This window comes from Cellulomonas sp. NS3 (assembly GCF_024757985.1).
GTDB lineage: Bacteria > Actinomycetota > Actinomycetes > Actinomycetales > Cellulomonadaceae > Cellulomonas_A.
In genome coordinates, this window is sequence record NZ_CP103289.1 from 4,056,813 (window position 1) to 4,112,810 (window position 55,998).

The 55,998-nt window shown below is 74.7% G+C and carries 53 protein-coding genes (2 of these 53 running past the window's edge); 33 read left to right on the top strand and 20 right to left on the bottom strand.

All coding sequences use genetic code 11. The annotated features are described in order from the left end of the window. The 4 genes from NXY84_RS18320 to NXY84_RS18335 all read left to right on the top strand — a co-directional run. A protein-coding gene (locus tag NXY84_RS18320) for a Gfo/Idh/MocA family protein (protein WP_258724461.1) crosses the window boundary here: on the top strand, window positions 1-769 show its 3' portion. 545 nt of this gene lie to the left of the window's left edge; the window shows 769 of its 1,314 coding nt (coding positions 546-1,314); its start codon lies off the left edge, out of view; the stop codon is at window positions 767-769. Then, window positions 766-2,091: a PmoA family protein gene (locus tag NXY84_RS18325; RefSeq protein WP_258724462.1), complete on the top strand. Its 1,326-nt coding sequence runs from the start codon at window positions 766-768 to the stop codon at window positions 2,089-2,091. The genes NXY84_RS18320 and NXY84_RS18325 overlap by 4 nt, the downstream gene beginning before the upstream one ends. Further along, window positions 2,088-3,632 (top strand): UxaA family hydrolase, encoded by a 1,545-nt coding sequence (locus NXY84_RS18330; protein WP_258724463.1) that lies wholly within the window; start codon window positions 2,088-2,090, stop codon window positions 3,630-3,632. The genes NXY84_RS18325 and NXY84_RS18330 overlap by 4 nt, the downstream gene beginning before the upstream one ends. 233 nt (window positions 3,633-3,865) lie before the next feature. Beyond that, the gene (locus NXY84_RS18335) at window positions 3,866-4,831 is read left to right on the top strand and encodes a sensor histidine kinase (protein WP_258724464.1); all 966 of its coding nucleotides are present in this window, start codon (window positions 3,866-3,868) and stop codon (window positions 4,829-4,831) included. A 39-nt stretch (window positions 4,832-4,870) separates the two neighbouring features. On the opposite strand, the gene NXY84_RS18340 is transcribed toward NXY84_RS18335, so the two are convergent. After that, complete coding sequence (locus NXY84_RS18340; protein ID WP_258724465.1) at window positions 4,871-7,282, bottom strand: excinuclease ABC subunit UvrA; 2,412 nt, start codon at window positions 7,280-7,282, stop codon at window positions 4,871-4,873. Window positions 7,283-7,468: 186 nt separating this feature from the next. Between NXY84_RS18340 and NXY84_RS18345 the strand changes: the two genes are divergently transcribed. Beyond that, window positions 7,469-7,846 carry a helix-turn-helix transcriptional regulator gene (locus NXY84_RS18345; RefSeq protein WP_258727273.1) on the top strand — a complete coding sequence of 126 codons (378 nt, stop codon included), beginning with the start codon at window positions 7,469-7,471 and terminating at the stop codon, window positions 7,844-7,846. Between the two features lie 5 nt (window positions 7,847-7,851). Then, window positions 7,852-8,265 carry a VOC family protein gene (locus NXY84_RS18350; protein ID WP_258724466.1) on the top strand — a complete coding sequence of 138 codons (414 nt, stop codon included), beginning with the start codon at window positions 7,852-7,854 and terminating at the stop codon, window positions 8,263-8,265. 99 nt (window positions 8,266-8,364) lie between these two features. Here the strand turns inward: NXY84_RS18350 and NXY84_RS18355 are convergent, their stop codons facing one another. Together NXY84_RS18355 and uxaC are read right to left on the bottom strand one after the other, a co-directional pair. Beyond that, on the bottom strand, window positions 8,365-9,117 hold the full coding sequence (locus NXY84_RS18355) for an SDR family NAD(P)-dependent oxidoreductase (protein ID WP_258724467.1): 753 nt from the start codon (window positions 9,115-9,117) through the stop codon (window positions 8,365-8,367). 294 nt (window positions 9,118-9,411) lie between these two features. Next, window positions 9,412-10,872, bottom strand: coding sequence for a glucuronate isomerase (gene uxaC, locus NXY84_RS18360; RefSeq protein WP_258724468.1), 1,461 nt, complete (start codon window positions 10,870-10,872; stop codon window positions 9,412-9,414). Window positions 10,873-11,133: 261 nt separating this feature from the next. Here uxaC and NXY84_RS18365 point away from each other — a divergent pair, with 261 nt between their 5' ends. From NXY84_RS18365 to NXY84_RS18380, 4 genes are all read left to right on the top strand, one after another. Further along, on the top strand, window positions 11,134-12,210 hold the full coding sequence (locus NXY84_RS18365; RefSeq protein ID WP_258724469.1) for a LacI family DNA-binding transcriptional regulator: 1,077 nt from the start codon (window positions 11,134-11,136) through the stop codon (window positions 12,208-12,210). Further along, a complete protein-coding gene (locus tag NXY84_RS18370) occupies window positions 12,207-13,766 on the top strand; it encodes a mannitol dehydrogenase family protein (RefSeq protein WP_258724470.1) in 1,560 nt (519 codons plus the stop codon). Before NXY84_RS18365 ends, NXY84_RS18370 begins: the two co-directional genes overlap by 4 nt. Before the next feature lie 102 nt (window positions 13,767-13,868). After that, window positions 13,869-15,032 carry a Gfo/Idh/MocA family protein gene (locus NXY84_RS18375; RefSeq protein WP_258724471.1) on the top strand — a complete coding sequence of 388 codons (1,164 nt, stop codon included), beginning with the start codon at window positions 13,869-13,871 and terminating at the stop codon, window positions 15,030-15,032. Further along, window positions 15,029-15,994: a sugar phosphate isomerase/epimerase family protein gene (locus NXY84_RS18380; RefSeq protein ID WP_258724472.1), complete on the top strand. Its 966-nt coding sequence runs from the start codon at window positions 15,029-15,031 to the stop codon at window positions 15,992-15,994. The genes NXY84_RS18375 and NXY84_RS18380 overlap by 4 nt, the downstream gene beginning before the upstream one ends. 49 nt (window positions 15,995-16,043) lie before the next feature. On the opposite strand, the gene NXY84_RS18385 is transcribed toward NXY84_RS18380, so the two are convergent. Beyond that, window positions 16,044-16,856, bottom strand: a complete 813-nt coding sequence (locus NXY84_RS18385; RefSeq protein ID WP_258724473.1) for an MBL fold metallo-hydrolase — start codon at window positions 16,854-16,856, stop codon at window positions 16,044-16,046. Window positions 16,857-16,927: 71 nt separating this feature from the next. Here NXY84_RS18385 and NXY84_RS18390 point away from each other — a divergent pair, with 71 nt between their 5' ends. Then, window positions 16,928-17,899 carry a GlxA family transcriptional regulator gene (locus NXY84_RS18390; RefSeq protein ID WP_258724474.1) on the top strand — a complete coding sequence of 324 codons (972 nt, stop codon included), beginning with the start codon at window positions 16,928-16,930 and terminating at the stop codon, window positions 17,897-17,899. Window positions 17,900-18,083: 184 nt separating this feature from the next. Here the strand turns inward: NXY84_RS18390 and NXY84_RS18395 are convergent, their stop codons facing one another. The 3 genes from NXY84_RS18395 to NXY84_RS18405 all read right to left on the bottom strand — a co-directional run bounded on the left by NXY84_RS18395 (window position 18,084) and on the right by NXY84_RS18405 (window position 19,601). After that, a complete protein-coding gene (locus NXY84_RS18395; protein ID WP_258724475.1) occupies window positions 18,084-18,551 on the bottom strand; it encodes a hypothetical protein in 468 nt (155 codons plus the stop codon). Between the two features lie 17 nt (window positions 18,552-18,568). After that, window positions 18,569-18,937: a hypothetical protein gene (locus NXY84_RS18400; RefSeq protein ID WP_258724476.1), complete on the bottom strand. Its 369-nt coding sequence runs from the start codon at window positions 18,935-18,937 to the stop codon at window positions 18,569-18,571. A gap of 394 nt (window positions 18,938-19,331) precedes the next feature. Beyond that, window positions 19,332-19,601 carry a hypothetical protein gene (locus NXY84_RS18405; protein WP_258724477.1) on the bottom strand — a complete coding sequence of 90 codons (270 nt, stop codon included), beginning with the start codon at window positions 19,599-19,601 and terminating at the stop codon, window positions 19,332-19,334. Between the two features lie 147 nt (window positions 19,602-19,748). On the opposite strand from NXY84_RS18405, the gene NXY84_RS18410 reads away from it, so the two are divergent. Continuing rightward, window positions 19,749-20,120: a gamma-glutamylcyclotransferase family protein gene (locus NXY84_RS18410; protein WP_258724478.1), complete on the top strand. Its 372-nt coding sequence runs from the start codon at window positions 19,749-19,751 to the stop codon at window positions 20,118-20,120. Between the two features lie 52 nt (window positions 20,121-20,172). Further along, a complete protein-coding gene (locus tag NXY84_RS18415) occupies window positions 20,173-20,448 on the top strand; it encodes a hypothetical protein (protein WP_258724479.1) in 276 nt (91 codons plus the stop codon). An 83-nt stretch (window positions 20,449-20,531) separates the two neighbouring features. Here the strand turns inward: NXY84_RS18415 and NXY84_RS18420 are convergent, their stop codons facing one another. Beyond that, window positions 20,532-22,640 carry an FAD-dependent oxidoreductase gene (locus NXY84_RS18420; protein ID WP_258724480.1) on the bottom strand — a complete coding sequence of 703 codons (2,109 nt, stop codon included), beginning with the start codon at window positions 22,638-22,640 and terminating at the stop codon, window positions 20,532-20,534. A gap of 33 nt (window positions 22,641-22,673) precedes the next feature. Further along, on the bottom strand, window positions 22,674-23,468 hold the full coding sequence (locus tag NXY84_RS18425) for a 3-ketoacyl-ACP reductase (protein ID WP_258724481.1): 795 nt from the start codon (window positions 23,466-23,468) through the stop codon (window positions 22,674-22,676). Between the two features lie 450 nt (window positions 23,469-23,918). Here NXY84_RS18425 and recQ point away from each other — a divergent pair, with 450 nt between their 5' ends. Continuing rightward, window positions 23,919-26,024 (top strand): DNA helicase RecQ, encoded by a 2,106-nt coding sequence (gene recQ, locus NXY84_RS18430; protein ID WP_258724482.1) that lies wholly within the window; start codon window positions 23,919-23,921, stop codon window positions 26,022-26,024. Window positions 26,025-26,094: 70 nt separating this feature from the next. Beyond that, window positions 26,095-27,189 (top strand): AEC family transporter, encoded by a 1,095-nt coding sequence (locus NXY84_RS18435; RefSeq protein ID WP_258724483.1) that lies wholly within the window; start codon window positions 26,095-26,097, stop codon window positions 27,187-27,189. 54 nt (window positions 27,190-27,243) lie between these two features. Here the strand turns inward: NXY84_RS18435 and NXY84_RS18440 are convergent, their stop codons facing one another. Beyond that, the gene (locus NXY84_RS18440; RefSeq protein WP_396126290.1) at window positions 27,244-27,753 is read right to left on the bottom strand and encodes a helix-turn-helix domain-containing protein; all 510 of its coding nucleotides are present in this window, start codon (window positions 27,751-27,753) and stop codon (window positions 27,244-27,246) included. A gap of 106 nt (window positions 27,754-27,859) precedes the next feature. Between NXY84_RS18440 and NXY84_RS18445 the strand changes: the two genes are divergently transcribed. After that, a complete protein-coding gene (locus tag NXY84_RS18445) occupies window positions 27,860-28,213 on the top strand; it encodes a hypothetical protein (RefSeq protein ID WP_258724485.1) in 354 nt (117 codons plus the stop codon). A 321-nt stretch (window positions 28,214-28,534) separates the two neighbouring features. Continuing rightward, window positions 28,535-28,711: a hypothetical protein gene (locus NXY84_RS18450; RefSeq protein ID WP_258724486.1), complete on the top strand. Its 177-nt coding sequence runs from the start codon at window positions 28,535-28,537 to the stop codon at window positions 28,709-28,711. Window positions 28,712-28,890: 179 nt separating this feature from the next. On the opposite strand, the gene NXY84_RS18455 is transcribed toward NXY84_RS18450, so the two are convergent. Continuing rightward, on the bottom strand, window positions 28,891-29,769 hold the full coding sequence (locus tag NXY84_RS18455; protein WP_258724487.1) for an alpha/beta fold hydrolase: 879 nt from the start codon (window positions 29,767-29,769) through the stop codon (window positions 28,891-28,893). Continuing rightward, a complete protein-coding gene (gene mgrA, locus NXY84_RS18460; RefSeq protein ID WP_258724488.1) occupies window positions 29,766-30,809 on the bottom strand; it encodes an L-glyceraldehyde 3-phosphate reductase in 1,044 nt (347 codons plus the stop codon). Before mgrA ends, NXY84_RS18455 begins: the two co-directional genes overlap by 4 nt. Window positions 30,810-30,952: 143 nt before the next feature. Between mgrA and NXY84_RS18465 the strand changes: the two genes are divergently transcribed. Together NXY84_RS18465 and NXY84_RS18470 are read left to right on the top strand one after the other, a co-directional pair. Continuing rightward, complete coding sequence (locus NXY84_RS18465; protein ID WP_258724489.1) at window positions 30,953-31,984, top strand: endo alpha-1,4 polygalactosaminidase; 1,032 nt, start codon at window positions 30,953-30,955, stop codon at window positions 31,982-31,984. A gap of 31 nt (window positions 31,985-32,015) precedes the next feature. Continuing rightward, window positions 32,016-32,480, top strand: coding sequence for a tRNA (cytidine(34)-2'-O)-methyltransferase (locus NXY84_RS18470; protein ID WP_258724490.1), 465 nt, complete (start codon window positions 32,016-32,018; stop codon window positions 32,478-32,480). Window positions 32,481-32,528: 48 nt separating this feature from the next. Here the strand turns inward: NXY84_RS18470 and NXY84_RS18475 are convergent, their stop codons facing one another. Beyond that, on the bottom strand, window positions 32,529-32,990 hold the full coding sequence (locus NXY84_RS18475; protein WP_258724491.1) for a MarR family winged helix-turn-helix transcriptional regulator: 462 nt from the start codon (window positions 32,988-32,990) through the stop codon (window positions 32,529-32,531). Window positions 32,991-33,046: 56 nt separating this feature from the next. Here NXY84_RS18475 and NXY84_RS18480 point away from each other — a divergent pair, with 56 nt between their 5' ends. The 3 genes from NXY84_RS18480 (at window position 33,047) to NXY84_RS18490 (ending at window position 35,117) form a co-directional block, all read left to right on the top strand. Continuing rightward, window positions 33,047-34,222, top strand: a complete 1,176-nt coding sequence (locus NXY84_RS18480) for an FAD-dependent oxidoreductase (RefSeq protein WP_258724492.1) — start codon at window positions 33,047-33,049, stop codon at window positions 34,220-34,222. 68 nt (window positions 34,223-34,290) lie between these two features. Then, entirely contained in the window at window positions 34,291-34,629 is a 339-nt protein-coding gene (locus NXY84_RS18485) for a YnfA family protein (protein ID WP_258724493.1), read from the top strand. 107 nt (window positions 34,630-34,736) lie between these two features. Continuing rightward, a complete protein-coding gene (locus NXY84_RS18490) occupies window positions 34,737-35,117 on the top strand; it encodes a VOC family protein (protein WP_258724494.1) in 381 nt (126 codons plus the stop codon). Window positions 35,118-35,261: 144 nt separating this feature from the next. On the opposite strand, the gene NXY84_RS18495 is transcribed toward NXY84_RS18490, so the two are convergent. Beyond that, on the bottom strand, window positions 35,262-35,912 hold the full coding sequence (locus NXY84_RS18495; protein ID WP_258724495.1) for a 4a-hydroxytetrahydrobiopterin dehydratase: 651 nt from the start codon (window positions 35,910-35,912) through the stop codon (window positions 35,262-35,264). 111 nt (window positions 35,913-36,023) lie between these two features. Between NXY84_RS18495 and NXY84_RS18500 the strand changes: the two genes are divergently transcribed. From NXY84_RS18500 to NXY84_RS18530, 7 genes are all read left to right on the top strand, one after another. Continuing rightward, on the top strand, window positions 36,024-36,764 hold the full coding sequence (locus tag NXY84_RS18500) for an ankyrin repeat domain-containing protein (RefSeq protein ID WP_258724496.1): 741 nt from the start codon (window positions 36,024-36,026) through the stop codon (window positions 36,762-36,764). Window positions 36,765-36,827: 63 nt separating this feature from the next. Then, window positions 36,828-37,607, top strand: a complete 780-nt coding sequence (locus NXY84_RS18505; protein ID WP_258724497.1) for a hypothetical protein — start codon at window positions 36,828-36,830, stop codon at window positions 37,605-37,607. A 404-nt stretch (window positions 37,608-38,011) separates the two neighbouring features. Further along, window positions 38,012-38,866 (top strand): PRC and DUF2382 domain-containing protein, encoded by an 855-nt coding sequence (locus tag NXY84_RS18510; RefSeq protein WP_258724498.1) that lies wholly within the window; start codon window positions 38,012-38,014, stop codon window positions 38,864-38,866. A 38-nt stretch (window positions 38,867-38,904) separates the two neighbouring features. After that, window positions 38,905-39,558, top strand: coding sequence for a hypothetical protein (locus NXY84_RS18515; protein WP_258724499.1), 654 nt, complete (start codon window positions 38,905-38,907; stop codon window positions 39,556-39,558). Between the two features lie 207 nt (window positions 39,559-39,765). Continuing rightward, complete coding sequence (locus NXY84_RS18520; protein WP_258724500.1) at window positions 39,766-41,601, top strand: gamma-glutamyltransferase family protein; 1,836 nt, start codon at window positions 39,766-39,768, stop codon at window positions 41,599-41,601. Between the two features lie 340 nt (window positions 41,602-41,941). Further along, window positions 41,942-44,113 (top strand): alpha-glucuronidase, encoded by a 2,172-nt coding sequence (locus NXY84_RS18525; RefSeq protein WP_258724501.1) that lies wholly within the window; start codon window positions 41,942-41,944, stop codon window positions 44,111-44,113. 124 nt (window positions 44,114-44,237) lie between these two features. After that, window positions 44,238-45,317 carry a sensor domain-containing diguanylate cyclase gene (locus NXY84_RS18530; protein WP_258724502.1) on the top strand — a complete coding sequence of 360 codons (1,080 nt, stop codon included), beginning with the start codon at window positions 44,238-44,240 and terminating at the stop codon, window positions 45,315-45,317. Between the two features lie 12 nt (window positions 45,318-45,329). Here NXY84_RS18530 and NXY84_RS18535 read toward each other — a convergent pair whose 3' ends face one another. The 5 genes from NXY84_RS18535 to NXY84_RS18555 form a co-directional block, all read right to left on the bottom strand. Continuing rightward, window positions 45,330-46,028, bottom strand: a complete 699-nt coding sequence (locus NXY84_RS18535) for a DUF624 domain-containing protein (RefSeq protein WP_258724503.1) — start codon at window positions 46,026-46,028, stop codon at window positions 45,330-45,332. Beyond that, on the bottom strand, window positions 46,025-47,644 hold the full coding sequence (locus tag NXY84_RS18540) for a GH39 family glycosyl hydrolase (protein ID WP_258724504.1): 1,620 nt from the start codon (window positions 47,642-47,644) through the stop codon (window positions 46,025-46,027). The genes NXY84_RS18535 and NXY84_RS18540 overlap by 4 nt, the downstream gene beginning before the upstream one ends. A gap of 131 nt (window positions 47,645-47,775) precedes the next feature. After that, window positions 47,776-49,449 (bottom strand): extracellular solute-binding protein, encoded by a 1,674-nt coding sequence (locus NXY84_RS18545; protein ID WP_258724505.1) that lies wholly within the window; start codon window positions 49,447-49,449, stop codon window positions 47,776-47,778. Window positions 49,450-49,514: 65 nt separating this feature from the next. Further along, window positions 49,515-50,447 carry a carbohydrate ABC transporter permease gene (locus NXY84_RS18550; RefSeq protein ID WP_258724507.1) on the bottom strand — a complete coding sequence of 311 codons (933 nt, stop codon included), beginning with the start codon at window positions 50,445-50,447 and terminating at the stop codon, window positions 49,515-49,517. Then, complete coding sequence (locus NXY84_RS18555) at window positions 50,444-51,484, bottom strand: ABC transporter permease (protein ID WP_258724508.1); 1,041 nt, start codon at window positions 51,482-51,484, stop codon at window positions 50,444-50,446. Before NXY84_RS18555 ends, NXY84_RS18550 begins: the two co-directional genes overlap by 4 nt. 381 nt (window positions 51,485-51,865) lie before the next feature. On the opposite strand from NXY84_RS18555, the gene NXY84_RS18560 reads away from it, so the two are divergent. The 3 genes from NXY84_RS18560 (at window position 51,866) to NXY84_RS18570 (ending at window position 54,760) form a co-directional block, all read left to right on the top strand. Next, the gene (locus NXY84_RS18560; RefSeq protein WP_258724509.1) at window positions 51,866-52,420 is read left to right on the top strand and encodes a MarR family winged helix-turn-helix transcriptional regulator; all 555 of its coding nucleotides are present in this window, start codon (window positions 51,866-51,868) and stop codon (window positions 52,418-52,420) included. A gap of 104 nt (window positions 52,421-52,524) precedes the next feature. Beyond that, window positions 52,525-54,171, top strand: coding sequence for an MDR family MFS transporter (locus NXY84_RS18565; protein ID WP_258727274.1), 1,647 nt, complete (start codon window positions 52,525-52,527; stop codon window positions 54,169-54,171). A 103-nt stretch (window positions 54,172-54,274) separates the two neighbouring features. Next, on the top strand, window positions 54,275-54,760 hold the full coding sequence (locus tag NXY84_RS18570) for a MarR family winged helix-turn-helix transcriptional regulator (RefSeq protein WP_258724510.1): 486 nt from the start codon (window positions 54,275-54,277) through the stop codon (window positions 54,758-54,760). Window positions 54,761-54,814: 54 nt separating this feature from the next. On the opposite strand, the gene NXY84_RS18575 is transcribed toward NXY84_RS18570, so the two are convergent. Continuing rightward, window positions 54,815-55,579, bottom strand: coding sequence for a nuclease-related domain-containing protein (locus NXY84_RS18575; RefSeq protein WP_258724511.1), 765 nt, complete (start codon window positions 55,577-55,579; stop codon window positions 54,815-54,817). A gap of 173 nt (window positions 55,580-55,752) precedes the next feature. On the opposite strand from NXY84_RS18575, the gene NXY84_RS18580 reads away from it, so the two are divergent. After that, window positions 55,753-55,998, top strand: partial view of a histidine phosphatase family protein gene (locus NXY84_RS18580; protein WP_258724512.1) — the beginning only. Its footprint extends 468 nt past the window's final position; only the first 246 of its 714 coding nucleotides appear in the window; it begins with the start codon at window positions 55,753-55,755; the stop codon falls past the right edge of the window.

The following is a 55,998-nucleotide window of genomic DNA, read 5'->3' on the forward strand; positions in this document are numbered from 1 at the left end:
GTCGCACGCCGTCGCCCGCGTCCGCGAGGTGGTGGCGAGCGGCGAGATCGGGACCGTCACCGGGGTCGGCGGCGTCGGGACGTGGGTGCGGCCCGACACCTACTGGACGCGCGCACGGTGGGCCGGGCGGCGCACGGTCGACGGGCGCGCGGTGGTCGACGGCGTCGTCACCAACCCCCTCGCGCACGCGGTCGCGACCGCGCTGCTGCTCGCCGGCGCCTCGCGGGCGAGCGACGTCGCCTCGGTCGAGCTCGACCTGGCGCGCGCCAACCCGATCGAGGCCGACGACACGTCGAGCGTCCGGGTCACCACGACGGACGGGCTGCGGGTCGCGCTCGGGCTGACGCTGTGCGCCGCCGTGCAGACGCCGCCGCACCTCGTGGTGCACGGGACCGAGGGGCGCGTCGTGCTGCACTACACGCGCGACGTGCTCGAGGTCACCGGGCCGGGCGGCACGCGCACCGAGACGTGCGCGCGCGACGACCTGCTCGAGAACCTCCTGGCGCACCGCGCCGACCCCGCGGTGCCGCTGCACGCGCCGCTCGTCGCGACCGGGGCCTTCATGCGGGTGCTCGACGCGGTCCGCGCCGCCCCCGACCCCGTGGCGATCGACCCCGCGCACGTCGACGACGTGACCGACGACGCGGGCCGGCACCTCGTGGTCCGCGGCGTCGAGGACCTGTGCGCGCAGGTCGCCGAGACGCTGCAGACCTTCAGCGAGCTCGGGGCGCCGTGGACGCGTCCGTCGACGACCGGGGGTGCGGCATGACGCACGGTGCGGTGCACGAGCCCGTCGACTCCCCCGCGCACGGCCCCGCCGGACCCGACGCGCCCGTCAAGGCCCCGCCGTGGGACCCCACGCCCTCCTGGGGCGAGCACCGCGTGCTCGCCCGGCTCGAGGTCGCGGACCGCGTCGTGGCGGAGTACGCCGACGGCACCGGCGCTCCGGCGTTCGACTCCCCGCGCCCGCACCTGCACCCCGTGCGGACCCCGGGCGGCGTCGTCGTGACCGACGCGGCCCCGCGCGACCACACCTGGCACGTGGGCCTCGGCGTGGGCGTGCAGGACGTCGCGGGCAGCAACCTCTGGGGCGGGCGCACGTACGTGCGGGACGACGGCTACACGTGGCGCCACGACCACGGCGCGGTCCGCCACGACGCGTGGCCCCTCGAGGAGCCGAGCCTGCGCGTCGAGGCGCTCACGTGGCTCGATGCGCAGGGCGCGCCGGTGCTCACCGAGACGCGGACGCTACGCTGGGGTCCCGCCGGGGCGCTCGCCGCGGGCACCGGCTGGCAGCTCGAGCTCACGACGGTCCTCACGCTCGCGCCCGGGCGCACCGAGCCCGTGGCGCTCGGCAGCCCGGGGTCGAACGGCCGGGTCGGCGGCGGCTACGGCGGCTTCTTCTGGCGGCTGCCCGCGTGCCTGGACGTCGACGTGCGCACGCCCCTGGGCCGCGGCGAGGAGGCCGTGCACGGGTCACGGCCGTCGCAGGGCGCGGCGTGGGTCGCCTGGTCGGCGCGGTCCCGCCCGGCCGCGGAGCCGGAACCCCTGACGAGCGCGAGCGGCATCCCGCTCGGCGGCGTGTTCGGGCGTGACGGGTTCGGGCGCGTCGGCGCCGGCGGGGCGATCGAGGTCGCGGGCTTCGCGGACGGCACGGCGAGCGGCGTGGGTGACGGGCTCGTCAGCGTTCCCGGTCCCGCGGGTGAGGCGGCCCGGGCAGCAGCGACCGAGCACCCCGCGGACGGCGACTTCACGGTCGCCCTCGCGCCCGCGCGGGGTCAGGCGGCCGACGACCCCTGGTTCGTGCGGGTCGCCGACTACCCGGGCCTCGGCTCGGCCTGGGCGTGGGAGCACCCCGCGGTCGTCGAGCCCGGGCAGCCGTTCACCCGCGGGCTGCGGTGCCTCGTCGCCGACGGCCGCCTCACGGACGGCGAGGTCGCCGCCGCGCTCCTCGGGACCGCCGCGGCGGCGCAGGGCACGCGCGCCGGGGGCCCGTCCGTCGGCCCCCGCAGTGCCCGCAGTGCCCGCAGTGCCCGCAGTGCCCGACCCACCGCCGACGCCCCACCGACCCCCCAGGAGCAGCCCCGATGAGCACCACCCTTCCCGAGCTCACGGACTGCGCGCTGGTCCTGCGGCCCGGTGACGACGTCGCCGTGGCGACCCGCGACCTGCAGTCGGGCACGGAGATCCGGCACGACGGCGCGCCGCTCGTGATCCGGCAGAGCGTGCCGCGCGGGCACAAGCTCGCCGTCCGCGACGTCCCCGCCGGTGGCCAGGTGCACAAGTACGGGCAGTCGATCGGCCTCGCGACCCGCGACATCGCCGTCGGGGACCACGTGCACACGCACAACCTCGGCATGGACGACGTCGCGCGCGACTACGAGTTCGGCACCGCGCGCGTGCGTCCCGCGCCGTGGGCGGGGCCTGTCCGCACGTTCCAGGGCTACCACCGCGCCGACGGCCGGGTCGGGACGCGCAACTACGTCGCGATCCTCACGTCGGTGAACTGCTCGGCGTCGTCCGCGCGCATGATCGCCGACCAGTTCCGCGGCCCGGTGCTCGACGCATACCCGCACGTCGACGGGGTCGTCGCGCTCACGCACACGACGGGCTGCGGGCTCGTCGCGCAGAGCGAGGGCGCGCAGATCACGCTGCGCACGCTGCGCGGGTACGCCGACCACCCCAACGTGGCGGGTGTCCTCGTGCTCGGGCTCGGCTGCGAGATGCTGCCCGCGCAGTCGCTGCTCGACGGGCTCGACCTGCCCGCCGACAAGCCCGTGCGCACGCTCGTGATCCAGGAGACCGGCGGGATCCGCCGGACCGTCAAGGCGGGCGTCGAGGCGGTCCAGGACATGCTCCCCGAGATCGAGGCGCTGCGCCGCGCCCCGGCGCCGGTCTCCGAGCTCGTGCTCGGCATGAACTGCGGCGGCAGCGACGGGTACTCGGGCATCACCGCCAACCCGGCGCTCGGCTACGCGTCGGACCTGCTCGTCGCGCACGGCGCCACCACGATCCTCGCGGAGACCCCCGAGGTCTTCGGGGCCGAGCACCTGCTGACGCGCCGTGCGGTCAGCGAGGAGGTCGGCCGCACGCTCCTCCGGCGCATCGACTGGTGGCAGACGTACGCGGCGCAGGGCGGCGGCTCGCTCGACAACAACCCGTCCCCCGGCAACAAGGCCGGCGGGCTCACGACGATCCTCGAGAAGTCGCTCGGGGCCGTCGCCAAGGGGGGCAGCGCCGAGCTGGCGGCCGTCTACGAGTACGCCGAGCCCGTGACCGCGAAGGGCTTCACGTTCATGGACACCCCGGGCTACGACCCGGTCTCCGTGACCGGGATCGTCGCGGGCGGCTCGACCGTCGTGGTGTTCACGACCGGGCGCGGGTCGGTGCTCGGGTGCAAGCCGACGCCGTCGATCAAGGTGTGCACCAACACCGAGACCTACGACCGGATGTCCGAGGACATGGACCTGAACGCGGGGCGGATCGTCGACGGCGAGGCGACGGTGCATCAGGTCGGCGAGGAGATCTTCGAGAAGATCATCGCCGTCGCGTCCGGCGAGCAGACCGTCTCCGAGGAGCTCGACCTCGGGCAGGACGAGTTCGTGCCGTGGCAGCTCGGGACGGTGACGTGACGCGCTGAGCGACCGAGCCGGTGCCGGAGGCGGCGCGGGCCGCACACGGGTGCCCGTAGAGGTGCGGGACGCGCCCCGCACCTCCCCCGGAGGGACGACGGACCCGAACGGTGCGAGCATGGGAGCAGTTCGGTCCGATGACGCATCGAGCGAGCGGGGGCCCCCGTGTCCAGTCGCATGCCCACGACCGCGGCCGGTCGCGGCCGCACGCCGGACGTCGCCCGGGGCCCGTCATGATCACGACCCACCCGGAGCAGACCTTCCGGCACGACCTCGTCCTGCACGACGGGCCCGAGGACCTCGTCCGGCTCATGGCACCCTTCCTGCGCGCGGGCGCCGCCGCCGGGGAGCGCACGGTCGTGCTCGGGCGCCCCGACCTCGTCGACGCGCTGCTCGCCGCGGTGCCCGAGGTCACCGACGCCCTCGCCCTGCGCGAGCAGGAGCACGAGCGGTTCGCCGGTCGCGACCTGCACCGTGCGCAGCAGCTCCTGGCCCGGTTGGACGGCGAGGGGACCGCGGTCCGGATCGTCAACCAGATGCCCGTCGCGACGACCCCGGAGCAGTGGCACGAGTGGCGCCGGTACGAGGCGGCCGCGAACGTCGTCCTCGCGCCCTACCGGGCGTGGGGCAAGTGCGCGCACGACGAGCGCACGCTCGACGCCGGCATGCTCGAGGACCTGCGGGCGACGCACGCGCACGTCGAGGACGCCCACAGCGGGGGCCCGAACGCCGCCTTCGACGAGGCGGGGACGCACGCCGGCACCTTCTTCGAGGTCCCCGCGCACCCCACGGAGGCCTCGCCCCCGACGCTCGCGCTCGTCGACCCGTCGTCCGCGGACGCCCGCCGTGCGGTGCGCGAGCTCGCGCTGCGGGCGGGGCTCCCGGAGACCGCCCAGGAGACGGTCATCCTGGCCACGAGCGAGGCCGTGGAGAACGCGTGGACGCACGGGCGGGCCCCGGTGCTGGTCCGCGGCTGGCTGGACCGGCCGGGGCGCGTCACCGTCGCGGTGAGCGACACCGGCCCCGGCCCGCACCCGCTCGTCGGCCTCCTGCCCGCGTCGCCCGGCAGCCCGTACGACCGCGGCGGGATGTGGATGGTCCAGGTGCTCCTGCGCGACGTCCACCACCGCACGGGGCCGGGCGGCTACACGGTGACGTTCAGCGTCGACGACGACCCCGTCGCGCCCCCGCGAGGCTGAGCGCACCGCCCCGTCCGGGCGGCGGCGCGCTCCCCCGCCTCAGTCGAGCACGTACCGCGCGAGGTGCTCCCCGGTGAGCGTCGAGCGCACCGCGACCAGGTCGGCGGGCGTGCCCTCGAACACGATCTGCCCGCCGTCGTGCCCGGCTCCCGGCCCCACGTCGATGATCCAGTCGGCGCGGGCCATGACGGCCTGGCTGTGCTCGATCACGATCACGGACTTCCCGGACTCGACGAGCCGGTCGAGCAGCCCGAGCAGCTGCTCGACGTCCGCGAGGTGCAGGCCGGTCGTCGGCTCGTCGAGCACGTACACCCCGCCCTTCTCCGACATGTGCGTCGCGAGCTTGAGCCGCTGGCGCTCGCCGCCGGACAGCGTCGTGAGGGGCTGCCCGAGGCTGAGGTAGCCGAGCCCGACGTCCGCGAGCCGGTCGAGGATGGCGTGCGCCGCAGGCAGCCGCGCGTCGCCGGCGCCGAAGAACTCCTCGGCCTCGGTCACCGACATCGCGAGCACCTCGCTGATGTCCTTGCCGCCCAGGTGGTACTCGAGCACCGACGCCTGGAACCGCTTGCCCTGGCACTCCTCGCACGTCGTCGCGACGCCGGCCATCATCGCGAGATCGGTGTAGATGACGCCCGCGCCGTTGCACGTGGGGCACGCGCCCGCGGAGTTCGCGCTGAACAGCGCCGGCTTGACGCCGTTGGCCTTGGCGAACGCCTTCCGGATCGGCTCGAGCAGCCCCGTGTACGTCGCGGGGTTGCTGCGCCGGGAGCCACGGATCGGCACCTGGTCGATCGACACGACCTCGGCCCCGCGCGGGATCGAGCCGTGCACGAGCGAGCTCTTGCCCGAGCCGGCCACCCCCGTGACGACGACGAGCACGCCGAGCGGGATGTCGACGTCGACGCCGCGCAGGTTGTGCGTCGTCGCGCCCCGGATCTCGAGGGCCCCCGTGGGCGTCCGCACCGAGTCCTTCAGCGTCGCCCGGTAGCCGAGGTGGCGGCCCGTGAGCGTGTCGCTCGCGCGCAGCCCCTCGACGCTGCCCTCGAAGCAGATCGTCCCACCCGCGGTGCCGGCCTTGGGCCCCAGGTCGACGACGTGGTCCGCGATCTCGATGGTCTCGGGCTCGTGCTCGACGACGAGCACCGTGTTGCCCTTGTCGCGCAGGCGCAGCAGCAGGTCGTTCATGCTCTGGACGTCGTGCGGGTGCAGGCCCGTGGTCGGCTCGTCGAAGACGTACGTGATGTCGGTGAGCGACGAGCCGAGGTGCCGGATCATCTTGGTGCGCTGCGCCTCGCCGCCCGAGAGCGTGCCCGACGACCGGTCGAGCGAGAGGTAGCCGAGGCCGATCTCCACGAACGAGTCGAGGGTGTCGCGCAGCGTCGCGAGCACCGGGGCCACCGACGGCTCGTCGAGGCTGCGCACCCACTGCGCGAGGTCGCTGATCTGCATCGCGCACGCGTCGGCGATGCTGACCCCGCCGATCTTCGAGGAGCGGGCGCCCTCGTTGAGCCGCGTCCCGTCGCAGTCCGGGCACGTCGTGAACGTGACCGCGCGGTCCACGAAGGCCCGGATGTGCGGCTGCATCGCGTCCTTGTCCTTCGCGAGCAGCGACTTCTGGATCTTCGGGATCACGCCCTCGTAGGTGAGGTTGATGTTGTCGACCTTGATTTTGACCGGCTCCTTGTAGAGCAGGTCGTGCAGCTCGGCCTTCGTGAACTGGCCGACGGGCTTGTCGGCGTCGAAGAAGCCCGACTGGCTGAAGATCCGGCCGTACCAGCCGTCGACGCTGTACCCGGGGATGGTGAGCGCGCCCTCGTTGAGCGACTTCGACGCGTCGAACAGCGCCGTGAGGTCGAAGTCGGTGACCTTGCCGATGCCCTCGCAGCGCGGGCACATGCCGCCGGTGATGCTGAACTCGCGGCGCTCCTTGGTGGTCGTGCCGCCCTTCTCGTACGTGACGGCCCCGGCCCCGCTGATCGAGGCGACGTTGAACGAGAACGCCTGCGACGAGCCGACGTGCGGCTGCCCGAGGCGGCTGAACACGATCCGCAGCATCGCGTTCGCGTCCGTCGCGGTGCCGACCGTCGAGCGGGGGTTGGCGCCCATGCGCTCCTGGTCGACGATGATCGCCGTCGTCAGGCCCTCGAGGACGTCCACGTCGGGGCGCGCGAGCGTCGGCATGAAGCCCTGCACGAACGCGCTGTAGGTCTCGTTGATCATGCGCTGCGACTCGGCGGCGATCGTGCCGAACACCAGCGAGCTCTTGCCCGAGCCGGACACGCCCGTGAACACGGTGAGCCGGCGCTTGGGGAGCTCGACGCTGACGTCCTTGAGGTTGTTCTCGCGCGCGCCGTGCACGCGGATGAGGTCGTGCGAGTCGGCGACGTGGCCGGTGCGCGGCTGGGTGGACGGCTCGGTCGTGGACGGCTCGGTCTCGGTGCTCGTGGCCATGAGGGGAGGTCTCCGTCGGTGAGGGCTGACCGGCTGGCGGCAGGGCGGGTGGAGAGGGTCCACGCTAGCGACGAGGGCCCACACGGGAAGACCCCCGGCACGCCCGGAACTCAGCGGGGACCGCTGTGGCACCCTGGGACGGTGCTGATCGAGGACCTCGTCCGGCTGCGCCGCGCGCGCGACACGATGGACCGCGACTACGCGCAGCCGCTCGACGTCCCGGCCCTCGCGCGCGTCGCGCTCATGTCGGCCGGCCACTTCTCCCGCAGCTTCCGCGAGGCGTACGGGGAGACCCCGTACGCGTACCTGATGACGCGGCGGATCGAGCGCGCGAAGGCCCTGCTGCGGCGCGGCGACCTGTCGGTGACCGAGGTCTGCATGGCGGTCGGCTGCACGTCGCTCGGGTCGTTCAGCTCGCGGTTCACGGAGCTCGTCGGCGAGAGCCCGAGCGCGTACCGGGCCCGGGTGCACGACGACGCCCCGATCCCCGCGTGCGTCACCAAGGTCGCCACGCGACCGGTCAGGAACGGAGAAGCGCGCGCCGCGCACCCGCCCCTAGCGTGAGGCGCATGGACATCTCCCTCGCCTCCTGCTTCATCGCCGTCGACGACTTCGACAAGGCGCTCGTCTTCTACCGCGACGTCCTCGGGCTGGAGGTCCGCAACGACGTCGGCTTCGAGAACATGCGCTGGATCACCGTCGGCTCGCCCTCGCTGCCCGACGTGGACATCGTGCTCGAGCCGGCGCTCGCGGACCCCAACGCCTCGGCCGCCGACAAGCAGGCCGCCGCCGAGCTGCTCGCCAAGGGCATGCTGCGCGGCGTCATCTTCCGCACCGACGACGTCGACGCGACGTTCGAGCGGCTCCGCGCGGCCGGGGCGGAGGTCCTCCAGGAGCCGTTCGACCAGCCCTACGGCGTGCGCGACTGCGCGTTCCGCGACCCGGCGGGGAACATGCTGCGGTTCAACCAGCCGCGCGCCTGACGGCCCGCTTCCCGCGGGCACCGGCTGCCTTCGCCGCACGGACGGGAGCACCCGTGCCGGGCGGAGAGCGACCGTGGAGCGGCGGGTCGTCGCCCGCCGTCAGCGGAAGTGCGCGCCGCCGTTCACGTCGAGCACCGCACCCGTGATGAAGCCCGCGGCGCCCGAGGCGAGGTAGACGACCGCCCCGGCGACGTCGTCGGGCACCCCGGCACGCTTGACGGCCGTCGACGCCACGGCGGCGCGCTGCGCCGGCTCCGGGGTGTGGGTGGCGTGGAACGGCGTCGCCGTGATGAAGCCCGGGGCGATCGCGTTGACCGTGATCTGGCGCGGACCCAGCTCGCGGGCGAGCCCGCGCGTGAACCCGTCCATCGCGGCCTTCGCGGTGGCGTACGCCACGGCGCCCGTGCCACCGCCGTCCTGCGCGGCGAGCGAGCTGATCATGACGACGCGGCCGCCGTCGGGCATGAACGGCAGCACCGCGCGCGTCGCGTAGAACGCGCTCGACACGTTGAGGTCGAGGACCTGGTGCCAGTGCTGGTCGTCCATCTGGTGCACGAGCTGCCGGTCGACGAGCCCGCCCGCGTTGTTCACGAGGATGTCGATGCCGCCGCCGAGCGCCTCCGCGGCCTTCGCGACGACGTGGTCGACGTCCCAGCTGTGCCGCGCGTCGAGCTGGAACGACTCGCTCGTGCGGCCGAGACCCTCGATCGTCGCGACGACCGGCGCCGGGTCGTGCGCGAGGTGCGTGACCGCGACGTCCGCGCCGGCCCGGGCGAGCGCGATCGCGATCGCCTTCCCGATGCCGGCCGCGCCGCCGGTGACCAGCGCGCGACGACCCTCGAGGTTGTCCATCCCCACTCCTTGGGCTCACCGGAGCCGCGGGCGCCTGCGCCGGGGCGGCGGCAGGGCACGCCGAGGTCACCGGCCGTGCAGACACGGGTTCGGCGCGCCGCACGTCGTCGCCGGGGAGCCCGGTCGACGGCGCTGCGGCCGTCGTCGTGCCACCGGGCGCCACGTGCGGGGGGCGCGCCGTGGCGCACGGTAGCCGCCCGTGGGCACGGGGGTCTACTCCCCCGATCGAGGGCTCCGGCGCGCGCTCCTCGGGCCCGGGGACGCGCCGTCGTCGGGCACCGGTGCGTGCCCGGGTCACCCGCCCGTCGACGCCGCCCCCGGCTTCGGGTAGGAGGCGAGCGGGAGGCGGTACGCGAGGTCGACGGCGGTCTCGACGGCCTCGTCGAGGTCGAGCCGGTGCTCGGCGACGAGGCGCGCGAGGTGGCCCGCGTCGATGCGGCGCGCGAGGTCGTGGCGCGCGGGGATCGAGAAGAAGGCGCGCGTGTCGTCGACGAACCCGGTCGTGTTGTAGAAGCCGGCGCTGTCCGTGACGGCCTCGCGGAACCGGCGCATCCCGTCGGGGGTGTCGAGGAACCACCACGGCGCCCCGAGCCGCATCGCCGGGTACACGCCGGCGAGCGGCGCGAGCTCGCGCGAGTACGTGTCCTCGTCGACCGTGAACACGATGAGCCGCAGGCCCGGGTGGTGCCCGAACGCGGTGAGCAGCGGGCGCAGCGCGTGCGTGAACTCGGTCGGCACCGGGATGTCGTAGCCGACGTCCGGCCCGCGTGCCGCGAGGACGGCGGGGTCGTGGTCGCGCAGGACGCCGGGGTGGAGCTGCATGACCAGGCCGTCCTCGGACGACATCCGCGCCATCTCGAACAGCATGTGCCCGCTGAACGCCTCGGCCTCGGGGGCCTCGACCTCGCCCCGCACCGCGGCCGCGAAGATCCGCTCGGCGTCCGCGAGGGGCAGCGGCGACGTGTCCCCGCGCAGGTGCCCGTGGTCCGTGGCGCGCGCGCCGGCCGCGACGAACGCCGCACGGCGCTGCTCGAGCGCGCGCAGGTAGCCGGCGTAGGTCGAGGCGTCGACGCCCGAGCGCTCGGAGAGGAGGTCGAGGTCGGCGCGCCACGTCGGGCGGTCGAGGTGCAGCAGGGCGTCGGGTCGGAACGTCGGGACGATCCGCTCGCCCCAGCCGCGCTCGGCGAGCGCCGCGTGGTCAGCGAGGGACGCTGTCGCCGGGTCGGTCGTCGCGAGGACCTCGATGCGGAACTCGTCGACGAGCGCGAGCGGGCGCATCCGCGGCTCGGCGAGGCGCTCGCTGATCGCGTCGTACAGGCGGTCGGCCGACTCCGCGGACGGGCGCTCGGTCAGCCCGAGGACTCCGGCGAGCACGTGCTCGAGCCAGAACCGGGTCGGGGTCCCGCGGTACAGGTGCCAGTGCGAGGCGAACGTGCGCCAGATCGCGCGCGGGTCGGCCTCGACCGGGCGGCCGTCGTGACGCGGGACGCCGAGCGCGTCGTGCGGGACGCCCTGTGAGACGAGCATCCGCACGAGGTAGTGGTCGGGGACGACGAACAGCTCGGCGGGGTTGCCGAACGGCTCGTCGGCGTTGAGCAGGGCGGCGTCGACGTGCCCGTGCATGGACACGATCGGAAGGTCGACGGTCGACGCGAGGATCTCGCGGGCGAGCGCGCGGGTCGTGGGGTCCGCGGGCAGGGCGCGGTCGGGGTGCAGGGCCCAGGTCGTGGTCTGGGCGCGGTTCTCGGCGGTCACGTCGTCTCCCTGTGCCGGTCGTGCGGGCGGTCCCCGGTGACTCGCGCTGCATCGACGTGCAATCGTTTGCGACGACCCTAGCGTCGGGTCGGGGACGCGACAACGGGCGAGCCCGTCGGGATCCGAGCGCTCACCATCAGGCTGCCGTAACACCTCGGACCGGTGCGCCAGCGCTGCGGCGCCGCCCGCGACACCCTGCCGGCGGGCCGTCGCCGAGACGGTCGTTGCACGCCACGACGCGCCCGTGGTGCAATCGCATCCATGACCCCACCGGTGACGCTGCGCGACGTCGCGCGGGCCGCGGGCGTCTCCCCCGCGACGGCGTCCCGCGCGCTCGCGGCCACGGGCTCGACCTCGACCGACCGCCGCGCGCAGGTGCACCGCGCCGCACGCGAGCTCGGCTACCGCCCCAACCGCGCGGCCCGCGAGCTCATCACCGGGCGCACCGGCAACCTGTGCCTCGTCGTCCCCGACCTCGAGAACCCGTTCTTCGCGGCGGTCGCCAAGGCCGTGCAGTCGCGGGCGCGCACCGCGGGCTACGCGGTCTTCGTAGCGGACTCCGAGGAGGACCCGCACCTCGAGTCCGAGCTCGTGACGCAGCTCGGCGCGCAGGCCGACGGTGTGATCCTGTGCGCGCCACGCATGAGCGAGACCGCCCTGACCCGGCTCAGCGCGGGGCGATCCGTGGTGCTCGTGAACCGCGAGGCGCCCGGCGTCGCGTCGGTCGTGGTGGACAACGTCGACGGCGTGCGTCAGGCCGCCGCGCACGTGCACGCCCTGGGCCACCGCCGGGTGGCGTGGGCGGGCGGACCGGCCGACTCGTGGTCGGACCGCGAGCGCCACGCGGGCCTGCTCCGTGCGGCCGAGCGGCTCCCCGGTCTCGAGGTTGTCGACCTCGGCCACTTCGCGCCCGTGTTCGCGGGCGGCGTCGCCGCGGCGGACCTCGTGGCCGCGTCGCGCGCGACCGCGGTGCTCGCGCACAACGACCTCATGGCGCTCGGGATCCTCGACCGGCTGCGCTCGCGCGGCACGGCCGTGCCCGGCGGCGTCTCCCTCGTCGGCTACGACGACGTGCCGGCCGCGACGCTCGTCTCGCCCGCGCTCACGACCGTCGCCGTGCCGTTCGGCCGCCTCGGCCGGGCCGCGGTCGACACCCTGCTCGGCCTCGGCACCGGCCTCGGCACCGTCACCGGCACGGGCCGCACCGCGGGCGCGCCCCGAGGAGCGGCACCCGACCCGGGTCCCGACGCCGCCGACCCCACCGCGCCCGGGCACCGGCTCGCCGTCGAGCTCGTCGTCCGCGGCTCGACCGACACCGCCCCTGGAGGCGCATCGTGACCACGACCCCCACCGACGCGCGTCCCACCGACCCGGCCCCCGACGCCGCGCAGCTCTCGCTCGCGACGCTCGACGCCGCCGCGGCCCACGCCGGCGCGTCGACCTGGACCCCGCCCGCGGTCGACCCGGGCGCGCTCGAGGTCGGGATCGTGCACCTCGGGCTCGGCGCATTCCACCGCGCGCACCAGGCCGTGCACACCGAGGACGCCGCTGCCGTGACCGGTGAGACGCGCTGGGGCATCCTCGGCGTCACCCAGCGCAGCGCGCGCGTCGCCGAGCAGCTGGCGCCGCAGGACGGGCTGTACGGCGTGCTCACGAAGGGCCGCACCGCGACGTCGCTGCGCGTGATCGGCTCGCTGCGCGGCGTCGCGTTCCCCGGCACGCAGACACCCGAGGTGCTCGACCGCCTCGCCGCACCGACGACGCACGTCGTGTCGCTCACGGTCACCGAGAAGGGCTACCGCCGCGCGCCGGGCGGCGGCCCGGACCTGGACGACGCCGGCACGCAGGCGGACCTCACGGCGCTCGCGGCCGAGCTCGGCGCCCCGGGCGCGGGCGCGACCGACCTGCGCCCCGCCGCGACGTCCATGGGCCTGCTCGTGCGCGGGCTCGCCCGGCGGCACGCGACGTCGGGCGCGCCCGTCACGGTGGTGTGCTGCGACAACATGGTCGACAACGGCGCCCAGGTCCGCCGCATCGTGACCGGGTTGCTCGACGCGGTCCCCGGTGCGGAGGCGCTGCGCGCCTGGGTCGAGGAGTCGGTGCGCTTCCCCGGCACGATGGTCGACCGCATCGTCCCCGCGACGACGGAGGAGCACCGGGCGCAGGCGCACGCGGTCCTCGGGCTGCGGGACGAGGGCCTCGTCGTCGGCGAGCCGTTCACGCAGTGGGTGATCGAGGACGACTTCGCCGGCCCGCGCCCGGCGTGGGAGCGTGCGGGCGCAACGCTCACCGGCGACGTCGCGCCGTACGAGCGCGCGAAGCTCCGGGTGCTCAACGCGACGCACTCGACGCTCGCGTACCTCGGCGCGCTGCACGGCTACCGGACCATCGCCGAGGCCGTCCAGGACCCCGCGCTCGAGCAGGTCGCGCGCGCGCTGATCGACGAGGACGTGCTCCCGACGCTCACCCCGCCCGACGGCCTCGACCTGCACGCCTACCGCGACTCGGTGCTGGAGCGGTTCGCGAACCCGAACACCGGGCACACGACGATCCAGGTCGCGATGGACGGCTCACAGAAGCTGCCGTTCCGGCTGCTCGCGACGGCCGCCGACCGGCTCGCCGCCGGGGCGGTCCCGCACGCGGTGGCCCGGGCGGTCGCGGCGTGGGTCGTGTTCGTGCGGCGCGGCGCGTCCGCGACCGGTGACGTGCTGCCCCTCGACGACCCGCTGGCCGACGTGCTGCGCGCCGCTGCCGCCGGCCCCGAGGACGGGCTCGCGGACCGGATGCTCGACCTCCGCGCGGTCTTCCCGGCCGAGGTCGGGGACTCCCCCGAGATGCGCGCGGCCGTACGAGCCGCCGTGCTCGAGCTGCTCGCGGACGTGCGCGAGGCCTGACACCTGGCGCGTCCAGGCGCGCGCGACCCAGCCTTGACGTCGGCGTTCCGCGCGCCCTATCGTGGAAAGCGCATTCCCGCGCCTACCCCACTCGGAGAGACAATGACGTCCCGCACGCTCCGCATCGCGATGAACGGCATCACCGGTCGCATGGGCTATCGGCAGCACCTGGTCCGCTCGATCCTGGCGATCCGCGACGCAGGCGGCGTCGTGCTCGAGGACGGGTCGGTCGTGCAGGTCGAGCCCGTGCTCGTCGGGCGCAACGAGGGCAAGGTCCGCGAGCTCGCCGCACGCCACGGCGTCGCCGGGTGGAGCACCGACGTCGACTCCCTGCTCGCCGACCCGACGATCGACATCTACTTCGACGCCCAGGTGACCTCGCGCCGGTACGCGGCGCTGACGGCGGCGATGAAGCAGGGCAAGCACATCTTCACGGAGAAGCCGACCGCCGAGACGCTCACGGAGGCCGTGGAGCTCGCGCGCGTCGCCCAGGACGCGGGCGTCACCGCGGGCGTCGTGCACGACAAGCTCTACCTGCCCGGCCTCGTCAAGCTGCGCCGGCTCGTCGACGAGGGCTTCTTCGGGCGGATCCTGTCGCTGCGCGGCGAGTTCGGCTACTGGGTGTTCGAGGGCGAGCACCAGCCCGCGCAGCGCCCGAGCTGGAACTACCGCAAGGAGGACGGCGGTGGCATGACCACCGACATGTTCTGCCACTGGAACTACGTCCTGGAGGGCCTGCTCGGCTCGGTGAAGGCCGTCACCGCGAAGACCGTGACGCACATCCCGACCCGCTGGGACGAGAAGGGCCGCCCCTACACGGCCACCGCCGACGACGCCGCCTACGGCATCTTCGAGGTCGAGGGCCCCGAGGGCGAGGAGATCGTCGCGCAGATCAACTCGTCCTGGGCCGTGCGCGTGTACCGCGACGAGCTCGTCGAGTTCCAGGTCGACGGCACCGAGGGCTCGGCGGTCGCCGGCCTCAACCGCTGCGTCGCCCAGCAGCGCGCGCACACCCCCAAGCCGGTCTGGAACCCGGACCTGCCGGTCACCGAGTCGTACCGCGACCAGTGGCTCGAGGTCCCCGCCAACGCCGACCTGGACAACGGTTTCAAGCTGCAGTGGGAGGAGTTCCTGCGCGACGTCGTCGCCGGGCGCGAGCACCGCTTCGGGCTGCTCTCGGCCGCGCGCGGCGTGCAGCTCGCCGAGCTCGGGCTGCAGTCCTCGGCCGAGGGGCGCCGCCTCGAGATCCCCGAGATCACGCTGTGACCACCGGGTCCCCCGACCTGTCCCGGCTCTCGCTCAACACCGCGACGACCAAGGCGTGGGACCTGCGCGAGGCCGTCGACGGCGCCGCGCGCGCGGGGCTGCCGGCCGTGGGCCTGTGGCGCGACCGCGTGCAGGAGGTCGGGGCGCCGCTGGCCGCGAAGATCGTCGCCGACGCCGGCCTGCGCGTGTCGTCGCTGTGCCGCGGGGGCTTCCTGACCGCGTCCGACGACGCCGGCATCGCCGCGGCGCTCGAGGACAACCGGGCCGCCGTCGTCGAGGCGGCGACGCTCGGGACGCGCGAGCTCGTGTTCGTCGTCGGCGGGCTGCCGGCGGCGTCGGCCCCCGGCGGACCGGCGCTCCCGTACCGGGGGACGACGGGCGCGACCCCCGCGGCAGCGCCCGGCACGTCGTCGGGCGCGCCCGCACGGACGCCCGACGGCAGCGACCCCGCGCGCGACCTCGTCGCCACCCGCGCCCGCGTGGCCGACCGCATCGCCGACCTCGTGCCTTTCGCGGCCGAGCACGACGTGCGGATCGTCCTCGAGCCGCTGCACCCGATCTTCGCGGCGGACCGCGCGGTGATCTCGACGCTGGGCCAGGCGCTCGACCTCGCGGCGCCGTTCCCGGCCGAGACGGTCGGCGTCGTGGTGGACACCTACCACGTGTGGTGGGACCCGGACCTCGAGCGGCAGATCGCCCGCGCCGGCGCCGAGGGCCGGCTCGCGGGCTACCAGGTGTGCGACTGGGTCCTCCCGCTCGCCGCCGACGCGCTGCTCTCGCGCGGCCACGTCGGCGACGGGTACGTCGACTTCGCGACGATCACGCGCTGGGTCGCCGCCGCCGGGTACACCGGGGACGTCGAGGTCGAGATCTTCCGGCAGGAGATCTGGGACGCGCCGGGCGACGAGACCGTGGCGACCCTCGCCGACCGCTACGCGCGGCACGTGCTGCCGCACCTCTGACGCCGGAGCGCCGGACGTCCGGCGTCCCGGCGCCCGGCGCTGCGGGGCGTCAGACGGAGGCGGTCTCTCCGCGCCGCGGCACCCGCAGCCGGTGCGCCTCGCCCGCGGCCGCGAACGTCTCGACGAGCAGCGCGAGCGGCTGGCTGAAGTGCGCCCAGTCCTCGGTGTGCACCGGGACGACGACCGCGTCGGGCCAGAGCCCGGCGACGGCGAGCGCGCGCTCCGCGTCGAGCGTGAGCGGCTCGCCGGGGAGGCCGGGGGTCTGCGCGTCCCCGGCGAACAGCACGGCCAGCGTGACGTCGGGGACGCGCCGGGCGATCTCGGCGGCGATCTCGACGGACGCGTTGTCGCCGGACACGTAGACGGTCGGCTCGCCGAGGGCACGCAGGACGAAGCCGGTGACCGGCCCGGTGAGCGGCTCGCAGCCCTCGGGCCCGTGGCGGGCGGGCACGGCGGTCACGACGACGTCGCCCGCGGGCCCCGCGAGCGTGACGTCCTCCCACGGCTCCAGGCCGCGCGCCGCCGGGACGTCGGTGAGCCGGCTCGCCGCGGCCGGGGTCGTCAGCACGCTCCCGGCAGCGGGGAGCAGGGCACGGCCGGACGCGTCGAGGTTGTCGGCGTGCTCGTCGTGGGACAGCAGGACGACGTCGACGGGTCCGAGCTCTGCGGCGCCGACCGCGGGCCCGCGCAGCTTGGTGAGCGTCGCGCCAGGGGACGGGTACGTGCCCGGCTCGTCGAACGTCGGGTCGGTGAGGAACGTCAGGCCGGCGTAGGTGAGGCGGAGCGTGGGGCCGCCGACGAGCGTGGTCGTGGGGCGCGCGTGCGCCGCTGCGGGGGTGACGGGTGAGGTCTCGAGGTCCATACCGTCACTCTCGCCCGGGTCTCCCCGCTCGCGGCAGTGGCCCACGGGCGCATGGTCGATAGGATCGGGCCATGCCGCACCGGGTCGTCGTCCTCGCGTTCGAGGGCATCAGCCCGTTCCACCTCGCCGTCCCGACCACCGTGCTCGGCAACGAGGCGCTCGCCGCGCGCGGGCTCCCCTACCGCGTCCGCGTCGCGGCGCAGCGACCCGGCACGTTGACCACGAGCGCGGGCTACGACCTGACCGTGCGCCACGGGCTCGAGCTGCTCGCCGAGGCGGACACGGTCGTCGTGCCGAGCTGGACGCGCGGCACCCCGCCCGACGACGAGCTCGTCGCCGCCCTCCGTGCGGCGCACGCGCGCGGCGCGCGGCTCGTCGGGCTGTGCCTCGGGAGCTTCGCGATCGCCGCGACCGGGTTGGTGGACGGGCGCGAGGTCGCGACGCACTGGGAGGCCGCCGACGAGCTCGCCCGCGCGCACCCCGCGGTGCGGGTCCGCTCCGACGCGCTGTGGTGCGACCTCGGGGACGTCGTCACCTCGGCCGGCGTCGCCGCGGCGCTCGACACGTGCCTGCACCTGGTCCGCAGCGACCACGGCGCCCTCGTCGCGAGCGCGGTCGCCCGCGCGCTCGTCCTGGCGCCCCACCGCTCCGGCTCGCAGGCCCAGTTCATCGAGGCGCCCGTGCCGGCGGCGCAGGACGACGACCCGATGGGTACGGCGATGTCGTGGGCGCTCACCCGGCTCGACACCACCGACGTGGACCTCGACGCGTGGGCGCGCGCCGCGACGATGTCGCGCCGCACCTTCACTCGCCAGTTCCGCGAGCGCACCGGGACGAGCCCGCAGCAGTGGCTCCTCGACCAGCGGCTCGACCGGGCGCGCGTGCTCCTGGAGGCGACGGACGAGACAGTCGAGCGGGTGGCACAGCGCTGCGGGTTCGGGGGCGGGGCGTCGCTGCGCCAGCACTTCCGGGCGCGGTTCGGCGTGAGCCCGCGGGGTCACCGGGCGGCGTTCCGTCCGGCGGGGACCGTGGGCGTCGCCTGAGCGGCGGGCGCGCCCCCAGGCCGACCGGCTGCCGAGCGGGCGACGAGGCGTCGGAGGCCGAGGCCGCCTGACGACCGCAAAGCGCTGAGCCGCCCGCCGACCCTGCCGTTCGGCGACCGGGCTCGTCCCGCGACGGCGCCGCTCGAGCACCGGCCGCCCGGCGACCGAGCCGTGCTCCGCGGCGTCAGGCCCCGGTGCCGGTCGTGCGGATCGCCGCGCGGCGCGCCTCGGCGAACGTGCCGCGTGCCGGCGTGCGGGTGTCCGACCCCGCGGGAACCTGCGCGCGGCGCTGCTCGCGCAGGGGTCCGACCAGCGCCGCCGCGTCCACGTCGCGCAGGACGGCGTCCGCCGAGCGCCGGACCAGGGCCACGTTCCACGCCGACGGCCCGACGAGGACCACGACGAGCCCCGCCGGGTCGTGCACCGCGTAGAACGTCGCGTCGGCCGTCTCCACGACGGACCGCACGGCCGACTCACCGGTCGTGTCGAGGAAGGCGAGGGTGGCGGCGACCGCTCGTGCGGCCGAGACGTGCGCGTCGGAGGCCGACCCGTCGTCGAGGACGACCCGGTCGACCGTGTCGAGGGCCAGGACGTGCTCGACGTCCCCGACCGCCTGCAGGCGGTCGAGGACGTCGGAGAGCTGGTCGGGCATGGCGCGGTGCCCGGGGCTCAGATGTCGAGCTGGTCCTCGAGCCCCTTGAGCGCACGGCGTGCGAGCGCGAGGTTCGAGCGACCGCGGTCGAGGACCAGGTAGGAGAAGACGCCGGCCAGGTCGGGCCGGGCCGACAGCCGGATGAGGTGGTACTGGCTGCCCAGCGTGATGAGGATGTCCTCGATCGTCTCGCCGAGACCGAGGCTCTCGATCGCGCGCATCTTGGATCGGATGACCTCGGTGTTCACAGCGGCGGCGAGCTCGAGGTCGAACGGCACCTTCGACTGCTGCGCGAGCGCCATGCCGCTCCCGAGGTCGACGAGGGCGATCGCGAGGGCGCCGTCGAGCTCGAGGATCTGCTGGAGCGCGGCGTCGGGCGTGGCCATGGTGGGCCCTTTCGGTTGGCACGGTGTGGTGGTGGGCGCAGCACCGCGCCGCGTGCCATGGTCCGGAGCCTCCGACGGAGCGGCAACCGCCCGTCCGCGCGGGCTGTCCGGGATGTCCCGGTCCGTCCCGTTCTCGCCCTCTGCGCGCGCACCAGGTTCACCCCGACCCGCCGACCTCCGCCACCCGTTCGGAGCACGGGCGCCCGAGCGACTCCGTCCGCTCCTCCGAGCAGGGGTCGAGCGGCTCGGTCGTGCGCCCGGGGCAGCGATCGTGGCGGGCCGGGTGTCACGGGCCGCGGGGCAGTCCGCTTCACGGGCCGCGGGCAGGTCCGCCGGACGGGCCGGCGGGACGGTCCGCGGCCGCCGGGACCGGCCCGGCGGCCGCGAGCGCGCGTCAGCTGCCCGGGCTCTTGACCCCGAACAGCAGCACGCGGCGACGGATGTCGTAGTGCACCGTCCCCTGCGCGATGAACAGGTCCTGGAGCGCGTCCGCGTCGTCCGCGGTGAGCGTGAGGACCTCCTCCCACGCGCCCTGGTCCAGCACGAGCTGGAGCGTGTACGTGCCGTTCTGCCCGGGCTCACCGGGCACCCACGAGAACTGGTAGTGCGAGACCTGGCGGACCTGGATGCTGTCGTCCGTCAGCGGTTGTGTCACCTTGGCCATGAACGTCCTCCGGAGTGCGACGAGGGTCCCCGGACCGCCCCGTCGGGCTGCACGGCGGGCCGAGGACGTGGTCCCCCCAGGGTCGGCCGGATGCGCGGCGGGCGCCGTCCGGGGCGCACGTCCTGCACGATCGGGCACGATGACGCCATGGCGGAGCACCTGTTCTCGTACGGCACCCTGCAGGACCCGAAGGTCCAGCGCGCGACGTTCGGACGCGAGCTCGCCATGGCCGCCGACGCGCTCCCGGGCTACCGCACCGAGCTGATCGAGATCCACGACCCCGACGTCGTGCGCACGAGCGGGCTCGCGCGCCACCCCGCGCTCGTGCCGACGGGCCAGGACGCCGACGTCGTCGCCGGGAGCCTGCTGCTCCTCACGCCCGGCGAGCTCGCCGCCGCGGACACCTACGAGGTGGACGACTACGTCCGCGTCGCCGTCGGGCTCGCCTCCGGCGCGACGGCGTGGGCCTACGTGAGCCGCGCGCACGTCGCGCCCGGGCGCGGCCGTCTCACGTCGTGACCTCGCCCACTCCGCCGCTCAGGTCCACGCCTCGCGTGCCGATCCGAAGCGCATGGACGTCAACATCCACCCGGAGTTCGCGCCCACGTACGCCGGCATCCGACGCCAGTACGGCGACACGTGGGCCAAGCGCTTCGTGCTGACCGCACCGCTCCTGCTCGGCGACCCCAAGGGCCCCGTCTTCCGCGCCTTCCGCTCTGGGCTCGCCGCGCACGCCGCCGGCGACGCGCTAGGTGAGGACCGCGCGTGGGCGACCTGCCAGGCGCTCATGTCCGAGCTCGCGGCGTCCCTCGTCGCCGAGGCGGAGCGGTTCCTGACCGACGCGTGACCGTCGCCGGGTCAGACCGTCAGACCGTCAGACCGTCAGACCGTCAGACCGTCAGACCGTCAGACCGTCAGACCGTCAGACCGTCAGACGACGTTCCGGTGCTCCCGGTACTCGCGCCACACGTTCTCGAAGAAGTCGTCGTCCTCCGGGATGGGCCGCACGGGTCGCCACGCGAACGTGACCTTGCCCGAGCCGTCGACCCGCACGCCGTCGTCGGGCCCGACCGCGCCCGAGCCGGCCGCAGCCGGTGACGCGTCCGGCACCGCCGGCGACCACGCGACCTCCTGCACCTCCCCGTCGAGCGCCCCGCCGTCGAGCGTGAACCGGAAGATCTCGGGGAGGTCGAGCTCGCGCGCGGCGTCCTCGCCGAACCCGACCTGCGGCAGCGAGCCCTCGGGGTCGGTGTAGAGCACGGACCCGCGGGACCGGCCGCCGTGCTCGACGTAGTCGGCCATCGCGGCGAGGTAGACGGACGCGGTCGTGAGGATGTCGCGGACGAGGAAGGTGCGGTTGACGGCGCGGCGCGACCCGGCGTCGGCGGCGACGGTGGCCTCGTAGTCGGCGAGCCACGCGCGGACCTGGTCGAGCGCCTCGTGGATCGACTCGCGCGAGCGGACCGGGCCGGCCTTGGCGCTCATGAGCTCGCCGACCGCCGTGAGCAGGTCGCCGGTGTTGTCGGGGATGCCGGCGGCGGCGCGGTCGGTGGACCGCTCGACGAGCCCGTGGGCCGCCCCCAGCACCGGTCCGGCGACGGCCGCGAACTCGTCCTCGGGCAGGGGGGCGTCGGTCCGCTGCACCGCGATCCACTGCGCCGCCCGCGTCGCCCCCACCTGGCCGCTGTTGAGGGCCGCTCCCCCGGGCCGGTACACGCCGTGCGCCCCGCCGGCCTCGCCGACGGGGAAGAACCCGCGGACGTTCGACTGCCACCACGCGTCGACCACGAGGCCGCCGTTGTTGTGCTGCGCGCACACGTCGACCTCGAGCAGCTCCGTCTCGAGGTCCACGTACGGGTTCTTCTGCAGGTAGAAGTCGTAGGCGGGCCGGTTCATGCGCTGCAGCCGCTCGACGGGGGTGCCGAACAGGACGCCGGCACGCTCGAGGTAGTCGTGCGCCTCGGGCGACAGGGCCGACGCGTCGAGCTCGTCGCGCACCGGGTTGCGGCGGAAGTCGAGGAACACGCGCCGCCCGCGCAGCACGGTCTCCTGGTAGACGAGCAGGTCGATGAGCGAGGACCCGTCGCGGGCCTTCCGCACGTCGAACGGCCACTGGTAGCCCTTGAGGAAGATGAGCGAGAGCTGGCGGCCGTAGTCGGGGATCGACTCGGAGAGGAACTCGCGCTCGTCGTTCCCGTCCTGGTCGGTCGAGACGAACCGCGGCAGGACCTGCATGTACGTGCCCGAGACGTTCCAGCGCGGGTGCGTCGACGCGAGCCCGAACTGCCACTCCGTGACGTTCTTGCCGTGCACCCCCGCGCGGTACGCGGCGCCGGAGGCCCCCCACTGGCCGTGCGGGAACACGCGCGTCGCGTAGATGCCGGCCGGGCCGCCCGTGGCGTAGACGAGGTTGGTGCAGCGGAACAGCAGGAACGGGCTCTGCTCGCCGTCGTGCGGGACGTCGGTGCGCAGCACGAGCAGCCCGGCGACCTCGCCGTCGCGCACCACGAGGTCGACGACGCGGCACTCGTCGTAGATGCGGGTGCCGTTGCGCGCGACCTTCTTCTCGAGCTGCTCGACCATGCTGCGCGACGTGTACGGCCCGACCGACGTGGCCCGGCGGCGCGGGTCGTGATCGGTCTTGTAGCCGATGAACTCCCCGAACCGGTTCTGCGGGAACGGCACCCCGAGCTCGCACAGCCGCAGGAACGCCCGGGCGGAGAGCGCGGCCTCGGCGAGGGCGTTGTCGCCGTCCATCGCGCCGCCCGAGAACAGCGTCTGGGCCATCTCCCGGACGGAGTCGGGGTCGCCGCCCGAGAGCGTCATCTTGTAGTACGTCTGCTTGTCCGAGCCGGCGTTGCGGGACGCCCCGGCACCGATCTTGTCGGCCACCATGACGACGTCGGGCTGCCCGAACTCCCAGAGCCGGTCCGCGGCGCAGAAGCCCGCGGACCCCGTGCCGACGACGACGGTGTTGGCGGTCACGACCGGCACCGCGCGCCCGTCGATCGTGAGCTCGTGCGGCTCGTGGCTGGTCATCGCGGGGTCCTCCGGCTGGGGGTGGGTGGGGCGTCAGAGCGTGGGGATGTGCAGGCCGCCGTCGACGTGGAACACCTCGCCGGTCGAGTACGGGGTCTGCCCCGACACGAGCAGCGAGACGGCGCCGGCGACGTCGGCGGGCCGGCCCCAGCGGTTGACCGGCGCGAGCCCCTCGGCGATCAGCGCGTCGTACTTGCCGGCGACGCCCGCGGTCATGTCGGTCGCGACGACGCCGGGCCGCACCTCGTGGACGACGATGCCCTCGGGCGCGAGCCGCACGGCGAAGAGCTGGGTCGCCATCGCGACGCCCGCCTTGGACACGCAGTACTCGCCGCGCGCGGTGGAGACCGTCGTCGCGGAGATCGACGAGACGTTGACCACCGTCGCGACCGGGCCCTCGGGCGGCTCGGGCAGGTGGTCGAGGTCGCCGCGCAGCCCGATGACCCGGTTCGCGAACGCCTGCGTGAGGAAGTAGGGCCCGCGCAGGTTGATCCCGAGCACCCGGTCGAAGCTCTCGGCGCTCGCCTCGAGGAGGTCCGCGCGGACGCTCGGCGCGACGCCCGCGTTGTTGACCAGCACGTCGAGCCGCCCCCACGCGTCGACGGCGTCGTCGAGGTAGCGCGCGTGGTCCTCGAGGTCGGCCACCGAGCCGCGCACGTACCGCACCCGCGCGTCGTCTCCCGCGAGCGCACGCAGCTCCGCGAGCACCTCGGCCGGTTCCTCGCGCGTCGCGAGGATCGAGACGGCGAACCCGTCCTCGACGAGTCGGCGGCTGATACCGAGGCCGATGCCCCGGTTGCCGCCGGTGACGAGTGCGACTGCCGGCATCGTTGCCATCCTCTTCGCGGTCGGGCGCACCGCGGCCGTGCGGTGTCGCGCCGATCCTGGCATGCGTCACGGCGCGATGGCAAGCGCTTTCCCGTCTGTGCTCGCCCGTGCCGGTCCGCAGAGAGCGCGACGGGCGGCAGCCTGGTCGGCTGCCGCCCGTCGGACGAGGGTGCGCACCGGCAGACGCCTCACGGCGCGGGGCCGCTCGTGGCGGCGATGGTTGAGCCCGGGGGTCATGAACCGGTGCGCACCTGGTCCAACCGGTCGACCCCCCGGCGTGTTCCGCCGTCGGGGAGTGACGGCGCTCACGCCCGCTCGCCCCTTCTCGGGCACGGTCACGCACCGACCCGACGAGCGGGTGCCGCAGGCCGACGCAGGCGAGGGTCCGTGAGCCGCCGGAGGCTGTGGACGCGCGCCCGGGTGTCCGCGGCGGCTCGTAGGCTGGGGCCCGTGAGCCCGGGCCTTCCTGCGTACGACGACGTCCCGCCGTACGACCCGGCGTACGACGACGTCCCCCCGTTCGACCCCGAGTACGACGCCGCCCCGCCCGACGACGCGCACCTCGCCTCGGCGCCGCGGTCCGGTGCGCGCGGCGCGGCGTCGGGCACGTCACGCACCGGCACGCGGGCGGGCAGCACCGGGGCGGCCGGTCGCGCGACGGTGACGTCGTCGGCTGCCGTGACCTCCCGTGCGGCGGTCGCCGAGGCGCCGCCCCGGCCCGCGCGCCCCGTCGGCCCCGCGCCGACCCCGGCCGAGGTCCTGAGCACCGTCTTCGGGTACGACAGCTTCCGCGGCGACCAGGCCGAGATCATCGACACGGTGGTCGGCGGCGGCGACGCGCTCGTGCTCATGCCCACGGGCGGCGGCAAGTCGCTGTGCTACCAGGTGCCCGCGCTCGTGCGCCCGGGCACCGGGGTCGTGATCTCCCCGCTCATCGCGCTCATGCAGGACCAGGTCGACGCGCTGGCCGCCGCCGGGGTCCGGGCCGACTTCCTCAACTCGACGCAGGACGTCGCAGCGCGACGCCGGGTCGAGCGCGAGCTGCTCGACGGCGAGCTCGACCTGCTCTACCTGGCCCCCGAGCGCCTGCGCGTCCCGGACACGCTCGAGCTGCTCGGCCGCGCGGACCTCGCGCTCTTCGCGATCGACGAGGCGCACTGCGTGTCCCAGTGGGGCCACGACTTCCGCCCCGACTACCTGCAGCTCTCGGTGCTGCACGAGCGCTGGCCCGACGTCCCCCGCATCGCGCTCACCGCGACCGCGACCGAGACGACGCACGCCGAGATCGCCCAGCGCCTCCAGCTCACCGAGGCCCGGCACTTCGTCGCGAGCTTCGACCGCCCGAACATCCAGTACCGGATCGTCCCCAAGGACAACCCCCGGGCCCAGCTCCTCGACCTGCTGCGCACCGAGCACCCGGGCGACGCCGGCATCGTGTACTGCCTCTCGCGCGCGTCGGTCGAGCAGACCGCGCAGCACCTCGTCGACCACGGCATCCCCGCGCTGCCGTACCACGCGGGGCTCGACTCGCGGGTGCGCGCGGCCAACCAGGCGCGGTTCCTGCGTGAGGACGGCCTCGTCATGGTCGCGACGATCGCGTTCGGGATGGGCATCGACAAGCCGGACGTGCGGTTCGTCGCGCACCTCGACCTGCCGAAGTCCGTCGAGGGCTACTACCAGGAGACCGGGCGCGCGGGCCGCGACGGGCTGCCGTCGACCGCGTGGCTCGCGTACGGCCTGCAGGACGTGGTGCAGCAGCGGCGCATGATCGACACGTCCGAGGGGGACGCCGCGCACCGGCGCCGGCTCGGGGCGCACCTCGACGCGATGCTCGCGCTGTGCGAGACCGTCGAGTGCCGGCGCGTGCAGCTCCTCGCGTACTTCGGCCAGGAGAGCACCGCGTGCGGCAACTGCGACACGTGCCTGACGCCGCCGGAGTCGTGGGACGGGACCGTCCCCGCGCAGAAGCTGCTCTCGACGGTCGTCCGCCTCGAGCGCGAGCGCGGGCAGCGGTACGGCGCCGGGCATCTCGTCGACATCCTGCTCGGCAAGACCACGCCGCGCGTGACGCAGCTCGGGCACGCGTCGCTCAGCACCTTCGGCCTCGGCACCGACCTCTCGGACACCGAGTGGCGCGGTGTCGTCCGCCAGCTCCTCGCGCAGGGGATCCTCGGGGTCGACCCCGACGGGTACGGGACGCTGCGGCTCACGCCCGCGAGCGCCGAGGTGCTCACGGGCGCCCGGCCGGTGCGGCTGCGGCGCGAGGCGCCCAAGGCCGCGCGCGCCGCCCGGTCGTCGCGGCGCACCGCGTCGACGGCCGCCGTCGCCGAGCTCGACCAGAGCGCCGCCGCGGTCTTCGAGAAGCTCCGTGCCTGGCGCGCGGCGACCGCCAAGGAGCAGGGCGTCCCGGCGTACGTCGTGTTCCATGACGCGACGCTCCGGGAGATCGCGACGAGCGTGCCCGCGGACCTCGACGCGCTCGGGACGGTCAGCGGCGTCGGCGTGACGAAGCGCGACAAGTACGGTCCGGGGCTGCTCGCGGCGCTGCACGGCTGACGGGCGACCGGCCGGGCCCGGGCGCGGCTCGGCGGGCGGGACAGGGGCGACGGGGGCGGAGGCGGGAGACGTGGGCGCGATCCTGACGGCGCTCGGCACGATGGGCGCGATCGTCGCGCTCGGCTGGGTCCTCGGCCGCCGCGGCACGCTCGGTCCGGCCGCCCCCGCGGTGCTCGCCCGCGTGGTGTTCGCCGTCGCGACGCCGTGCCTGCTGCTCGTGACGGTCGCGAACGCCGACCTGCACCTCCTGCTCTCGCGCACCGCGCTCGTCACCGCGCTGAGCACCACGACGGTCGTGCTCGTCGCGGTCGCGGTGCTGCGCGGGCTGTGGCGCCGCTCCGCCGCGGACGTCACGGTCGCGGCGCTCGCGTCCTCCTACGTCAACGCCGGCAACCTCGGGCTGCCGCTCGCCGTGTACCTGCTCGGGGACGCGGTCGCGGTGGTGCCGTCGCTGCTGTACCAGCTGCTCGTGCTGGCGCCCGTCGCGTTCGCGGTCCTCGACGCCCGGGCTCCGGGCGCGGCCGGTCCCGACCCGACCCCAGGGCCCCCGTCGTCGGACGACGCGACCCGGCCACCGAGCACCCCGGCAGCCCCCGCCGCCACGCCGGACCTCCCGGCCGTCCCTCCGGTCCCGCCCGACACCCCACCGACCGCCGCGCCCCTCCCCGGGGTCGGACGCGGCCCCCACCGCGGGGCCCGCATGCTGCGCACCGTGCTGAGCCGGACCCTGCGCAACCCGATCATCGTCGGCGCGCTCGCGGGCCTGGCGCTCGCGGCGCTGCCGTGGACGCCGCCCGAGGTGCTGCTCGGACCCTTCGGCCTCATCGGCGCCGCGGCGGCGCCGCTCGCGCTGCTCACCTTCGGCATGTCGCTCGCGGTCCCCCGCACGGTCGACGCCCGGCCGGTGCGGCGGGAGCTCGTGCTGGTCGTGGTGCTGCGCTCGCTCGTGCACCCGCTGCTCGCGGGCGGCATCGGCGCGGCGCTCGGGCTCGAGGGCGCGGCGCTCCTGGCCGTGACCGCGATGGCCGCGCTGCCGACCGCGCAGAACGTGCTCGTGTACGCGATCCAGTACGGCCGCCAGCAGCCGCTCGCCCGGGACGCCGGGCTCGTCACCACCGTCCTCGCGGTGCCGGTCCTGCTCGTCGTCACGGCGCTGCTCGGCTGACGCCGGCACCGGCCGGCCGAGCACCCGGGAGGTTCGGGCCGACCGGCGCGAGGCTCAGGCCGGGCGCCGGGGCTCAGGCAGGAGGACCGTGGCGAGCGTCACCGTGCGGCTGCCGGCGGCCCCGCCCGCGAGGTAGGGCGCCAGGAGCTCGCCGAGGCGAGCCTGGATCTCGGCCAGGTCCTCGGTCGTGACGTGGAGCTGCACCTGCCCGAAGCCGAGGAGGTCCCGGAACGCGCCCTCGACCCCGTCGGCGCTCGCGCGGTCGAACATCTCGCCGAGGTTCGCCAGGAAGGTGAGGAAGGCCAGCCGCAGGTCCTGCTCCCCCATCTCCCGGAGCTCGGCGTGGTCGACGTGGGCCATCTGCCCGCCGAGGGCGAGCGTGCGTTCGACCGCGCCGCGCACCCGACGCTCGTCGACGACGGCGAGGACGTCGGCGTCGACGAGGGCCGCGACGTGGCGGTAGAGCGTCGCCTGGGGGACGTCGGGCAGGGAGGCCCGGAGCTCCGTGGTCGTCAGCCGGTGGGTTCCGACGGTCTGGATGATCCGCAGGCGGACCGGGTGCATGACGACAGCAGCGATCGGCGACGACCTCGGCACGGTGGACCAACCATTCTCACAGTGATAATGTTCTCAACACTCGCATCAGCGTACGACGAGCAAGGGGAGTCCCATGACCGCCATCCGACTCGACGCATCGACCCTGCACCTGCAGTTCCCCGGCTGGGAGGCCCTGATGGCGGGGCGCTCGCACTACGCGGTCGCCCGCGACGCGATCAGCGCCGCGGAGCTGCTGCCGGGCTGGACCTCGGAGGTCCTCGGCGCGCGCTCCGGCCTGGTCGTCTCCGGCCGCATCAAGGTCGGCACGTTCCGCCACCCGTCCGGCGTCCGCAGGCTCGTGGCGATGCGGCGCGGGCTTCCCCTGCTCCGGCTCACGCTCGTCGGCCAGGAGTTCGACGAGCTGCTCGTCAGCGACGTCCACGCCGAGCGCATCGCCGACGCGCTCGGCAAGGACGTCCGGCAGTGATCGGCAGCACGGTGGGGTCAGCGGTCTCTCCGAGCGCTCCGGCGCGATCGATCCGCTTGCGCGACCTGACCATCGTGCGGCGGGGCCTGCGGTGAGGGGAGGCGCCCGAGGCGGTCGTCGCCCCCCGCACGTCGGCCGTGACGACGGCAGGTGACCGGAGACCCGGTACCGTCGTGCCGTCCTGGACGACGGCTCCTCGGGTGCGGCCCCCGGGCCCGTCCCGCGGGCCGTCCACCGGCCGGGGTCCACCTGCGCGCACCGATCACCACGGGTCGCGCGCACGACCCTCGCCGGGACCACGCACCACAGCAGGGGGAAGCCATGCTCCGTGTCTCGCCACGCACCCGGAAGATCGTCGCGGCCGTGACGGCCGCCGCCGTCCTGGCGCTCGCGGGCCTGGCCGGCCTGGCGGCTATGCAGCCCGCGCGCGCCGCCTCGTCGGACCTGCCGTTCACGGTGACCACCACCTCCGACCGCCCCGAGGAGACGTTCCGCTAGGCGATGGCCCGCAGCCACGCGACGGGCGAGCAGGGGTACGTCGACCGGCACGCACCCGCCCGCCGGGTTCGGTCGCGGCGGGCACCGGGCCCCGGCGGCGATGACGCTCCAGACGTCCGGCTCGTCGGTCGGGACCGAGCCGTCGAGAGCGGGCCGTCGAGAGCGGGCAGGACGTCCCGTCAGACCCGCGCGAGAGCGGCGTCGAGAGCAGCGAGGAAGTCCTCCCGACCCTCGCGCCGCACGCTGTGCCCGGCGCCGGGGATCGCGACGTGCGTGAGCCGCTCGCCGAGGGCCTCGTGCGCGCGCTCGACCTGGGCGGCCCCCACGAGCGCCCCCCGGCCGACGTCGCCGGTCACCAGGGTCACCGGCACACGCACCTCCGCGAGCGCCTCGACCCACGCGCGGCCGTTCCAGTCGTGCGTCACGTGCACGAGTCGCTGGTCGAGCTGCGCCTTGGATCGGGCCCACGGGCCGTGCTCGTCGTCCGCGAAGGCCTGCTGCGTCGCCCGGGAGCGGGCCTCGAGCGTCTCGGCGTCGACGCCCGCGAAGGACAGCAGGAACGGCGCGAGGAACGGCGGCACCCCGTCGGGCGTCGCGACCCCGCCGGTGTCCCAGGCGGGGTCCTCGAGCACGAGCCCCGCGACGAGGCCGGGCTCGGTGAGCGTGAGCTCGGTCGCGACGAGCCCGCCCATCGAGTGACCGACGACGAGCGCGGGACCGTCGACGACGTGCCGCAGGACCGCGGCGGCGTCGGCCGCGAGCGACGCGATCGTGAACGACCCCTCGCCGAGCGGGGTCCGGCCGTGGCCCCGCGCGTCGACCCCGACGACGAGCCGGTCGGCGGCGAGCAGGCGCGCGACCGGGTCCCAGGTCTCCGCGGAGTCGGTCACGCCGTGCAGCAGGAGCACCGGGAGCGCGTCGCCGGGCCGCCCCCACACGGTGTAGCCGACGGGACGCCCGTCGACGCCGAGCGTGCGCTCGCTGCGGTGCACGACGGTCCCGTCGGCCTCGCCCTCCGCGGTGCCCGGTTCCCCGGCGCCACGCGCGTCGAGCGTCATCGCGCGGTCCCGTCGACCGCGTGCTCCTCGATCGCGGCGAGCTCGTCGTCGGTCAGCGCGGCCGCCTCGAGCGCGGCGACGTTGTTCTCGAGCTGCGCGACGCTCGACGCGCCGATGAGCGCCGACGTGACCCGCTCGTCGCGCAGGACCCACGCGAGCGCGAGCTGCGCGAGGCTCTGGCCGCGCGCCGACGCGATCTCGTCCAGCGCCCGCGCCCGGGCCAGGTACGTCTCGCTGATGCGCTCGGGCTGCAGGAAACGGCTCTGCGCCGCACGCGAGTCGCCGGGAACCTCCCCGGAGAGGTAGCGGTCGGTCAGCAGGCCCTGCGCGAGCGGGGAGAACACGATCATGCCGATGCCGAGGTCGCCGACCGCGTCGAGCAGCGTCTCCTCCTGGCCGTCGCCGACCTGCTCGACGTGCCGGTTGAACATCGAGTAGCTCGGCTGGTGGATGAGCAGGGGCGTCCCGAGCTCGGCGAGCACGCGCTGCGCCTCGCGGGTCTGCGCCGGGGAGTAGTTCGAGATGCCCGCGTACAGCGCCCTGCCGCTCTGGACGGCGGTGTGCAGCGCGCCCATCGTCTCCTCGATCGGGACGCTCGGGTCGGGGCGGTGCGAGTAGAAGACGTCGACGTAGTCGACCCCGATCCGCCGCAGCGACTGGTCGAGCGAGGCGAGCAGGTACTTGCGCGAGCCGCCGTCGCCGTACGGGCCGGGCCACATGTCGTAGCCGGCCTTCGAGGAGATCACGAGCTCGTCGCGGTAGGGCCGCAGGTCGCTCGCGAGCACGCGCCCGAAGTTCTCCTCCGCCGAGCCGTACGGCGGGCCGTAGTTGTTGGCGAGGTCGAAGTGCGTGATGCCGAGGTCGAACGCGCGGCGCAGGATCGCGCGCTGGGTGTCCCCCGACGTCGTCCCGCCGAAGTTGTGCCACAGGCCGAGCGACAGCGCGGGGAGCGCGAGCCCGCTGCGCCCCGCCCGGCGGTAGGTCATGGCCTCGTAGCGGTTCTCGGCGGCCGTGAAGGGGCGGTGGGGCTCGGTCGGCATCGGTGGCGTCCTCTCGCAGGGTCGGTCGCGACCAGCCTAGGTGCCGTTCGGCGTCACCCGGATCGGGGGTTGACCCGGTCGGCTCAGGTCACGATATGGTCACGGCTTCGCCGGGGGGCGGACGACGCCAGGAGACACGCAGCATGCCGACGACCCGCCGCCGGACCCTCATGATCGCCCTCGTCGCCGTCGCGGCCCTGTGCGCGGGGTGCAAGGCCGGCCCCGTGGAGGCGCGCCCGACGGGCTCCTCGCCGACCGTCGTGGCGCCCTCGCCCGACGCGTCCACCACGCCGTCCCCGGGCTCGACGGCCACGACCGACCCGGCCCCGAGCGCGTCCGCCACGCCCTCCGCGACCCCTGCGCCCACCGCGACGCCGACCACCCCGGGGCCGACGAGCACACCGACGGCACCCGCCTCGGCGCCACCCGTCGCGGCGCCGACCGGTCTCGGCGGGATCGTCGTCGACTACCAGCTCGGCGGCGCGTACGCCCTCCCGGCCGGGGTGGGCGGCGTCGTGCGCGACAGCACGTCGGAGCCCGCGCCCGGCGCCTACTCGATCTGCTACGTCAACGGCTTCCAGACCCAGCCCGACGAGCGCTCCATGTGGCTGCGCGAGCACCCGGACCTCGTGCTGCGCGACGCCGACGGGCGCGTGGTCGCCGACCCGGGCTGGCCCGACGAGCTGCTGCTCGACATGTCGACCGACGACAAGCGGGCCCGCCTCGCGGACCTGGTCGGGACGACCCTGCAGCGGTGCGCCGACGCCGGCTTCGACGCCGTGGAGCTCGACAACCTCGACTCCTACACCCGGTCCGGCGGGCTGCTCACCGCCGATGACGCGCTCGCGACGGCCGCCCGGTACGTCGCCGTCGCGCACGGTCTCGGGCTCGCCGTCGGGCAGAAGAACGCCGCGGACCTGACCCGCCGCGGGCACGACGAGGTCGGTTTCGACTTCGCCGTCGCTGAGGAGTGCCACCGCTGGGACGAGTGCGCGGCCTACACGGACGTGTACGGCGACCAGGTGATCGACGTGGAGTACGCCGACGACCTGCGCGGCACGTTCGCCGAGGTGTGCGCCGACCCGCAGACGCCCTTCTCGACGGTGCTGCGCGACCACGACCTGACGACCCCCGCATCGCGCGCGCACGTGTTCGAGGCCTGCCCGCGCGGCTGAGCACTGTGCGCCGGGGTGGGAGGATCGCCGGGTGCTGCACGTCGTCTTCTTCGAGCCCCGCATCCCCGGCAACACCGGCAGCACCATCCGGCTGGTCTCCGCGACCGGTGCGACGCTGCACCTCGTCGAGCCGCTCGGCTTCGACCTCAGCGAGCCGAAGCTGCGCCGCGCCGGGCTCGACTACCACGACCTCGCGCACGTCGTCGTGCACCCGGGCCTCGACGCGTGCCTCGATGCGCTGCCCGGCTCGCGGGTCTTCGCGTTCACGACCCAGGCGACGACCGGCTACACGACGGTCGGCTACCGCGAGGACGACGTCCTGCTGTTCGGGCCCGAGCCGACCGGGCTGCCCGACGAGGTCCTGGCGCACCCGCGCGTGACCGACCGGCTGCGCATCCCGATGCTCGCGGGGCGCCGGTCGCTCAACCTCTCGACGTCCGCGGCCGTCGCGTCGTACGAGGCGTGGCGCCAGCTGGGGTTCGCCGGCGGGGTGTGACGGCTCCCCGGATCGCCGGCCGCGCCCGCGTCACCGGCCGCCTGCGGGTCACCGGCCGTCGACGAGGCGGTCGCGGAGCCGGTCGGTCAGGCCGCGCATGTCGTCGAGGAGCGCGCCCATCCGGTCGAGGTCGTCGACGGTGAGCCGGTCGAGGAGCGACGCGCCCTCCTCGACGAGCGGGCGGTAGACCTCCCACGTGACGGCCTGCCCGGCCTCGGTCATGCGCACGTGCACCTGGCGGCGGTCGAGGTCGGAGCGCACGCGCTCGACGAGGCCCTTGCGCTCGAGCCGGTCGATGAGCGCGGTCGTCGCCGCGGGGCGCAGGCCGGTCGCGGCGGCGAGCTCGCCGGCGGTCTTGGGGCCGTCCGCGAGCCAGTCGAGGCACCGCAGGTCGGCGGGGCCCACGCCGAGGTGCCGCGCCGCGGCGTCGTCGAACGCCTGGACGCTGCGCTGGTAGCGCTGGAGCGCGGCCCCGACCGACGCCACGGCCTCTTGACGCGACCCGCGCATCTCCCTAACCTTTCGATAATCGAATTTTCCAAATCTCGTAGGGAAAGGGTACCGCCATGAGGGCAGTCGTCGTGGGAGGCGGGGTCGCCGGACCGGCCGTCGGTCTCGCGCTGCACCGCGCCGGGATCGACGCCGTCGTGCTCGAGCGCCGGGCCGTCGTCGACCCGGACGAGGGCTCGTACCTCACCCTCGGACCGAACGGGCTCGACGCGCTCACGCCCCTCGGCGTCCGCGGCCCCGTCGAGGCGGCCGGGTTCCCGACGCGGCGCAACGTCCTGCAGGGCTCGACGGGGCGGGCCCTCGGCGCGCTCTCGCTCACCGGCACCCTCCCGGGCGGTGCCGCGCTGACCCTCAAGCGGTCCCGGCTCGCCGCCGAGCTCACCACGCACGCGGCGCGCGCCGGGGTCGACGTGCGCCTCGGCGCCCACGTCGGCCGGGTCGGCCCCGGCGTCGTGACCCTCGACGACGGCACCACCGTGCGCGGCGACGTCGTGATCGGCGCCGACGGCGTGCACTCGCGCGTGCGGCGCGCGATCGACCCCACCGCGCCCGCGGGTCGCTACGTCGGCCTCACGAACTTCGGCGGGATCACACGGGGCACGCCGCTCGCCGACACCCTCCCGCCCGCGGCGTGGCTCCTCGTCTTCGGCAGCCGGGCGTTCTTCGGCGCGCACCCCACCCCCGACGGCGACGTGGTGTGGTTCGTCAACGTCCCCCGCGCGCGGACCACCCCCGAGGAGCGGGCCGGGACGAGCGAGGTGCGGTGGCGCGAGCACCTCCACGAGCTCCTGCGCGACGACCCGGGGCCGGCCGCGGAGCTGGTCGCGGCCGGCCGGCTCGAGCTCGCCGGGGACAACACGTTCGACCTCCCGCACGTGCCGACGTGGTCGCGCGACGGCATGGTCGTCGTCGGCGACGCCGCGCACGCCCCCTCGCCGAGCTCCGGGCAGGGCGCCTCGATCGCGCTCGAGGACGCGGTCGTGCTCGCCCAGGCGCTGCGCGACGCACCGGACGTGACCACCGCGCTCGCGACCTACGAGCACCTGCGCCGCCCGCGAGTCGAGCGGGTCGTCGCCGCCGGGGCGCGCAGCGGCAGCGCGAAGATCGCCGGGCCGCTCGGGCGCCGCGTCCAGGACCTCGTGATGCCGCTCGTCCTCCGGCACGTCGTGACCGACCGGAGCACCGCCTGGATGTACGACCACCGCATCGACTGGGACGCCCGGGTCGCATGAGCCGGCGCGAGCCCGCGGGAGCGGGGCCGGCAGACCCGGTCCTGGGCGAGCACCGGCACACTGCACGCATGACCGTGCTGCGCTCGACCGCCCTGTTCCTGCTCGCTGCGGTCGCCGAGATCGGCGGTGCCTGGCTGATCTGGCAGGGCGTGCGCGAGCACCGCGGCGTCCTGTGGATCGGCGCCGGGGTGCTCGCGCTCGGCGCCTACGGCTTCGTCGCGACGCTGCAGCCGGACCCGAGCTTCGGGCGGATCCTCGCGGCGTACGGCGGGGTCTTCGTCGCGGGGTCGCTCGCGTGGGGCGTCGTCGTCGACCGGTTCCAGCCCGACCGGTGGGACCTGACCGGCGCCGCCCTGTGCCTGCTCGGCGTCGCCGTCATCATGTTCGCGCCCCGGGGCGTCGCCTGACGGGCCGCCTCAGCGTGCCGTCCGGCGTCGGCGTCGGCGTCCAGGCGTCCAGGCGTCCACAGGCCCGGCACGGTGGGGCGTGTCGGTGGTGGGCGCGACGATGAGCCATGGCCACGCACACGCACCGCATCCCCCACTCGATCGACTACGTCGAGCTCCCCGCGACCGACCTCGCGGCGGCGCGCGCGTTCTACGGGGCGGCGTTCGGCTGGCAGTTCACCGCGTACGGCGAGGGGTACGCCGGCATCCGCACGGCGGCCGAGGAGGGCTCCGACGAGGCGGGTGGGCTGGCGCTCGCCGAGTCGGCGGCCGTCACGCGCGGCGGCCCGTTCGTCCTGCTGTACTCCGCGGACCTCGACGCGACGCTCGACGCGGTCACGCGCGCCGGCGGCACGGTCGTCGACGGGCCCTACGCCTTCCCGGGCGGGCGGCGGTTCCACTTCCTCGACCCGTCGGGCAACGAGCTCGGCGTCTGGTCGGAGTCGTAGCAGCAGGGTCCGGTCGGCCCCGCACCCCTCGACGTCGGCCGGCTCCGCGGCGCGGCTGGCTGCGCGGAGTCGGCCGGTCCCCCGGCTCGCCGCGGCGCGCGGTGCTGCGCGCCCGCGCTCGTGCGTGCGCACCCTCCGGGTCGGCTACGGCGTCCAGACCGTGAGGTCGACCTCGGAGCCCTCGGGGTCGGCCAGCGTCCACCGTTGCGGCGCACGGGCGTCGCTCACGACTCTCCCCCCGGCGGCGACCGCGGCGGCGACCCGCTCCTCGAGCTGGTCGGCGGCGAGCTGCACCTCAGCCCGGGGCCGGTCGCGCTGCGGTTCGCGGTCGTCCGTGTGCGGGAACGTCCACGACGGGCCGCGCCGCAGCGGGTCCACCAGATCCGCGTCCCCCGCATCCTGGTAGCCGAGCACCGCGCGCCAGAACGGCCGGACCTGCGCGGCGGCGAGCGCCTCGAGCGCGACCTGCACGTGCTGTACGGCCGCCGGGTCCGCGTGCGCGTCGAGCGCCCGCGCCGCAGCGGAGATCGTCCGGGCGAGGTCGAGGTCGCGGGTGCGGAACCCCTCGGGCTCGTCACCACGCAGCCGGACCGTCACGCCCTCCGGGCGCAGGTCCACGTCGGGATGACGGTTCACGGTCGTGGCAGCCGCGCTGATCGCCTGGACGAGCGCGGCGCCGACCGAGAACGAGGAGGTCCGGAAGTGCGCGCACGCCCACACCCCGCCGGGCAGCACGCGCCAGTCATCGAGCCCGTGCGCCTCCGCCACCTGCCGAGGGCTGATCCGTTCGGTCATGCCCTCACGCTAGCGACCCGCACCGCCCCGAGGACGCCGGTGCGTCGCTCCCGGCCCTGGACACGCGGCCGGGCCGGGTGCACCGTGGAGGTCTCGGCGAAGGAGCCACCCGTGGACGCAACACTGACGTTGGCCGCCGACGACCCGCTCGCGCGCGAGGCCGCCGACGCGATCCGCACCGGCGACGTCGAACGGCTGCGTGGGCTGCTCGCCGCGAACCCCGGGCTCGCGGCGGCCCGGATCACGCGCGACGTCGCCCAGCCGGACGCGACCGTCGAGGACCTGCCGACGTGCACGCTGCTGCACGTCGCGACCGACCACCCGGGCCACCTCCTCGCCGTCGGGCGCACGATCGAGGTGCTCGTCGCCGCGGGCGCCGACCCCGACGCGCCGTTCACCGGGCCGCACGCGGAGACCGCGCTGCACTGGGCCGCGAGCAACGACGACGTCGAGGCGGTCGAGGCGCTCGTCCGGGCGGGCGCGGACCTCGAGGCGCCCGGCTCCGTCATCGGGGACGGCTCGGGCACGGCCCTGGCGGACGCCGTGGCGTTCGGGCAGTGGCGCGCCGCGGAGCACCTGTTCCACGCGGGCGCGACCGCGAACCTCTGGCAGGCGGCCGGGCTCGGGATCGTCGACCGGGTCGAGGCGCTGCTCGACGCCGATCCTGCGCCGGACGTCGACGACGTGACCACCGCGCTGTGGTGCGCGGCGCACGGCGGGCAGCGGGCGTGCGTCGACCTGCTGCTCGCTCGAGGGGCGGACCCGACCTGGATCGGCTTCGATGGCCTCACTGCCGCCGGCGCCGCGCGCCGGGCCGGTCACGGCGAGCTCGCCGACGCGCTCACCCCCTGAGCCGGCGTCGCCGACCGACGGCAGCGGACGTACGCCCAGGTTCGACCGTCGAAGGAGAGCCCGATGAGCACGCCGCACGAGACCGACCCCACGCACCCCCGCCACACCGAGCCCGAGCGACCGCACACGAGCGGCGTCCCCGCCGCGTCGAGCGACCGTGCCGAGCACCTCGACGACCGCACCGACGTCGACCACCGTGACCACGGCGCGTCCGTCGCCGGCCCCGCCGACGTCCCCGAGCCGGAGCCGGTCACGGTCTCCGCACGCGACCTCGGCGTCGACCGGCAGAGCGTCGTCGCGCGCGAGAAGGAGGAGTTCGGCGGCATCAAGATCGGCTCCGCCTTCTTCGGCTGGCTCACCGCGACGGGGACCGCGGTGCTGCTGACCGCGCTCGCCGCGGGCGCCGGGACCGCGGTGGGCGTCGCCACGAACACCGACGTGGGCGAGGCCGCGGACCAGGCTGCCGGCGAGATCGGCACGGTCGGCGCCACCGGGAGCATCGCCCTGCTCGTGATCCTCTTCCTCGCGTACTACTGCGGTGGGTACGTCGCCGGGCGCATGGCACGGTTCAACGGCGCGAAGCAGGGCCTCGCGGTCTGGCTGTGGGCGGTCGTCATCGCGATCGTCGTCGCGATCCTCACAGCCATCGCCGGCGAGCAGTTCAACGTGCTCGCGCGCCTCGACAGCTTCCCGCGCATCCCGCTCAACGAGGGCGACCTCACGACGGGCGGCATCGTCGTGATCCTGCTCGTGGCCGTCGCCAGCCTCGTCGGCGCCGTGGTCGGCGGGCTCGCCGGGATGCGGTTCCACCGCCGCGTCGACCGCGCGGGCCTCGGTCGCTGAGCGCCGCGGCCTGACCCGGAGCACCCGCCCTCGCACGACCCGACGCCGGCCGGCGCACGCACCCCGTGCACCGGCCGGCGTCGCCGCGCCCGGCAGGTCCGGCCTCGCGGGCGCGAGATCCCCGCACAGCACGACACGACCCGCGATTCCGACCACCTGATCGCGTTTCGGGGCGGTCTCGTGTTGCTGGGCCTCCAACCCCGACATAGCGTGATGAACGCACACAGCGATGTGCAGCTGCCCACGCAGCGGACGAATCGCTCGACGCTCCTGGTCGCGGACGCACCACTGGGTCCCGGCCCCGGAGGCGACCGACGCGCAGGCCAGTCGCGTCACACCCCGACACCGCACCGCCCGGCTCCGTCATGCCGGTCGGCGCTTCGACGACCCCTGTGAGGACACACATGATCACCACCGACCAGATCCAGACCCTGCTCGTCTCCGGCGGCACCGTCATCGGCCCCGACGGCCAGAAGATCGGCAAGCTCGGCCAGATCTTCCTCGACGAGCAGTCCGGTCAGCCCGAGTGGCTCACCGTCTCGACCGGCCTGTTCGGCACGTCGCAGTCGTTCGTGCCGCTCGGCGACGCGAGCGTGCAGGGCGACGAGATCCACGTGCCCTTCGACAAGGACAAGATCAAGGGCGCCCCTCGCGTCGACGACGAGGACGGCCACCTCTCGGAGACCGAGGAGTCGGAGCTGTACGCGTACTACGGCCGGACCTACGGCGGCACCGACACGTACGAGAGCACGACCACGGCCGGCCTGGGCACGACGGGCACCGACGTGCACGACGACACCGACACCACCTACACGGCCGCCGACACGGACGTGACCGCGGGCACCACGGGCACGACCACGGCCTCGGCGGGCACGACGGACGACGCGATGACTCTCTCGGAGGAGCGGCTCGACGTCGGCACCGAGCGCGTCACCACGGGCCGCGCCCGCCTGCGCAAGTACATCGTCACCGAGCACGAGACGGTCACGGTCCCGGTCCAGCGCGAGGAGGTCCGCCTCGAGCGTGAGCCCATCACGGAGGGCAACGTCGACGACGCGCTGTCCGGGCCCGAGCTCACGGAGAGCGTGCACGAGGTCACCCTCACCGAGGAGCGTCCGGTCGTGACCAAGGAGACGGTGCCGGTCGAGCGCGTCCGCCTCGACACCGAGACCGTGACCGAGCAGCAGCAGGTCACCGAGTCGAAGAGCCGCGAAGAGGTCGAGCTCGAGACCGACGGTGAGGGCACCTCGCGGCTCTGACGCCGCCCTCTGCCCGACCCCCAGGAGAGAAGGCCAGCATGAGCACCAACGACACGGATCGCCCGGTTCCGCGGGACGGCGACAGCGAGCATGCGGGCGGCGCAGTCTCCGCGCGCGGCCTCGGCGTCGACCGGCAGAGCGTCGTCGCGCGCGAGAAGGAGGAGTACGGCGGCATCAAGTTCGGGTCGGCGTTCTTCGGGTGGCTCACCGCCACCGGCACCGCGGTGCTGCTGACCTCGCTCGTCGCCGCGGCCGGCACGGCGGTCGGCATCGCCAATGACACGGACGTCGCCGAGGCCGCGGACCAGGCGGCGTCCGACCCCGGCACCGTCGGTCTCGCGGGGGGCATCGCGCTGCTCGTGGTCCTGCTCATGTCGTACTACTGCGGCGGGTACGTCGCGGGCCGCATGGCGCGGTTCGACGGCGCCAAGCAGGGGCTCGCGGTGTGGCTGTGGGCGGTTGTCGTCGCGATCGCGGTCGCGGTGCTCGCCGCCGTCGCCGGCGACCAGTTCAACGTGCTGGCGCGGCTGGACAGCTTCCCGCGGATCCCTCTCGGTGAGGGCGACCTGACGACGGGCGGCATCATCGCGGTGCTCGTCGTCGCGGCCGCGAGCCTCGCCGGCGCGGTGCTCGGCGGGCTCGCCGGGATGCGGTTCCACCGCAAGGTCGACAGGGCAGGGCTGGGTCGCTGACCCGTCCCGCGTCCCTGCCCGACGGGCACGACAGCACGACCCGACGCCGGCCGGCGCACGCACCGCGTGCACCGGCCGGCGTCGTCGTGCCCGCCGGGTCCGGCCCCGCGGCGCTGCAGGAGCGTCCGCCCGGCACGCACCCGTCGCGCACCCTCCGGCGACGCGGGTCCACGGGCCGGACGGCGCCCTCGCCGCGCATCGGGCACGATGCTCGGCATGGCCACAGGCACGTTCACCACCCGCCCGGAGCTGCTCGGCACGCAGGGCATGGTCGCCTCGACGCACTGGCTGGCGAGCGCCGTCGGGATGTCGGTCCTGGAGGCGGGCGGCAACGCGTTCGACGCCGCCGCCGCCGCGGGCTTCACGCTCAGCGTCGTCGAGCCCCACCTCAACGGCCCGGGCGGCGACGCCCCGCTGATGGGCCACCGCGCGGCGGACGGGCACACGTTCGTGATCTGCGGTCAGGGCACCGCCCCGGTGGCCGCCACCGTCGACCACTACACCGGCCTCGGGCTCGACCTCGTGCCCGGCACCGGGCACCTCGCGGCCGTCGTCCCGGGGGCGTTCGGGGCGTGGCTCGACCTGCTCGCGCGGTACGGGACGCTGCCGCTCGCGGACGTCCTCGGCCCGGCCGTCGGCTACGCGCGCCACGGCTACCCGCTGATCCCGCAGGCCGTCGCCACGATCACGGGCGTCGCGACGATGTTCGCCGAGCACTGGCCGACGTCGGCCGCGGTGTACCTGCCGCACGGTGCGCCGCCCGAGGCGGGCGCCCGGTTCACGAACCCCGAGCTCGCCGACACCTTCGAGCGGCTGCTCGCCGAGGCCACCGCGGCCGGTCCGGACCGCGAGGCGCAGATCGAGGCCGCCCGGCGCGCGTTCTACGAGGGCTTCGTCGCGGAGCGCATCGACGCGTACGTGCAGGGCACGGCGGTCATGGACTCCTCGGGGAGCGCGCACACGGGCGTGCTGACCGGCGACGACCTCGCGGGGTGGCGCCCGACCGAGGAGGCGAGCGTCGCGGTGCCGTTCGGCGGCTACGAGGTGCACAAGACCGGTGCGTGGGGCCAGGGCCCGGTGCTGCTCCAGCAGCTCACGGTGCTCGACGCGCTCGGCGTCGGCGAGCTCGGCGAGGGCCCGGAGCTCGTGCACGCGGTGACCGAGGTCGCGAAGCTCGCGTTCGCGGACCGCGAGGCCTGGTACGGCGACGCGCCCGACGCCGACGTCCCTCTCGACGCGCTCCTCTCGCCCGGGTACGCGGAGCAGCGGGCGGCGCTCGTCGGGCGCGACGCCTCGGACGGGCTGCACCCGGGGTCGCCCGACGGCCGGACCCCTCGCCTGCCCGCGTTCCTGTCGGCGGGGCCCGACGCCGGCTCCCGCGCGTCGTCGGCCGGCGCGCTCGGCACCGAGCCCGTCGCGGGCATCGGCGAGCCGACCGTGCGCCCCGACGGCCTCACGCGCGGCGACACGTGCCACGTCGACGTCGTCGACCGCTGGGGCAACCTCGTCTCCGCGACCCCCAGCGGCGGGTGGCTGCAGAGCTCCCCCGTCGTCCCGGGCCTCGGCTTCGCGCTGCCCACGCGCGCGCAGATGTTCTGGCTCGAGCCCGGGCTGCCGAGCTCGCTCGTGCCGGGTCGCCGCCCGCGGACCACGCTCAGCCCCGGCCTCGTGCTGCGCGACGGCGCGCCGTACCTCGCGTTCGGCACGCCGGGCGGCGACCAGCAGGACCAGTGGCCGGTGCCGTTCCTGGTCCGCCACCTGCTGCACGGGCGCAACCTCCAGGAGACCATCGACGCGCCCACGTGGCACTCGACGCACGTGCCGTCGTCGTTCTACCCGCGCGACCAGGTGCCCCGCGGGCTCGTCGTCGAGTCCCGGCTCGGCGCCGACGCCGTCGCCGACCTCACGCGGCGCGGGCACGCGGTGCAGGACGCCGGGCCGTGGTCGCTCGGGCGGCTCAGCGCGACGGGGGTGCGCGCCGACGGGATGCTCCGGGCCGCGGCGAACCCGCGCGGGATGCAGGGGTACGCGGTCGGGCGGTGAGGCCGCGCCTGCGGCTGCCGGCGCGGTACGGTCCACCGGGACGGCCCCCACCAGCGACGACGTGCCTCCGCCCCGCGTGTGCGTCGAGACCTGGGTCCGCGTCGACGACGCGTTCCGCCCCGCGGCGCGCCTCCGTGTCCGTCGCGTTGCCGGGCCGCGCGCTCCCTGCCTAGGGTCGGTGCGGGCAACGCGCCCGGCGACGGAGCCGGGCCGGATCGGAGACGCACGGCATGATCCCCGCAACCACGACCGGCACGACGCTCGTGCCGAGCCTCGGCCGTCGGCGAGCCGATATCGGTTTCTACGTCCACACCCGCGTCGCACGCTCGGCGCCCGCCCGATGAGCGCCACGTCGACCGTCCCGGGCCCCGCGCCGGCCGCGCGCGTGCACCCCGCGTGGCTGCCCGACACCGCGCTCGAGCCGCTCGGGACGGGTCACGCGCTGCTCCTGACGGGCGACGACGAGGCCGCTGCCGACCCGGTGCTGTCCACCGTCGAGGCCGAGCTGCGCCGCGCGACGGCGACGCACGGCGGGCGGCTCTCGACGCGGCCCGACGGCGACCCGGGTGCGGACGTCAGCGTCGTGCTCGCGACGATCGCGTCCGGCTCCGGGCCGCTGCCGGGCGAGACCGCCGGAGCAGGCGGCTCCACCCAGGGCACCGACGACACCGCGCCGGGGTGGCCCGCGCTCGTCCGGCGCGTGCTGGACGACCCGGGCGACCTGCCCCCCGAGACCTTCCGCCTCGTGCGCGACGCCGGCGTGACCGTCGTCGTCGCGTCGTCGGGCGCGGGGTTGCTGTACGGGCTCCACCACGTCGCCCGGGACGCCGCGGCCCGTCCCGGCCCCGCTGCCGAGGACACGGCCACGTCGGACGTGCTGCACTCCCCCGCCCAGGCGGTCCGCATGCTCGACCACTGGGACAACGTCGACGTGCACGACGTCATGGGTCAGGTCGAGCGCGGGTACGCGGGCGGGTCGATCTTCTACGACCGCGGCGCGCTGCGGCCGGACCTGTCCCGCGCCGAGGAGTACGCGCGGCTGCTCGGCTCGATCGGGATCAACCGCGTCGGCCTTAACAACGTCAACGTGCACGCCCGCGAGGCGCGCCTGCTCACCGAGGGCCTGCCCGACGTCGCGCGTCTCGCCGCGGTGTTCCGGCCGCACGGGATCCGGGTGCACCTCTCGGTGTCGTTCGCGGCGCCCATGACCGTCGGGGGGCTGCCGACCGCCGACCCGCTCGACCCCGACGTCCAGCGCTGGTGGGGCGACGTGACCGCCGCGGTGTACCGGGCGGTCCCCGACTTCGGCGGGTACGTCGTCAAGGCCGACTCCGAGGGGCAGCCGGGGCCGTTCGCGTACGGGCGGGACCACGCCGACGGCGCGAACCTCCTGGCGCGGGCCCTCGCGCCGTTCGGCGGGACGGTGTTCTGGCGCGCCTTCGTGTACGACCATGACCAGGACTGGCGCGACCGCTCGACCGACCGGGCGCGCGCGGCGTACGACCACTTCGCGCCGCTCGACGGCCGGTTCGACGAGAACGTCGTGCTGCAGGTCAAGCACGGGCCGCTCGACTTCCAGACGCGCGAGGCCGTCTCGCCCGTGATCGCCGCGATGCCGCGGACCCGGCTCGCGGTCGAGCTGCAGGTCACGCAGGAGTACACGGGCCAGCAGCGGCACGCGTGCTACCTCGGCCCGTGGTGGCGCGAGATCCTCGACTTCCGGCCGTGGGGTGAGGGCGCGACGGTGGCCGACGTGGCGATCGGCGACGGTCCCGGCGGCAGGCCCGGTGCGCTCGTCGCGGTGTCGAACGTCGGGGACGACCCGTTCTGGACCGGGCACCCGCTCGCGCAGGCGAACCTCTTCGCGTTCGGGCGGCTCGCGTGGGACCCGACGCTCGCGCCCGAGGCGGTGCTCGACGAGTGGGCCGGGCTCACGTTCGGCGCCGACCCCGAGGTCCGCGCCGGGCTGCACGCGGTCCTCGACGACTCGTGGCGGACCTACGAGAGCTACACCGCACCCCTCGGCGTCGGGTTCATGGTGCAGCCCGGGCACCACTACGGGCCCGCGGTCGACGGGTACGAGTACTCGCCGTGGGGCACGTACCACTTCGCCGACCGCGACGGGATCGGCGTCGACCGCACGCGCGCGACGGGGACCGGGTACACCGGGCAGTACCCGGCGCCGTGGCGCGACGTGTACGAGGACCTCGCGACGTGCCCCGACGAGCTGCTGCTGTTCTTCCACCACGTCCCGTACGGCCACGTGCTGCACAGCGGCAGCACCGTGATCCAGCACGTGTACGACACGCACTTCGCCGGCGTCGCCCGCGTCGAGGAGCTGGTCGCGACGTGGGCGTCCCTCGCGGGCAGGGTGCCGGGCGACGTCCACGCGCGCGTCACCGAGCTCCTCGACGAGCAGCTGCGCAGCGCCCGGGAGTGGCGCGACCAGGTCACCACGTACTTCTTCCGGAAGTCCGGCGTGCCCGACGCGCGGGGTCGCCGGATCTACTGACGGCGGGCGTGCCCACCCGACGCGCTCGTGTCGTCAGACCCCTCCGCCGGGCCGTACCGTGGTCGTGCGCGCGGGTGGGACGCAGCCGCGCGAGGCCCTCGGGGGCGCAGGCAGGCGGGGGACCATGCCACAGGACCGACGGCTCGTGCAGGCGGTCGCACGGCTGTCCGCGGCCGCCACGCTCGACGCCGACCCCGGCGACATGCTGCGGGAGCTGTGCGTCGCCGCGGCTCGCGCGATCCCCGTCGACAGCGTCGGCGTGATGGAGGTCGAGGCCCGCGACGGGCGCCGGGAGACCGTCCGGATCGTCGCCGTCGAGGGGCGCGTCGCTCCGGCCGAGGCGGTGCAGGAGGCGCTGCAGCTCGGCCCGTGCCACGACGCGGTCATGACGCAGGACGTCGTCGTCGTCGAGGACCTCGGCCGCATGCACGACGCGTGGGGCCCCTTCGTCACGACCGCGCTGGCGGTCGAGGTCCAGGCGGTCGTCGCCGTGCCGCTCCTCCGCCGCGAGGTGGTCTGGGGCACGCTCGACATGTACCGGCGCACGGCAGGGCCGTGGGACGAGCGCGAGATCGAGGCGGCCCGGCTGCTCGCCGACGTCGCCGTGTCCTACCTCGTCATGGCCCACGACCGCGACGAGGCCCGCGCGGCGCGGCGGGAGATCGAGCACCGCGCGCTGCACGACCAGCTCACCGACCTGCCCAACCGGAGCCTGCTGTTCGACCGGATGTCCCACGCGGTCGCCGTGGCGCAGCGCACCGGCAAAGCCCTCGCCGTCGCGTTCCTCGACCTCGACGGGTTCAAGGGCGTGAACGACAGCCTCGGCCACGCCGGCGGAGACGTCGTCCTCGTGGAGGTCGCCCGGCGGCTCGTCGCCACCGCCCGCACGGCCGACACCCTGGCGCGGCTCGCGGGCGACGAGTTCGTGCTGCTGTGCGAGGACGTCCCGCCCGAGCCCGAACCGCGCGCGCGTGCCGTCCGCGCGCTCACCGAGCGGCTCGCGCGGGCGTTCGGTGAGCCCATGCGGGTCGCGGGCACGTCGCTGCCGGTGACCGCGAGCATCGGCGTCGTCGTCATCCGGCCCCGCGCCGGGGCGTCACCCGACGAGCTGCTCCACGCCGCCGACTCGGCGATGTACGAGGCGAAGGCGCACGGCCCGGGCGCGGTCGTGGTGCACGACCGGGTCGACAGCCTCTCGGCGTGAGGCCCCGCCCCGTCACACCTCGGTGACGAACCGCTCCTCGACGTCCGCGAGCATCGGCCCCGCGTTGCGCAGCAGCAGCCCGACCAGCACCGACGCGAGCAGCGCGAGCACCCAGTCCGACAGGAACAGCACGGTCCCCGTCGCGAGCACCCCGAGCGACGCCGCGCCGAGCGTCACGCCGGGTCGCCGCGCGAGGAAGAACCCCGCGAGCCGCGCAGCGTCGCGCGTGCGGAACGAGAACAGCGAGACGAGCACGAGCATGTGCGCGCACCACAGCACGAGCCCGAGCGTCACCACGCCCAGCAGCGGCGCGAGCGCCGGCCCGGCGGGGACGGACCCGAGGTGCGTGAGGTTCGTCGCGAGGACCGCCATCACCACCAGGAACGGGACCCAGAACCGCAGCACGTCGAGCCAGTTGAGCCGGTACCCGCGCCAGAAGTGCCCCGCGGGGCGCAGGTCCGGGTCGCGGCGGTAGGCCCGCAGCGCGAACAGCGCCGCGGACAGCGCCGGGCCGAGCGGGACGAGCGCGAGCGCGACGAGGGGGACGTTGCTCGCGTCGCGGGCCAGGAGCGGGAGGGCGAGCAGGCCCGGGGCGGCGGCCAGCACGAGCAGGGCCTCGACGACGAGGTACCAGTACGCCGTCGCGGAGGCCCGGGCCAGCACGCCGGTGCCGATCTCGCCGGGCTGCTCGCGGGCCGTCACCTGAGTCATCCTCGCTCCTGCGCGCCCGCGGCGCCGGGCGTCCCGGCCTCGGGACCGCCGGCGGTGCCCGACGCCGTGCCCGACGCGGCGCCCGGAACCTCGCCCAGCAGGCGCCCGTCGTCGACCCAGGGCGGTGTCTCGTCGCGCACCGGGAGCACCTCGACGAGCGCGATGCCGTGCCGGCCGAGCAGGACGTCGAGGTCGACGCGCCCGTCGCGGACCGTCGCGGACCGGTGGTCGACGGCCGGCTCCGCGCAGTCGTGCAGCAGCGCGAGCTGGCCCTCGGTGGGGTTCGCGGGCCGCCCGAGCTCACGCCACGCCGCCCAGGCGTTGCCGCGCTCGGCGTCGACCGAGCGCTGCACGACGAACACCGTCCCGCCGTCGGGCACTCCGCCGACCGGGACCGACAGCCGCACGACGTGCCCGGGCCCGGACCCGGCGTCATCGGCGTCGGTGCCGCCCACCGGCTGCCACGCGAGCACCGTCACGCGCCCGTCGTCGTCCCGGCACACGAGGTGGTCCTCGCCGCGCGCGAGGACGTGCGCGCCCGTGCGGGCCAGGAACGCGTAGAGGTGGAACGTCGGCTTGCGGACCTGCCGGTGCGTCAGCAGCCCGAAGCCGCCGTGGAAGAGCGCCGTGGGGATGTTCTCCTCCTCGAACACGTCGCTGAACGTCCAGTAGGAGAACGAGTCGGCGTGCTCGCCGCCGCCCGCGAGCACCGGCGCGAGGTACGCCGCGTTGTACGCGGAGTCGTGGACCGGGTTGTCGGGCCGGTAGGAGGTGTTGAACTCGGTGATGTGCACGGGCAGGTCCGCGAGCGCCGTGCCCGTGAGGTGCCGGCGCGGTGCCGCGAACTGGTCGAGCAGCGCCTGCGGCTCGGTGAGCGTCTGGTAGGTGCCGAAGGGCACGTGCTGCGCGGGGCCGGAGCTGTAGGCGTGCCGGCTCACGAAGTCGACGGGCACGTCGCGCGCGGTCACGAAGTCGGCGAACGGCGCCCACCACTCGTCCGACCCCGGGGAGATCGCCGGCCCGCCCACCTGCAGCGACGCGTCGACGTCCTTCACGGCCCGGGCGGTGACCTCGTAGAGCCGCAGGTACTCGGCCTGGTCGGCGCCCTGCCAGAAGACGGTGAGGTTCGGCTCGTTCCACACCTCGACCGGCCAGGTCCGCACCTCCTCGATCCCGTACCGGTCCACGAGGTGGCGCAGGGTCGCGCGCACGAGCGCGGCCCACTCGTCGTAGGACCGCGGCGGCGTGACGTTGCCCCTCCACCAGAACACCGTCTGGTCGCCGGACGCGAGGCCCGAGGGCATGAACCCGAGCTCGAGGAACGGGCGGATCCCGAGCCGGAGCCACGCGTCGACGACCTGGTCGAGGTAGGTGAAGGCGTGCCGGACGTGCCGGACCCCGTCGACCTCGTACGGCCGGTGCACCCCCAGGTCGTCGCTCAGCAGCCCGTGCCCGCGCACGTGGCGGAACCCGATCTCGCGCTGCACCACCGCGAGCGACTCCTGGTAGTCCTGGCGCAGCGCGAGGTTGAGCCGGCCGGTCCCCACGCACGCGCGCCAGGCGTCACCGAGCGGTCCGACAGGCTCGTGGGGGACGGTGACGCGTGCGGTGCTCACGGGGCTCCTCCGGGGGTGGACGTGCCACCGTCCGGTCGCGGGCGAGGGGGCGCGCGACCGGACGGCGACGTTCGGGTCCCGACGGGCTCAGCGGCTCAGCGAGCGCTGCGCCCGGCGGGGGTGGTGCGTGGTCAGCCGTTCTCCTCCGCGTAGCGCTGGTGGGCGCCGTTGACCGCGTCCATGAACGGCGCGAGGTTCATGCCCTCGAGCTCGGTGACGTACGCGTCCCACTCGCTCAGCGGGCGGTCACCGAGGATGAACTGCAGCGTGTTCGCCTCGACGAAGTCGGTCAGCGCCGTCTGGTAGAGGCTGACCTGCTCGCGCTCGATCTCGTCGAGCGGGTACGGCGGGGCGACGGGGACGGCCTCCTTGGTGGCCATCTCCTCCTGCCACGCGAGCTCCTCCTCGTCGAGCATCGAGTAGACGAGGTCGGTCGTCGAGCCCTGCGCGAGCAGGAACACGCCGTTGTTGAACCCGTAGTCGACGTTGAGCTGCTTCGGCGCGCCCGGGTTGAGGCCCAGGTAGGTGATGTCGCTCGCGAGCGTCCGGGTGCCGTCGTCGGCCTTCTCGTACGTCTCGCCCTCGACGCCCCACTTCGCGAACTCGAGGCCCTCGTCGGAGTAGTACAGCCAGTCGATGAGCTGCAGCGTCGCGACGAACGTCTCCTCGTCGGCCACGCTCGACGAGAGCATGATGCCGCTCTCGAGGCGGGTGCCCGCCGTGAGGTCGCCGGCCGGGCCGGACGGGACGCGGATCTTCTCGAACCGGGCGCCGGTGACCCCCTGCTCGGCGAACGTCGCGCGGTGGCGCAGCATCTCCTGGCGGTTGGTGCTCATCGCGGCGGACTGGCCCGAGATGAGCTTCTGCTCGGCCGCAGCGTCCTCCTGCGTGAGGCTCTCGGGGTCCATCAGCCCGTCCTCGACGAGGCCGTGGAAGTACTCGACCATGTCGCGGTACTCGTCGGTCGCGCCGGCGTAGACGAACTCCTCGGCGTCCGCGTCCCACTGCACGCCGGAGCTGTAGCCCCAGCCGCCGATCGTGCCGAAGCTCGGCGCGGCGACGTTGAGCAGCGAGCCGAGCGACGTCGGGTTGCTCCAGCGGTCCGAGAAGGGGTACGTGGAGGGGTTCGCGGCCTTGACGTCCGCGAACGACCCGGCCAGGTCCTCCCAGGTCTCGGGCTCGGTCTCGGCGCCCGCGGCCTCGAACACGTCGGTGCGGATGCCGATCGTGTAGTCGGGGCGCGGGGCCTCGAGCAGGCCGGGCAGCAGGTAGTACTTGCCGTCCTCCTGGCGGAGCTGGTCGAGGTACGGCTCGAGCTCCCACTCCTCGACCTTCGCCTGGAAGTTCGGCATGAGGTCGACGTAGTCGCTGACCGGGAGGATCGCGCCCGAGGCGACGAACGGTGCCTCCTGGCCGGGGTAGGTGACGGGGATGATCGACGGCGCGTCGCCCGCGCCGATGAGCAGGCTGCGGCGCTGCTCCCAGTCGCTCAGCGGCGCCAGGACCGTCTCGAACGAGACCTTGTTCTTCTCCTCGAGCGTCGTGAAGAAGAGCCAGTCCTCCTTGATCGGGTAGTTCGGGTGGTCGCGGTAGAGCAGCGAGAGCTCGATGGGCTCGGTGGCGACGAACGTGTCGCCGACCCCGAAGTCGTCCATCGCGCCGACCCGCTTGCCGTCGAGCGCGGTGGAGTCGGCGGTCGTGCCCTCGTCGCCCTCGTCGTCCCCGCCGCTCGAGCAGGCACCGAGGCCGAGGGCGAGCACGCCCACGGTCAGCCCGGTGATCAGGCGCGTGCGCCTCGTGGTCATCGTCGTTCCTTCCGTCGTCGGCCGTCGTCGGCCGGTGCGGGGTGCGGGTTCCCGTTCGCGAGAGGTCACTGCTTGACCGCGCCGAGCATCACGCCCGACACGAAGTACTTCTGGACGAACGGGTACAGCAGGACGATGGGCAGCACGGTGAGCACCATCGTCACGGACTGGATGTTGGAGGCGATCTGCGTGACGTTCTCGGACGAGCCGCCGCCCACGGACGTCGCGGTCGTCGCGCCCGCGATGAGGTTCCGGAGGTACATGGTCACGGGGAACATCTCGGCGCGGTCGAGGTAGAGGAACGCGGAGAACCACGAGTTCCAGAAGAAGACCGCGTAGAACAGGACCATCGTGGCGATGACCGCCTTGCTCAGCGGGAGCACGATGCGCAGGAGCGTCCCGTAGGTGCTGAGCCCGTCGATCGCGGCGGCCTCCTCGAGCTCCGCCGGGAGATTCTCGAAGAACGACTTCATGACGAGCAGGTTGAACACGCTGATGGCGTTCGGGACGACGATCGCCCAGATCGTGTTCGTGAACCCGAGCGCGTTGATGAGCACGTAGTTCGGGATCAGGCCGCCGTTGAAGAACATCGTGAACACGGCGATCGCGATGAACACGTTCCGCCCGCGCAGCGCCCGCTTGGAGATCGCGTACGCGAACGTCGTGGTGAGGACGATCGAGATCGCGGTCGCGACGACCGTGTAGACCACGGTGTTCCGGTAGTTGACCCAGAACAGCCGGTCGGACATCACGAGCTGGTACGTCTCGAGGTTGAAGCCCCGCGGGACGACGTTGACCTGGCCGGCGTTGATGTACGCCTCGCCGCTGAACGACTGCGCGACGATGTTCACGAACGGGTACAGCATCACGACCATCACCAGCACGAGCAGCGTCGCGTTGGCGGCGCGGAACGCGCGGTAGGAGCGGCTGTCCTTGAGGCCGGTGGGGTGCGGAGCCTTCTCGAGGCGACGCGCGAGGGCGGTCGGGTCGGTGGTCACCACAGGCTCGTCCCCACGGTGCGGCGCGAGATCGCGTTGGCGGACAGGATGAGCGTGAGCCCGATGAGCGACTCGAACAGGCCGATCGCGGTCGCGTAGCTGAAGTTGCTCGACGAGATGCCGACGCGGAACAGGTACGTCGAGATGACGTCGGCCGTGGAGTACACGAGCGGGTTGTAGAGCAGCAGGATCTTCTCGAAGCCGACCGCCATGAAGGTGCCGATGTTGAGGATCAGCAGCGTGACCATCGTGGGGCGGATCCCGGGCAGCGTGACGTGCCACGTCTGCTTCCAGCGGTTGGCGCCGTCGATGCGGGCGGCCTCGTAGAGGTTCTGGTCGACGGTCGTCAGCGCCGCGAGGTAGAGGATCGTGCCCCAGCCGACGGTCTGCCAGACCTCCGAGCCGATGTAGACGGCCCGGAACCACTCCGCCTCCTGCACGAAGTTGACCGGTGAGCCGCCGACGAGGTCGATGAGCTGGTTGACGGTGCCCCGCAGCGAGAGCAGCTGGAACACCATGCCGACGACGATGACGACCGACATGAAGTGCGGCAGGTAGGAGACGGTCTGCACGAGCCGCTTGAACCGCGGCGAGCGCAGCTCGTTGAGCAGGAGCGCGAGCACGATGGGCAGCGGGAACGCGATCGCGAGGCTCAGGGCGCCGAGGATCAGCGTGTTCTGGAAGACCTTCCAGAACGTCGGGTCGTTGATGAAGAGCTCGACGTACCGCAGCCCGACCCACTCGTCGCCGAAGATGCTGCTGCCCGGGCGGAACCGGCGGAACGCGATGACGTTGCCGAGCATCGGCAGGTACCGGAACACCAGGAAGAACAGCAGCGGGAGCACGACGAGCGAGTAGAGCTGCCAGTCGCGGCGCAGGGCGCGGCGCCAGCCGCGGCGCGCGGGTCGCGTCCCCCGTGAGGCCGGCGGACCCGCGACGGTCGCGAGAGAGGCTGCCGCTCCGGCGCTGCCCGTGCCGCCGAGCGGGCCGGACGAGCCGCCTGCGGAGCCGGTGACGACAGGGTCGTGGACGGTCAACGCACGGCCCCCTTCCGCCCGGACAACGCTATCCGGGCTGCGAAACTATCGACGTCGGTGTCGATAGGTGGACCCTAGGCGACGGGTGAAGTCGGGTCAAGACGCGGGCTCGCCCCGGCCGTCCTGCCGCACGCCACGCGCCCTTTCACTCGGTCGGGTGAGAGCGCACACACTGCTGTGACCTGCATGTATACAACCGCAACTTTCGAAGCCAATCGATACAGACGAGTCGTGGCGGAAGCGGGCCTCCCCCGAAGCGAGAGCCCAGGCGCGCGCCGCCGGCTACGCCCTTCCGCCGGTGTGACCGGCGGCACGCCCGCCGATCGTTGCCATAGACAACCTTTGTGATACGGTTGCTTCCGGCAACCAAGGAGACGCCGCATGACCACGAGCTCGTCCCGCACCCTGCTCACCGCGATCGAGGACCTGGCCCGCGCCCAGCGCGAGACGGGGGCCCTGCTCGCCCGCGAGCTCGACTGCCCCCGCGCCGGCCTCACCCTCGTGCACCTGCTGAGCCGGCTCGGCCCGCAGCCCGTCGGCGACCTCGCCGAGCGCCTGCGCGTCGACATCTCCGTCGTCAGCCGCCAGGTGAGCGCGCTCGTCGACGCGGGCCTGGTCCACCGGAGCGCGCCCGACGGGCCCGGCGCCGACCGGCGCGTGCGCACCGTCGCCCTGACGGCGCGCGGCACCGAGCTCGCGGCCCGCAGCCGCGCGCACCTCGAGGAGCGGGCCGGCGAGGCGTTCGCCGGCTGGACGCCCGACGAGCTCACGGCGGCTGCGGTCCAGGTGCAGAAGATCACCGCCGCGATCCACTCGCTGCCCCCGGGCCACCACGTCCCCACCCGAGCCGGCACCACCCCGGCCGGCACCACCACGGCACCGGCCACCACAGCACCCGTCACGACACCCCCCACCCGAGAGCAGATCCCCGCGTGAGCACACCACCGCAGACCCCCCGCCCCGCCGCCCCCGACGAACGCGGCACCACGACCGCCGTCGCACCCACCGACCGCCCGGCCGGCCCGCCCGCCACCGCCCCCATGAGCCGCCGCGAGATCCTCGAGTCGCTGTCCGGGATCCTCCTCGGCATGTTCGTCTCGATCCTCGCGACGAGCGTCGTGTCGTCCTCGCTCCCCCGGATCATCAGCGACCTGTCCGGCACCCAGTCGTCGTTCACGTGGGTCGTCGTCGCGACCCTCCTGACCACCACGATCTCGACGCCCATCTGGGGCAAGCTCGCCGACCTCGTCGACCGCAAGCTCCTCGTGCAGCTCGCGCTCGTCGTCTCGGTCGTCGCGTCGGCGCTCGCGGGGCTGTCCCCGAACGTCGAGATGCTCATCTCGATGCGCGCCCTGCAGGGCATCGGCGCCGGTGGCCTGATGGCGCTCGGCACCGTCCTGATCGCCGACATCCTGTCCCCGCGCGAGCGCGGCAAGTACATGGGCCTCATGGGCGCCGTCATGGGCGTCGCGATGATCGGCGGCCCGCTGCTCGGCGGCGCGCTGACCGACTCGATCGGCTGGCGCTGGAACTTCTTCGTCGGGCTCCCGTTCGCCGTCGCCGCGATCGTCGTGCTCCAGCGCACCCTGCACCTGCCGGAGCGGGCGCGCCGGGTCGTGCGGATCGACTACGCGGGCGCCGCGCTCATCTCGGCGGGTGTCGCCGGGCTGCTGCTGTGGGTCACGTTCGCGGGCCAGAACTTCGACTGGCTGTCCTGGCAGACCGCCGCGATGCTCGGCGGCTCCGTCGCCGCGCTCGTCGCCGCGGTCGTCGTGGAGAAGCGTGCCGCCGAGCCGATCATCCCCCTGCACCTGTTCCGCAACCGCACGCTCGTCCTCGCGGTCGTCGCGAGCGTCGCCGTGGGCGTCGCGCTGTTCGGCACCTCGGTGTTCCTCAGCCAGTACATGCAGGTCGCACGCGGCCGCACGCCCACCGAGTCGGGCCTGCTCACCATCCCGATGATCGTCGGCCAGCTCGTCACCTCGACCATCGGCGGGCGCCTCGTGACCCGCACCGGCCGCTACAAGACGCTCATGACCGTCGGCGCCGTCGTGCTCGGTGCGGGCCTGGCCCTCATGGGCACCATCCACTACGACACGAGCTTCGTGGCCGTCAGCGCCTGGATGTTCCTGCTCGGCGCGGGCGTCGGGCTGCTCATGCAGAACCTCGTGCTCGCGGCGCAGAACACGCTCGACGTCCGCGAGGTCGGCTCGGGCACGTCCACCGTCGCGTTCTTCCGCACCCTCGGCGGCACCGTCGGGGTGTCCGCGCTCGGCGCGGTGCTCGCCAACCACGTCACGACGCGCATCTCCGACGGGCTCGCGGCGCTCGGCGTCGACACGAGCGCGCTCGCGGGCGGCACGAGCGCGGTGCCCGACGTCGGCACCCTGCCCGCGCCGGTCCGCACGGTCGTCGAGTCCGCCTACGGCGACTCGGTCGCCGACCTGTTCCTGTACTGCGTGCCCCTCGCGGTCGTCGCGCTCGTCGCGGTGCTCCTGCTGAAGGAGGTGCCGCTGGGCCGGCAGTCGGGTCTCGAGCAGCTCGCCGCGCAGCAGGCCGGCGCCGAGGACGCCGCGGGCACGGCGTCGACCGAGCCCGGGCAGGAGCTCGCAGCGCGGACCGGGTCCGACCCGGCCGACGCAGCCGCCGCGGGCGACGCCCGCGAGACGGTCCGCTCGGGCGCGTGACGTCCCCCAGGGCCGGTCGCGGGCAGGTGCCCGTGACCGGCCCTCGTCGTCCCCCGGGGGGACGAGCCGCGCCGGGTGCGCCGGCGTCCGTCAGGATGGTCCCGTGAGCACCTCGGCACCGACCCCCGGCGCGACCAGCGGCGACGCGCTGCAGCACGTCGAGCACGAGCTCGGCCTCCTGCTGCGGCGGGCGCGCGCCAACTCGGCGCGGATGGCGGCGCGGGTCCACCCCGACCTCGAGCCCGCGGCCTACCCGCTGCTGGCGCACATCGCGCAGAACCCCGACGTCCGGGCCCGCGAGATCGCCGCGCACATCGGGGTCGGGAAGGGCACGATGTCGCGGCAGCTGGCCCGGCTCGAGGAGCTCGCGCTCGTCGAGCGCCGCCCCGACCCCGAGGACTCGCGCGGCCAGCTCATCCGGCTCACCCCCGAGGGGCTGCGCCGGGTCGAGGGCGCGAAGGTCGCGCGGCGACGGTTCCTCGGGGCGGCGCTCGGCGCGTGGACCGACGACGAGATCGGCCACCTGGCGGACCAGCTCGCCCGGCTCAACGCCGACCTCGAGGCGGCGGCCCGCCGCCGCACGGACTGAGGTCCGTACCCGCCCGCGACCGGTCGACGCCCGGTGCGGGCGGGGACGGTCGGGTCAGCGCTGCCAGGTCGTGCGCTGGCGGGCGATCGCCGCGACGGCGTCGACCCGGGGGGCCTCGAGGCGCTCGGGCAGGCCCCGGAAGATGCCGGGCACGTCGTGCCGGGCGACGACGAGCGGCTCGTCGGGCTGCTCGTCGGGGTGCAGGTCGAGCAGGCCCTGCAGCACGAGCACGCCGCGGACGCGCAGCTGCGACCCGACGGCCGAGCGCAGGAGGCCCTGGACCCGCGCGGCCTCGAGCCGGGCGTCACGCAGGTAGGGCACCGGGCGACCCTCGAGCTCGATCGAGCGGCCCTCGACGCGCACGCGCCGGCCGGGGTGCGCACGCTCGGTCACGGTGAAGATCCCGCCCGGGCCGAGCAGGAGGTGGTCGACGACCGTGCCCTGGCGGCCGAGCGGCACGCCGTGCACGACCTGCCAGCCCTCCTGCGTGAGCCGGTCGAGGCGCGTGCGGACCGACCCGCCGCGCTCGCGCCGTGCGTTCTCCGCCGCGCTGCCGGCGCTGTCGGCCGACGGGCCGTCGAGCGCGTCCAGCGTGCCGAGCCGCTTGTCGAGCGTCAGCGGCAGCACGAGCTCGGTGACGTCCGCGCGCAGGTACGCCTGCGCCGCGCGACGCACGCCGGCCTCCGCCGCGGGCTGGTCGATGATGACCTCGCCGGACTGCAGGTCGACGCAGCCGAGCCGCGCTCCGGACTCGCCCGTGACGTACAGGCGGTCGGCGCCGTACCGGCGCCACCGTCGCACGATCAGGGCCTCGTCCACGTGAACCATTATCGGCATCCGCGGGCCCTGTCTGAACCCGCTCCCCGAACGCGTGACGCCTCGTCGCGCGCCCGGACGGCGTGTCGTCCCTCGGGCGGACGTGTCGCGCCCGCTACCACCCGGTTCGCGCGGCGTCCCGGGCGGGCTCGGTGCCCGTCGCGAGAGGATGGAGCATGCGCCTCCTTCTCATCCGCCACGGCCAGACCTCCTCGAACGTCGGCCGCAACCTCGACACCGCGGAGCCCGGCGCGGACCTGACCCCGCTCGGCGAGCGCCAGGCCCGGGCGCTGCCCGCGGCGCTCGAGGGCGAAGGCATCGACGCCATCTACGTCTCGAACCTCGTCCGGACCCAGCAGACGGCAGCGCCGCTCGCGCGGGCGCTCGGCCTCGACGCGCACGTCCGCCCGGGGCTGCGCGAG

Coding starts and splice junctions, on each gene's coding strand:
- NXY84_RS18325 (WP_258724462.1), top strand. CDS start 766: ATGACGCACGGTGCGGTGCACGAGCCCGTCGACTCCCCCGCGCACGGC.
- NXY84_RS18330 (WP_258724463.1), top strand. CDS start 2,088: ATGAGCACCACCCTTCCCGAGCTCACGGACTGCGCGCTGGTCCTGCGG.
- NXY84_RS18335 (WP_258724464.1), top strand. CDS start 3,866: ATGATCACGACCCACCCGGAGCAGACCTTCCGGCACGACCTCGTCCTG.
- NXY84_RS18340 (WP_258724465.1), bottom strand. CDS start 7,282: ATGGCCACGAGCACCGAGACCGAGCCGTCCACGACCGAGCCGTCCACC.
- NXY84_RS18345 (WP_258727273.1), top strand. CDS start 7,469: ATGGACCGCGACTACGCGCAGCCGCTCGACGTCCCGGCCCTCGCGCGC.
- NXY84_RS18350 (WP_258724466.1), top strand. CDS start 7,852: ATGGACATCTCCCTCGCCTCCTGCTTCATCGCCGTCGACGACTTCGAC.
- NXY84_RS18355 (WP_258724467.1), bottom strand. CDS start 9,117: ATGGACAACCTCGAGGGTCGTCGCGCGCTGGTCACCGGCGGCGCGGCC.
- NXY84_RS18365 (WP_258724469.1), top strand. CDS start 11,134: ATGACCCCACCGGTGACGCTGCGCGACGTCGCGCGGGCCGCGGGCGTC.
- NXY84_RS18375 (WP_258724471.1), top strand. CDS start 13,869: ATGACGTCCCGCACGCTCCGCATCGCGATGAACGGCATCACCGGTCGC.
- NXY84_RS18385 (WP_258724473.1), bottom strand. CDS start 16,856: ATGGACCTCGAGACCTCACCCGTCACCCCCGCAGCGGCGCACGCGCGC.
- NXY84_RS18390 (WP_258724474.1), top strand. CDS start 16,928: ATGCCGCACCGGGTCGTCGTCCTCGCGTTCGAGGGCATCAGCCCGTTC.
- NXY84_RS18395 (WP_258724475.1), bottom strand. CDS start 18,551: ATGCCCGACCAGCTCTCCGACGTCCTCGACCGCCTGCAGGCGGTCGGG.
- NXY84_RS18400 (WP_258724476.1), bottom strand. CDS start 18,937: ATGGCCACGCCCGACGCCGCGCTCCAGCAGATCCTCGAGCTCGACGGC.
- NXY84_RS18405 (WP_258724477.1), bottom strand. CDS start 19,601: ATGGCCAAGGTGACACAACCGCTGACGGACGACAGCATCCAGGTCCGC.
- NXY84_RS18410 (WP_258724478.1), top strand. CDS start 19,749: ATGGCGGAGCACCTGTTCTCGTACGGCACCCTGCAGGACCCGAAGGTC.
- NXY84_RS18415 (WP_258724479.1), top strand. CDS start 20,173: ATGGACGTCAACATCCACCCGGAGTTCGCGCCCACGTACGCCGGCATC.
- NXY84_RS18420 (WP_258724480.1), bottom strand. CDS start 22,640: ATGACCAGCCACGAGCCGCACGAGCTCACGATCGACGGGCGCGCGGTG.
- NXY84_RS18425 (WP_258724481.1), bottom strand. CDS start 23,468: ATGCCGGCAGTCGCACTCGTCACCGGCGGCAACCGGGGCATCGGCCTC.
- NXY84_RS18440 (WP_396126290.1), bottom strand. CDS start 27,753: ATGCACCCGGTCCGCCTGCGGATCATCCAGACCGTCGGAACCCACCGG.
- NXY84_RS18445 (WP_258724485.1), top strand. CDS start 27,860: ATGACCGCCATCCGACTCGACGCATCGACCCTGCACCTGCAGTTCCCC.
- NXY84_RS18450 (WP_258724486.1), top strand. CDS start 28,535: ATGCTCCGTGTCTCGCCACGCACCCGGAAGATCGTCGCGGCCGTGACG.
- NXY84_RS18455 (WP_258724487.1), bottom strand. CDS start 29,769: ATGACGCTCGACGCGCGTGGCGCCGGGGAACCGGGCACCGCGGAGGGC.
- mgrA (WP_258724488.1), bottom strand. CDS start 30,809: ATGCCGACCGAGCCCCACCGCCCCTTCACGGCCGCCGAGAACCGCTAC.
- NXY84_RS18465 (WP_258724489.1), top strand. CDS start 30,953: ATGCCGACGACCCGCCGCCGGACCCTCATGATCGCCCTCGTCGCCGTC.
- NXY84_RS18475 (WP_258724491.1), bottom strand. CDS start 32,990: ATGCGCGGGTCGCGTCAAGAGGCCGTGGCGTCGGTCGGGGCCGCGCTC.
- NXY84_RS18480 (WP_258724492.1), top strand. CDS start 33,047: ATGAGGGCAGTCGTCGTGGGAGGCGGGGTCGCCGGACCGGCCGTCGGT.
- NXY84_RS18485 (WP_258724493.1), top strand. CDS start 34,291: ATGACCGTGCTGCGCTCGACCGCCCTGTTCCTGCTCGCTGCGGTCGCC.
- NXY84_RS18490 (WP_258724494.1), top strand. CDS start 34,737: ATGGCCACGCACACGCACCGCATCCCCCACTCGATCGACTACGTCGAG.
- NXY84_RS18495 (WP_258724495.1), bottom strand. CDS start 35,912: ATGACCGAACGGATCAGCCCTCGGCAGGTGGCGGAGGCGCACGGGCTC.
- NXY84_RS18505 (WP_258724497.1), top strand. CDS start 36,828: ATGAGCACGCCGCACGAGACCGACCCCACGCACCCCCGCCACACCGAG.
- NXY84_RS18510 (WP_258724498.1), top strand. CDS start 38,012: ATGATCACCACCGACCAGATCCAGACCCTGCTCGTCTCCGGCGGCACC.
- NXY84_RS18515 (WP_258724499.1), top strand. CDS start 38,905: ATGAGCACCAACGACACGGATCGCCCGGTTCCGCGGGACGGCGACAGC.
- NXY84_RS18520 (WP_258724500.1), top strand. CDS start 39,766: ATGCTCGGCATGGCCACAGGCACGTTCACCACCCGCCCGGAGCTGCTC.
- NXY84_RS18525 (WP_258724501.1), top strand. CDS start 41,942: ATGAGCGCCACGTCGACCGTCCCGGGCCCCGCGCCGGCCGCGCGCGTG.
- NXY84_RS18530 (WP_258724502.1), top strand. CDS start 44,238: ATGCCACAGGACCGACGGCTCGTGCAGGCGGTCGCACGGCTGTCCGCG.
- NXY84_RS18535 (WP_258724503.1), bottom strand. CDS start 46,028: ATGACTCAGGTGACGGCCCGCGAGCAGCCCGGCGAGATCGGCACCGGC.
- NXY84_RS18545 (WP_258724505.1), bottom strand. CDS start 49,449: ATGACCACGAGGCGCACGCGCCTGATCACCGGGCTGACCGTGGGCGTG.
- NXY84_RS18560 (WP_258724509.1), top strand. CDS start 51,866: ATGACCACGAGCTCGTCCCGCACCCTGCTCACCGCGATCGAGGACCTG.
- NXY84_RS18565 (WP_258727274.1), top strand. CDS start 52,525: ATGAGCCGCCGCGAGATCCTCGAGTCGCTGTCCGGGATCCTCCTCGGC.